Annotated in this window: 52 protein-coding genes (1 of these 52 running past the window's edge); 10 read left to right on the forward strand and 42 right to left on the reverse strand. The window is 61.3% G+C overall.

All coding sequences use genetic code 11. The annotated features are described in order from the left end of the window. From AC1DPR_RS23320 to AC1DPR_RS23335, 4 genes are all read right to left on the reverse strand, one after another. Positions 1-287 (reverse strand): aminotransferase class I/II-fold pyridoxal phosphate-dependent enzyme (locus AC1DPR_RS23320; RefSeq protein WP_477817238.1); only part of this gene is annotated, 287 nt, incomplete at its 3' end. Positions 288-480: 193 nt separating this feature from the next. Further along, entirely contained in the window at positions 481-1278 is a 798-nt protein-coding gene (locus tag AC1DPR_RS23325) for an FAD binding domain-containing protein (RefSeq protein WP_477817239.1), read from the reverse strand. Positions 1279-1290: 12 nt separating this feature from the next. Further along, positions 1291-3636, reverse strand: a complete 2346-nt coding sequence (locus tag AC1DPR_RS23330) for a xanthine dehydrogenase family protein molybdopterin-binding subunit (RefSeq protein ID WP_062374233.1) — start codon at positions 3634-3636, stop codon at positions 1291-1293. Between the two features lie 81 nt (positions 3637-3717). Continuing rightward, positions 3718-4209 (reverse strand): (2Fe-2S)-binding protein, encoded by a 492-nt coding sequence (locus AC1DPR_RS23335; RefSeq protein ID WP_018855713.1) that lies wholly within the window; start codon positions 4207-4209, stop codon positions 3718-3720. A gap of 268 nt (positions 4210-4477) precedes the next feature. Here AC1DPR_RS23335 and AC1DPR_RS23340 point away from each other — a divergent pair, with 268 nt between their 5' ends. From AC1DPR_RS23340 to AC1DPR_RS23350, 3 genes are all read left to right on the forward strand, one after another. Next, the gene (locus tag AC1DPR_RS23340; RefSeq protein WP_025662706.1) at positions 4478-4741 is read left to right on the forward strand and encodes a glycine zipper domain-containing protein; all 264 of its coding nucleotides are present in this window, start codon (positions 4478-4480) and stop codon (positions 4739-4741) included. A 170-nt stretch (positions 4742-4911) separates the two neighbouring features. Then, on the forward strand, positions 4912-6843 hold the full coding sequence (locus tag AC1DPR_RS23345) for an autotransporter assembly complex protein TamA (protein WP_192303260.1): 1932 nt from the start codon (positions 4912-4914) through the stop codon (positions 6841-6843). Positions 6844-6911: 68 nt separating this feature from the next. Next, the gene (locus AC1DPR_RS23350) at positions 6912-13022 is read left to right on the forward strand and encodes a translocation/assembly module TamB domain-containing protein (RefSeq protein WP_477817246.1); all 6111 of its coding nucleotides are present in this window, start codon (positions 6912-6914) and stop codon (positions 13020-13022) included. On the opposite strand, the gene AC1DPR_RS23355 is transcribed toward AC1DPR_RS23350, so the two are convergent. Then, positions 13019-13447 carry an Lrp/AsnC family transcriptional regulator gene (locus AC1DPR_RS23355; RefSeq protein WP_018855717.1) on the reverse strand — a complete coding sequence of 143 codons (429 nt, stop codon included), beginning with the start codon at positions 13445-13447 and terminating at the stop codon, positions 13019-13021. The genes AC1DPR_RS23350 and AC1DPR_RS23355 overlap by 4 nt on opposite strands. Positions 13448-13577: 130 nt before the next feature. Here AC1DPR_RS23355 and rocF point away from each other — a divergent pair, with 130 nt between their 5' ends. The 4 genes from rocF (at position 13578) to AC1DPR_RS23375 (ending at position 17234) form a co-directional block, all read left to right on the forward strand. Then, positions 13578-14513 (forward strand): arginase, encoded by a 936-nt coding sequence (rocF, locus tag AC1DPR_RS23360; protein WP_026371586.1) that lies wholly within the window; start codon positions 13578-13580, stop codon positions 14511-14513. A 12-nt stretch (positions 14514-14525) separates the two neighbouring features. After that, positions 14526-15725: an ornithine--oxo-acid transaminase gene (rocD, locus tag AC1DPR_RS23365; RefSeq protein ID WP_018855719.1), complete on the forward strand. Its 1200-nt coding sequence runs from the start codon at positions 14526-14528 to the stop codon at positions 15723-15725. Positions 15726-15824: 99 nt separating this feature from the next. Next, positions 15825-16583, forward strand: a complete 759-nt coding sequence (locus AC1DPR_RS23370; protein ID WP_477817240.1) for a glycerophosphodiester phosphodiesterase — start codon at positions 15825-15827, stop codon at positions 16581-16583. A 174-nt stretch (positions 16584-16757) separates the two neighbouring features. Beyond that, complete coding sequence (locus AC1DPR_RS23375; RefSeq protein WP_007796914.1) at positions 16758-17234, forward strand: chemotaxis protein CheW; 477 nt, start codon at positions 16758-16760, stop codon at positions 17232-17234. Positions 17235-17373: 139 nt separating this feature from the next. Here the strand turns inward: AC1DPR_RS23375 and AC1DPR_RS23380 are convergent, their stop codons facing one another. From AC1DPR_RS23380 to AC1DPR_RS23465, 18 genes are all read right to left on the reverse strand, one after another. Further along, complete coding sequence (locus AC1DPR_RS23380) at positions 17374-17616, reverse strand: formate dehydrogenase subunit delta (protein ID WP_018855721.1); 243 nt, start codon at positions 17614-17616, stop codon at positions 17374-17376. Further along, positions 17606-18373: a formate dehydrogenase accessory sulfurtransferase FdhD gene (gene fdhD / locus AC1DPR_RS23385; protein WP_409564048.1), complete on the reverse strand. Its 768-nt coding sequence runs from the start codon at positions 18371-18373 to the stop codon at positions 17606-17608. Before fdhD ends, AC1DPR_RS23380 begins: the two co-directional genes overlap by 11 nt. A gap of 59 nt (positions 18374-18432) precedes the next feature. Continuing rightward, entirely contained in the window at positions 18433-21312 is a 2880-nt protein-coding gene (gene fdhF / locus AC1DPR_RS23390) for a formate dehydrogenase subunit alpha (protein WP_192303258.1), read from the reverse strand. Positions 21313-21316: 4 nt separating this feature from the next. Beyond that, positions 21317-22873, reverse strand: a complete 1557-nt coding sequence (locus AC1DPR_RS23395; protein ID WP_113471979.1) for a formate dehydrogenase beta subunit — start codon at positions 22871-22873, stop codon at positions 21317-21319. Further along, a complete protein-coding gene (locus AC1DPR_RS23400) occupies positions 22870-23349 on the reverse strand; it encodes a formate dehydrogenase subunit gamma (protein ID WP_477817241.1) in 480 nt (159 codons plus the stop codon). The genes AC1DPR_RS23395 and AC1DPR_RS23400 overlap by 4 nt, the downstream gene beginning before the upstream one ends. A gap of 169 nt (positions 23350-23518) precedes the next feature. Then, positions 23519-24412, reverse strand: coding sequence for a LysR family transcriptional regulator (locus tag AC1DPR_RS23405; protein ID WP_018855726.1), 894 nt, complete (start codon positions 24410-24412; stop codon positions 23519-23521). Positions 24413-24582: 170 nt separating this feature from the next. After that, positions 24583-25353 (reverse strand): SDR family NAD(P)-dependent oxidoreductase, encoded by a 771-nt coding sequence (locus tag AC1DPR_RS23410; RefSeq protein ID WP_018855728.1) that lies wholly within the window; start codon positions 25351-25353, stop codon positions 24583-24585. A gap of 71 nt (positions 25354-25424) precedes the next feature. Next, positions 25425-25889, reverse strand: a complete 465-nt coding sequence (soxR, locus tag AC1DPR_RS23415; protein ID WP_018855729.1) for a redox-sensitive transcriptional activator SoxR — start codon at positions 25887-25889, stop codon at positions 25425-25427. A 137-nt stretch (positions 25890-26026) separates the two neighbouring features. Next, positions 26027-26434, reverse strand: a complete 408-nt coding sequence (locus tag AC1DPR_RS23420; protein ID WP_018855730.1) for a F0F1 ATP synthase subunit epsilon — start codon at positions 26432-26434, stop codon at positions 26027-26029. Beyond that, positions 26434-26670 (reverse strand): hypothetical protein, encoded by a 237-nt coding sequence (locus AC1DPR_RS23425; protein ID WP_018855731.1) that lies wholly within the window; start codon positions 26668-26670, stop codon positions 26434-26436. Before AC1DPR_RS23425 ends, AC1DPR_RS23420 begins: the two co-directional genes overlap by 1 nt. After that, positions 26670-28115 (reverse strand): F0F1 ATP synthase subunit beta, encoded by a 1446-nt coding sequence (gene atpD, locus AC1DPR_RS23430; RefSeq protein WP_018855732.1) that lies wholly within the window; start codon positions 28113-28115, stop codon positions 26670-26672. The genes AC1DPR_RS23425 and atpD overlap by 1 nt, the downstream gene beginning before the upstream one ends. Before the next feature lie 24 nt (positions 28116-28139). Then, positions 28140-29024 carry a F0F1 ATP synthase subunit gamma gene (locus AC1DPR_RS23435; RefSeq protein WP_018855733.1) on the reverse strand — a complete coding sequence of 295 codons (885 nt, stop codon included), beginning with the start codon at positions 29022-29024 and terminating at the stop codon, positions 28140-28142. Between the two features lie 24 nt (positions 29025-29048). After that, positions 29049-30578: a F0F1 ATP synthase subunit alpha gene (atpA, locus tag AC1DPR_RS23440; protein WP_007796947.1), complete on the reverse strand. Its 1530-nt coding sequence runs from the start codon at positions 30576-30578 to the stop codon at positions 29049-29051. Then, positions 30578-31138 carry a F0F1 ATP synthase subunit delta gene (locus AC1DPR_RS23445; protein WP_025658206.1) on the reverse strand — a complete coding sequence of 187 codons (561 nt, stop codon included), beginning with the start codon at positions 31136-31138 and terminating at the stop codon, positions 30578-30580. The genes atpA and AC1DPR_RS23445 overlap by 1 nt, the downstream gene beginning before the upstream one ends. 258 nt (positions 31139-31396) lie before the next feature. Continuing rightward, positions 31397-31786 carry an AGROH133_08824 family phage infection protein gene (locus AC1DPR_RS23450; RefSeq protein ID WP_025658205.1) on the reverse strand — a complete coding sequence of 130 codons (390 nt, stop codon included), beginning with the start codon at positions 31784-31786 and terminating at the stop codon, positions 31397-31399. A gap of 77 nt (positions 31787-31863) precedes the next feature. Beyond that, positions 31864-34080, reverse strand: coding sequence for a primosomal protein N' (locus tag AC1DPR_RS23455; RefSeq protein ID WP_477817242.1), 2217 nt, complete (start codon positions 34078-34080; stop codon positions 31864-31866). 60 nt (positions 34081-34140) lie between these two features. Continuing rightward, positions 34141-35277: an AAA family ATPase gene (locus AC1DPR_RS23460; RefSeq protein ID WP_018855737.1), complete on the reverse strand. Its 1137-nt coding sequence runs from the start codon at positions 35275-35277 to the stop codon at positions 34141-34143. Positions 35278-35298: 21 nt separating this feature from the next. After that, entirely contained in the window at positions 35299-36246 is a 948-nt protein-coding gene (locus AC1DPR_RS23465) for a GNAT family N-acetyltransferase (RefSeq protein ID WP_018855738.1), read from the reverse strand. A 141-nt stretch (positions 36247-36387) separates the two neighbouring features. On the opposite strand from AC1DPR_RS23465, the gene AC1DPR_RS23470 reads away from it, so the two are divergent. Both AC1DPR_RS23470 and AC1DPR_RS23475 read left to right on the forward strand, forming a co-directional pair. Further along, positions 36388-37323 carry a tyrosine recombinase XerC gene (locus AC1DPR_RS23470; protein WP_018855739.1) on the forward strand — a complete coding sequence of 312 codons (936 nt, stop codon included), beginning with the start codon at positions 36388-36390 and terminating at the stop codon, positions 37321-37323. Positions 37324-37403: 80 nt separating this feature from the next. Then, positions 37404-38483 carry a TraB/GumN family protein gene (locus tag AC1DPR_RS23475; RefSeq protein WP_018855740.1) on the forward strand — a complete coding sequence of 360 codons (1080 nt, stop codon included), beginning with the start codon at positions 37404-37406 and terminating at the stop codon, positions 38481-38483. On the opposite strand, the gene AC1DPR_RS23480 is transcribed toward AC1DPR_RS23475, so the two are convergent. The 17 genes from AC1DPR_RS23480 to sdhC all read right to left on the reverse strand — a co-directional run bounded on the left by AC1DPR_RS23480 (position 38480) and on the right by sdhC (position 55941). Continuing rightward, positions 38480-38983, reverse strand: coding sequence for a cytochrome b (locus tag AC1DPR_RS23480; protein ID WP_026371589.1), 504 nt, complete (start codon positions 38981-38983; stop codon positions 38480-38482). The two genes, AC1DPR_RS23475 and AC1DPR_RS23480, sit on opposite strands and share 4 nt — an antisense overlap. Positions 38984-39079: 96 nt before the next feature. Beyond that, a complete protein-coding gene (gene lpdA, locus AC1DPR_RS23485) occupies positions 39080-40486 on the reverse strand; it encodes a dihydrolipoyl dehydrogenase (RefSeq protein WP_018855742.1) in 1407 nt (468 codons plus the stop codon). Between the two features lie 26 nt (positions 40487-40512). Beyond that, the gene (locus AC1DPR_RS23490) at positions 40513-41151 is read right to left on the reverse strand and encodes a LysE family translocator (RefSeq protein ID WP_018855743.1); all 639 of its coding nucleotides are present in this window, start codon (positions 41149-41151) and stop codon (positions 40513-40515) included. A gap of 20 nt (positions 41152-41171) precedes the next feature. Further along, entirely contained in the window at positions 41172-41924 is a 753-nt protein-coding gene (locus tag AC1DPR_RS23495) for an SDR family oxidoreductase (RefSeq protein ID WP_018855744.1), read from the reverse strand. Beyond that, positions 41921-42472, reverse strand: coding sequence for a hypothetical protein (locus AC1DPR_RS23500; RefSeq protein ID WP_026371590.1), 552 nt, complete (start codon positions 42470-42472; stop codon positions 41921-41923). The genes AC1DPR_RS23495 and AC1DPR_RS23500 overlap by 4 nt, the downstream gene beginning before the upstream one ends. A 51-nt stretch (positions 42473-42523) precedes the next feature. After that, positions 42524-43762 carry a 2-oxoglutarate dehydrogenase complex dihydrolipoyllysine-residue succinyltransferase gene (odhB, locus tag AC1DPR_RS23505; RefSeq protein WP_477817243.1) on the reverse strand — a complete coding sequence of 413 codons (1239 nt, stop codon included), beginning with the start codon at positions 43760-43762 and terminating at the stop codon, positions 42524-42526. 29 nt (positions 43763-43791) lie between these two features. Continuing rightward, a complete protein-coding gene (locus AC1DPR_RS23510) occupies positions 43792-44109 on the reverse strand; it encodes a YciI family protein (protein WP_026371591.1) in 318 nt (105 codons plus the stop codon). Between the two features lie 12 nt (positions 44110-44121). Next, complete coding sequence (locus tag AC1DPR_RS23515; protein WP_018855748.1) at positions 44122-47106, reverse strand: 2-oxoglutarate dehydrogenase E1 component; 2985 nt, start codon at positions 47104-47106, stop codon at positions 44122-44124. Between the two features lie 161 nt (positions 47107-47267). After that, positions 47268-48173: a succinate--CoA ligase subunit alpha gene (gene sucD / locus AC1DPR_RS23520; RefSeq protein WP_112655586.1), complete on the reverse strand. Its 906-nt coding sequence runs from the start codon at positions 48171-48173 to the stop codon at positions 47268-47270. 18 nt (positions 48174-48191) lie between these two features. Further along, entirely contained in the window at positions 48192-49385 is a 1194-nt protein-coding gene (sucC, locus tag AC1DPR_RS23525; protein WP_018855750.1) for an ADP-forming succinate--CoA ligase subunit beta, read from the reverse strand. Positions 49386-49425: 40 nt separating this feature from the next. Continuing rightward, complete coding sequence (gene mdh / locus AC1DPR_RS23530; RefSeq protein WP_112655582.1) at positions 49426-50388, reverse strand: malate dehydrogenase; 963 nt, start codon at positions 50386-50388, stop codon at positions 49426-49428. Positions 50389-50567: 179 nt separating this feature from the next. Next, entirely contained in the window at positions 50568-51731 is a 1164-nt protein-coding gene (gene zapE, locus AC1DPR_RS23535) for a cell division protein ZapE (protein WP_018855752.1), read from the reverse strand. Positions 51732-51779: 48 nt separating this feature from the next. Next, positions 51780-52289, reverse strand: a complete 510-nt coding sequence (locus AC1DPR_RS23540) for a protease inhibitor Inh/omp19 family protein (RefSeq protein WP_026371592.1) — start codon at positions 52287-52289, stop codon at positions 51780-51782. Between the two features lie 223 nt (positions 52290-52512). Then, entirely contained in the window at positions 52513-53292 is a 780-nt protein-coding gene (locus AC1DPR_RS23545) for a succinate dehydrogenase iron-sulfur subunit (protein ID WP_018855754.1), read from the reverse strand. A 12-nt stretch (positions 53293-53304) separates the two neighbouring features. After that, positions 53305-55146, reverse strand: a complete 1842-nt coding sequence (gene sdhA, locus AC1DPR_RS23550) for a succinate dehydrogenase flavoprotein subunit (protein WP_169681391.1) — start codon at positions 55144-55146, stop codon at positions 53305-53307. A 7-nt stretch (positions 55147-55153) separates the two neighbouring features. Continuing rightward, on the reverse strand, positions 55154-55534 hold the full coding sequence (gene sdhD, locus AC1DPR_RS23555; RefSeq protein WP_018855756.1) for a succinate dehydrogenase, hydrophobic membrane anchor protein: 381 nt from the start codon (positions 55532-55534) through the stop codon (positions 55154-55156). An 11-nt stretch (positions 55535-55545) separates the two neighbouring features. Continuing rightward, a complete protein-coding gene (gene sdhC / locus AC1DPR_RS23560) occupies positions 55546-55941 on the reverse strand; it encodes a succinate dehydrogenase, cytochrome b556 subunit (RefSeq protein WP_025658184.1) in 396 nt (131 codons plus the stop codon). 312 nt (positions 55942-56253) lie between these two features. Here sdhC and AC1DPR_RS23565 point away from each other — a divergent pair, with 312 nt between their 5' ends. After that, positions 56254-56778, forward strand: a complete 525-nt coding sequence (locus tag AC1DPR_RS23565; protein ID WP_018855758.1) for a hypothetical protein — start codon at positions 56254-56256, stop codon at positions 56776-56778. On the opposite strand, the gene AC1DPR_RS23570 is transcribed toward AC1DPR_RS23565, so the two are convergent. After that, positions 56768-57415 (reverse strand): class I SAM-dependent methyltransferase, encoded by a 648-nt coding sequence (locus AC1DPR_RS23570; RefSeq protein WP_113471993.1) that lies wholly within the window; start codon positions 57413-57415, stop codon positions 56768-56770. The two genes, AC1DPR_RS23565 and AC1DPR_RS23570, sit on opposite strands and share 11 nt — an antisense overlap. A 7-nt stretch (positions 57416-57422) precedes the next feature. Beyond that, positions 57423-57671, reverse strand: partial view of an EVE domain-containing protein gene (locus tag AC1DPR_RS23575; protein WP_025658181.1) — the 3' portion only. It continues 183 nt past the right edge of the window; only the last 249 of its 432 coding nucleotides appear in the window; its start codon lies beyond the right edge, outside the window — the gene reads right to left on this strand; it ends in the stop codon at positions 57423-57425.

Genomic DNA, 57671 nt, shown 5'->3' on the forward strand with positions numbered 1-57671 from the left:
TCAAGCAGAACGTGGTAGTGGGTGGTGCCAGAGATATTCCGGGTGCCTCCCGCACCCGCGCCACAGTGATCGATGGCGTTCTTCATCGCCTCGATCACCTTCGGGTTCTGGCCCATGCCGAGATAGTCGTTGGAGCACCAGACCGTGACKTCCTKCGGGCCGTYCKCCGTGTGTCGYGTGGCGCGYGGAAAGCTGCCGCGGTGACGCTCAAGATCGGCAAAAACGCGATAGCGRCCTTCGCTGTGAAGSCCRTCCAGCTCGCTTYTGAAAAACGCYTCGAAATCCATGTCATGCTCCAGTGTCGTGCGAGCGCTTGTTGCCAACCGACGCACGCACGTCAACCCTTTGCCATCGCTTTACCATCAACTGCGGCAAAAGGCCCATAGCCTTGAATTATTTTAATTCGAAAAAGCTCGTTTTGGCCAGACGCAGCGAAGAATCGCGAGGCAGACACGCCGCCTCGCGATCCGACCGTTTGTGTCAGCCCGCCTCGGCGACGGCGCGTTTGGCCATCACTTTGATCAGGTTGGCGCGGTATTCCGCACTCGCATGCAAATCCGACATCAGTCCGGCAGGATTGACATCGATGCCAGCGATCGAACCGGCGGACCAGTTCGCGTTGAGGGCGGTTTCCATGGAGGTTTCGCGGAAGACGCCGTTGGCTCCCGCCCCGGTGACAGCAACCCTTACGCCACCAGCGCCCTTGGTAACGAAGACCCCCGTCATCGCATAACGCGATGCCGGATTTGGAAACTTCGAATATCCCGCTTTCTCGGGCGTCTCGAAACTGATGGCGGTGACCAGTTCACCATCTTCCAAGGCCGTCTCGAACAAGCCGGTAAAGAAATCGTCAGCAACAATCTCGCGCTTGTTGGTGACGATGCTGGCATTCAGCGCCAACATGGCCGAGGGATAGTCCGCCGCAGGATCGTTGTTGGCAATCGAACCGCCGATCGTGCCCATATGACGGACATGCGGATCGCCGATCATGCCGGCAAGGTCGCAGATGGCGGGACAAACCGCACGCAGAGCCGCTGATGCAGCAACTTCGGCGTGCGATGTGGCCGCCCCGATGGTCACCTTGCGACCATCGACCTTGATGCCCTGCATCGCCGGAATATGCCTGAGATCGACGAGGTCGCTCGGCGCGGCGAGACGCTGCTTCATCGTCGGTATGAGCGTCATGCCGCCGGAGACATATTTGCCTTCGGATGTTCCCGAAATCATCCTGACGGCTTCATCGACCGAGGACGCGCGGTGATAGTTGGTCTGATACATCGTCGTTCCTCCTCAATGAACCGCGCGCGCTGCCATCCACACTTTCTGTGGTGTGGCGGGCATCGTCAGCATGTTGTTGCCGATGGCATCGGTGATGGCATTGATGAGTGCCGGAGGAGACCCGATCGCGCCAGCCTCGCCGCACCCCTTGATGCCGAGCGGATTGCTCGGGGACGGCGTTACCTGATGCGACACCTTGAACGACGGCAAGTCGTCGGCGCGCGGCATGGCGTAGTCCATGAAACTTGCCGTCAACAACTGACCGTTCTCGTCATAGTGCACGCCCTCGAGCAGGGCCTGACCGATCCCCTGCGCAATACCGCCATGCACCTGGCCCTCGACAATCATCGGATTGATGATGTTGCCGAAATCGTCCGCAGCGACGAACTGGATGATCTCGGTCTTGCCGGTCTCCGGATCGACTTCCACTTCACAGATGTAGCAGCCGGCGGGGAAGGTGAAGTTGGACGGGTCGTAGAAGGCAGTTTCCTTCAGCCCCGGCTCCATGCCGCCCGGCAGGTTGTGTGCGGTGTAGGCGGCCAGCGCCACCTGGAACCAGGGAAGGCTCTTGTCTGTACCGGCAACCTTCACCTCACCGTTCTCGATGACGATATCGCCTTCGTCGGCTTCCATCAGATGGGCGGCGATCTTCTTGGCCTTGGCTTCGACCTTGTCGAGCGCCTTGACCACAGCAGACATGCCGACAGCGCCTGAACGCGAGCCGTAGGTGCCCATGCCCATCTGCACCTTGTCGGTGTCGCCATGCACGATCGACACGCTCTCCAGCGGAACGCCGAGACGATCCGACACAAGCTGCGCGAATGTCGTCTCGTGCCCCTGCCCGTGGCTGTGCGACCCGGTGAGCACTTCTATCGTGCCTACCGCATTGACGCGAACCTCTGCCGACTCCCACAAGCCGACGCCCGCACCAAGCGATCCGACCGCCTGCGAGGGCGCTATGCCGCACGCCTCGATGTAGCAGCTCATGCCGAGACCGCGCTTCAGGCCGCGGTTGGCAGCCTCGGCCTTGCGCGCCGGGAAGCCGTTCCAGTCGGCCGCCTGCATCGCCGCATTGAGCGATGCTTCGTAGTCGCCCGCGTCATAGTTCATGATCACAGGCGTCTGATGCGGGAAGGCCCGGATGAAGTTCTTCCGCCGCAACTCGGCGGGCGAAATACCAAGCTCGCGGGCCGCCGTTTCCATCGTCCGTTCAAGCAGGAAGGTCGCCTCGGGACGGCCGGCACCACGATAGGCGTCAACCGGCGCGGTGTTGGTGTAGACCGTCCGCACGTTGGCATGGATGGCCGGAATATCGTATTGGCCTGACAGCAGCGTCGCGTAGAGATAGGTCGGAACCGCCGACGAAAACAGCGACATATAGGCGCCGAGATTGCAGATGGTGTCGACCTTCAGCCCGATGATGCGATGGTCGCTGTCGAAAGCCATTTTGACCTTGGAGACGTGGTCGCGGCCATGCGCATCCGTGAGGAAGGCCTCCGTTCGATCGGAGTTCCATTTCACCGGTACGCCTGTTTTCTTGGAAGCCCAGAGACAGACGATCTCCTCAGGATAGATGTAGATCTTCGAGCCGAAGCCGCCGCCGACATCTGGGGCGATCACCCGAAGCTTGTTCTCGGGGGCGACATTGTAGAACGCGCTCATCACGAGGCGCGCGACATGCGGGTTCTGGCTGGTCGTGTAGCAGGTATAGTGATCCTCGGCAGCGTCATAGATACCGAGCGCAGCGCGCGGCTCCATCGCATTGGGAGACAGGCGGTTGTTGTGGATCTCGATTTCCGTGACGTGCGCCGCTTCGGAAATGGCCTTGTCGGTTGCCGCACCATCGCCGAGCTGCCAGTCGAAGATCAGGTTGTTCTGAGCTTCCGGATGAAGTTGCGGCGCTCCTGGTTTCAGCGCCTCGACTGCCTCGACGACCACAGGCAATTCCTCGTAGTCGATGACGACGGCTTCCGCGGCATCGCGCGCTTCGGCGAGCGAGTCTGCGACAACGATGGCAACGGCATCGCCGACATAACGAACGGTCTCCACCGCCAGCGGGCGCCAGGCGCCCATCTTCATCGGCGAACCATCCTTCGAATGGATCATCCAGCCGCAGATGAGGTTGCCGATCCCGTCAGCGAGCAACTGCTTGCCATCAAGCACGTCGATAACGCCCGGCATTGCCTTTGCCGAGGCGGCATCAATCCTCGTGATCTTGGCATGCGCATGCGGACTGCGGATGAAATAGGCGAATTTCATGCCCGGCACGACCATGTCGTCCGTGTAACGGCCCTTGCCGGTCAGGAACCGCTTGTCTTCTTTTCGTGCGACGCGCGCACCAATTCCTTCAACACCCATAATGTCCTCCCAATGGGGTTTCGGGCCTGGCATTCCGCCAAAGAGAATCGTGTTCGGCAGTCAGCCAGACAATCCTGAGAGCTACTCGGCCGCCTGCTTGGCAGCGCCATGCATCTGCTCGTTGGCGGACAGAACGGCTTTGACGATGTTGTGGTAGCCGGTGCAGCGACAGATATTGCCGTCGAGCTCGTGGCGAACCGTTTTCTCGTCCAGATCGCCTCCATGGCGCGAAATCATGTCGACGGCCGTCATCACCATGCCTGGCGTGCAGAATCCACATTGCAGGCCGTGGTGTTCCTTGAAGGCAGCCTGAACGGGATGCAGCTCACCGTTGCTGGCAAGCCCCTCGATGGTGGTGATCGTCGAACCCGACGCCTGGACGGCAAGGATCGAGCAGCTCTTCACTGACTTGCCATCCATGTGAACGACACAGGCACCGCATTGGTTGGTATCGCAGCCGACATGCGTTCCCGTCAGGCCGAGTTTTTCGCGAATAAAATGGACAAGAAGCGTACGCTCTTCACAGTCACCGCTGACTGCCCGGTCGTTCACCGTCAGTTTCACTTTCGCCATGATTTCCTCCTCGCGCCTCCTCCAGGCGCGGACGGTATCATTTGACGTTTTCGCTTTGGGATCAACCACTACTTTAGGGAGGCTAATTAAAATTCAGCGCGTTCGGTTGTGGCGCATTTGCGCGCAATTGCACCACCAATTGTGCGAAAGCGGAAGCCGAAGGCAGGGTCGCTGCTTTTGCGCCACAGTTTGACGGCTAGCATGACAAAAAAGAATCAGGGACGGCCACAGCTCTTATTGAGGGCGACCAACCTAGGAGAATATTTTGATAAAGAAGATTGTCGCATTCGCCTTGATCGGCCTGTCGATCGCAAGCTGTACACCGACTGAGCGCGGGGCAGGCATCGGCGCAGCCTCCGGCGCGATCATCGGCGGCGCGGTGACGGGAAATGTACGCGGGGCAGCCGTTGGCGCGGCGGTCGGCGGCGTTTCGGGCGCTCTTATCGGCCGCGTCGCGGAGCAGCCGGGACAGTGCTACTATCGCGACGAGTATGGCCGCCGGTATATCGACGATTGCCGCGGCGACTATTGAGCCGGTCCGAAATCATCTCGAATCCCGGGTTCGGCGCCCGGGATTTCTTTTTTTTCCACCATTTCAGCGGCTAAGCGATTTAAAACGGTACACGTCGAGGAGTTTTGCCGCTAAGGTTGCCGCCGGCCGGGGGGCGCGAAGCTTAATTCTAGTGTAACCAAAAGCGGTGGATGCAGATTAGAGGGACGGCACCGAAACCGGGTATAGCGTATCGGCGCGTAGGCACCATGTTGGTGGTCGCGGCTGCATTTGCGTTTTCGCCGGCTCTCGTCTCAGAGGCTTTCGCCTTCAAGCTTTTCGGCATCACGTTGTGGGGCAAGGACGACGAATCGGCCAGCGACCAGGTGCCCGATCCGGTGCGCTACGATGTGACACTGACGACCGACGCGAGCGATCCCGATCTCAAGGAAGCATTGGAAAACAGTTCCCGTCTGGTCGGCGACAAGGATCGGCCCGTCTCGGGCGATCTGGGCGTCGTCGTCAAGGCCAGAGACGACCGCGAACGCCTGCTTGCCGCCCTCTTTGAAAAGGCCCGCTACGGCGGCATCGTAACGATCAGGGTTGATGGTCGAAACATCGATGACCTGCCGCCCAATCCCACCTTCAATCGCTCGCGCCCAGTACCGGTGACAATCAGCGTTGCCGCAGGTCCCGTCTTCAAGGTCCGTGAGGTGCAGTTCGGCGGCGATGCTGCACGACGCAATCCAGCCGACTACGATCTTGCTCCGGGTGAGACAGCCGGTTCGCTGACGATCATCAAGGCTGGCGACAAAATCGTCGAGCAGCTGAAAAGCGAAGGCCGGCCGCTGGCGAAGTTGACGACCCGCAAGGTCATAGCCGACCACAGGACGAGCACGGCTGACATTGTCCTCGCCGCCGAGGGTGGCCCGGTCGCCCCAATTGGCGATGTCGGCGTCACGGGCGAAAAGGCCGTTCGACCGGGCTTCATCCAGCGCTATTCGCGGCTGAACAAGGGTGAACAATATTCGCCGGAGGCGCTGCGAAAGGCAGGCGAACGACTGCGCGCATTGGGCGTCTTCTCGAGCGTCACCATCCACGAGGCTGACGAACTGGCGCCAGACGGCACTTTGCCGATGACGATCGAGGTGTCGGAGGGCAAGCGGCGCTATCTCGGCATCGGCGCCCAGTATTCGACAACGGACGGCTTCGGCATCAACGGCTATTGGGGTCATCGCAATCTCTTCGGCGAGGCGGAGGCGCTGCGCATCGAAGGGTCTGTGGGCCGCTTGGGCGAAACGACCAACATCGGCGATCTCGACTATTCAGCCGGTATTACCTTCACCAAACCCGGCGCGTTTGTACCGGCCGCGACCTTGCGGGCCAGCGTCCTTGCCAAAACCGAAAACCCCGACGCCTATACTGCAAAACTCGTCACCGCCTCCCTCGGTCTTTCCTACGAGCTGTCGGACCTGGATACGATAACCGGCGCCGGCGAGGTGAGCTGGGAACGCGATGACGATGCCTTTGGCAACAACAGCTACCTGACCTTCTCGCTGCCTTTCCAGTATGACCGCGATGCGCGCGACAACAAGTTCGATCCGACCGAGGGCTATCGGGGGATGCTCAAGGCAACGCCAAGCTACGAGACCTACAACGGGACCTTCTTCTCGAGCTTCGAGGGCTTGATCACCGGATATCATGCGCTGGGAGCGGAGGACCGCATCGTTCTTGCCGGCAAGCTTGCCGCAGGTTTCCTTGTCGGGGCAGACGATCTCCAGAACATTCCTGCTACACGCCGATTCTTTGCTGGCGGTGGCGGCTCGGTTCGCGGCTTCAGTTACCAGGAGATCTCGCCCCGCAACGCCGACAATGAAGAGACCGGTGGCGCATCCTATGTCACTGCGTCGTTCGAGACCCGGATAAAGGTTACCGATACGATCGGGATAGTGCCCTTCATCGATGTCGGGACGGTTTCAGCAGACATTGCGCCCGATTTTTCCGACATTCGGGCCGGTGCAGGCATCGGCGTTCGCTATGCGACGCCATTTGGTCCACTGCGGCTTGATTTTGCAGTACCGCTCAACAAGTACGAGGGTGGCACGGATTTCGGCATCTACGCTGGCATCGGTCAGTCATTCTAAACCCGCTCGCGGCTCGTGGCGCCTCGCGCGCCTTGAGCCGCCATAGAAACGGAGTAATGTCCGCGGCCATGCAGACACTGGCGAAAATCTTGAACTGGATCGTGCGACTGCTGGCCTATTCGGCTGGTGTCGTGCTGGTCCTTCTTGCCATCGCCATCGGTGTTTTCGGCTTCACGTCCTTTGGCGCGCGCATCGTCACCGACAGGGTCGCCTCGAGCCTTTCGAATCGGGATATGACCATCAAGGTTCAGGATCCCGGCGGGCTGCTGACTGGCGGGCTGCGCGCCAGCCAAATCGTGCTCTCCGACACCAGGGGCGTCTTCGCTCGGGTCGACAGGCTGGCGATTAACTGGAATCCCTTGGCGCTCCTAACCGGCCGGTTCCATGCCACAAGCGTCGAAGCCGCGGCAATCCACATCCTCAGACAACCGGTGCGCACACTTCCGTCCCGTCCGGCTGCAGAGGGTCAAAGCGACAGCGGCTTCTCGTTGCCGATCAAGCTCGACATAGACAAGATCGCCCTGCCGGAGATCAACCTCGCCCAACCGCTGATCGGGCGGGCCTTCACACTTGCCGCGGACGGCAGCCTGCGTGCCGACAATGAAGGCGGCAATGCCTCGATCAATGTCCGCCGTCACGATGTTCCGGATGCCAAGCTGATCGCCGATGTCGCCTTCATGCCGGATCGCAACCAGTTGCGGGTGAAGGCAAAACTGACGGAACCAAAGGGCGGGTTGCTCGCAGGTGTCCTGGCGCTGCCCGGCAACCCGGCGGTGGAAATCAGCCTGACCGGAGATGGACCGATCTCGGATTGGCGAGGCCAGCTGCAGGCAGCACTCGACGGACAGCAACGCGCCTCGATCGAAGCGCACCACACGCTGACGCCGGAAAGCCTTCACCACCTCGACCTCAAGGGTGGTGGCGACCTCAGCTCGCTGCTGCCAGCGGCCTTCCGTCCGCTCTTTGCCGGGCAGACGAACATCGACGTCGCCGCGAACTTCGACAACAGGGGAAAGATCGACATCCAGACCGGCAATCTGGCAACCGGCGCGATGGTCATCGCCGCATCGGGCACGCTGGATCCACGAGGCAAGAACAGCCTGAACGCCAATCTCTTGGGAACATCGGGACCCGTCGATTTCCGCTGGCCGCTGACCGAAGGCGAAGCGCGGTTTCTAATTTCCGGCATCAATCTTTCCCTGACCGGCGACGCCAAGGCCTCCCGCCTCAACGCCAGTGCCTCCCTCGATTCCGCCATGTTGCCCCAGGCGACGATTGGCAACGTGAAGCTGACGGCAAAGAGCGACAATTTCAATCTCGCCGGTCGCACCGGAAGCGTTCAGATTACGCTCGCCGCCGGTGATACGTCCTTCGTCAATCCCGACATCAACCGGGCAATTCAAGGCCCCGTTACCATCACCCTGCCATTGCAGATCTCGCCGGATGCGCTCGGCTTCAACGGCGCCACGATCGAAAGCGCTTCGGCAACAGCAGCCCTCAACGGTTCCTACAAATTGAGCGCCAGCGCGTTGACCGGCAATGCCAAGCTGACCATCCAGCCAGCCGCGCTGCCGCCTGCGGTCGCGACGCGTTTCAACGCACCAATCGTGATCGAGGGCCAGGTCGCGGGAACCGTTCCTTCGAAATTCAACGTCTCGAACCTCTCCATCAAGTCGAGCTCCCTCGAGGCGACCGGCGCGGTCGTGCTCGACGAAGATAGGCTCGATGCCAACCTCTCGGGTCGTATTCCGGATATGCAGCCGCTGCTGGCAGGCGCAGCGGGCGAATTGAACTACCAGCTAAGCGCAAAAGGCAATGTTTCGGCTCTCGCAATAGCGGCCAATATCAAAGGGCCATCACTGGTAATGGCCGGCCGGCAGGTCAAAGACCTCGACATCAACGTTTCCGGAACGGCGGACCCGAAGGCGCCGCAAGCAGACATCACCGCCAAGGGCACGATCGACAACCAGCCGATCAACGTCAGCACCGCTGTTCAGGCCGTGGACGGAAACATCCGGCTGCCGTCGATCGCCGCCGACGTCGGCAACAATCGCCTGACCGGCCACGTCGAACTGTCGCCGGCGTTTGCGCCGACCGGACAGGCGACGTTCGACTTCCCGGATATCAGCCTTCTCGCGGCACTTGCCGGACAGAAGGCAGAAGGCGACCTGAAGGGATCGGTCGATATCGCCAACGACAACGGCAGGATCGCCCTCAAGGTCGTAGCATCTGGCAGCGGCCTGAAACGTGACACCTTTGCCATCGTCAGGCCAGACATCAACGTCGCGGTCACCGACCTCAAAGCATTTGCCGCGACTGGCACGATCAAAGCGGAGGAACTTGCTTCCGGTCCTAACAAGGCTGAAAGCCTGGAGCTGAGTTTCACGCAGCAACAGAACCGGACGAACTTCGATCTCGGCGCCAGCTATGATGCCAATCCGTTGGTCGCATCGGGGAATGTCGAGGTGAACGCCGGCACGACGCTGCTTCGCCTCGACCGTTTCTCGGCGAAACCGCGCAACATTCCGGTGGAGCTTGCGTCGCCGTCGGAAGTGTCGATCAGTGGCGGCACCGTGACGCTTGATGCGATGGAACTGAAGACCGGCGATGGCTCGGTCCACCTGAGCGGTACCGTCGGCGAGACTCTTGATATCAAGGCGGACATCCGGAATTTGCCCGCAAGCCTTGCCAACAGTTTCGTGCCGAAGCTCGATGCCGCAGGCACAATTTCGGGGAAGGTCGTCGTGACCGGCACACCGGCAGCGCCGATTGCCAACTTTGACCTGAATTGGAAGGATGCCGCCACCAGCCAGACAAAGGGCGCCGGCCTGTCGCCGCTGGCGATCGGTGCAAACGGGACCTTTGCCGACAACACACTCAATTTTCAAACGAACCTCAGCGGCAAGGGCGGCGTATCGCTGAAGGCCGCTGGCAATGTCGTGACCGGTGGCCCGAACGCGCAGTCGCTGAAGGTGGATGCTGATATCGTCAACATCCCGGCCGGATTGGCGAATGCATTTGTTCCGGATCTTGCCGCCGAAGGTTCGATCTCGGGCAACGTCACGGCGGCCGGGAAGCTGCCCGACCCGGCGCTCGATTTCAAACTGAACTGGAAGAATGCCGCGACGAGCCAGACCAGAAGCGCCAAGCTCTCGTCGCTTGGGCTGACGGCGAGCGGCAACCTCAAGGACAATATTCTCAGCTTCAACACCTACGCACGCGGTAGCGGCAACATGTCGCTAAAGGCGACCGGCACCTACACCGTGGCAGGCGCCGACGCTCAGACGCTGAAGCTCGATGGGCAGCTCGCCAACATTCCGGCTGCCCTGGCCAACGGCTTCGTGCCGAATCTTGCCGCGGAAGGCATGATATCAGGCACGATATCGGCCTCCGGCAAGTTGCCGAAACCGACAGCAACCTTCGACCTTTCCTGGAAGGACGCGGCCACCAGCCACACCAGGGCAGCCCGCCTCTTTGGCATCAACTTGACGGCGACGGGCAATTTCGCGGATGAAAAATTGACCGTCCAGAGCGACCTTAGGGCGGACGGCGGGGTGGCGTTGAACGCCTCCGGCAACGTCTCCCTGGCGGGAACGAAAATCCAGGACCTGACGGCCAACGCCACGATACGCAATCTTCCCGCAAGCCTGGCAAACGCGTTCGTCCCGAACCTCGGCGCCAGTGGTACGATATCAGGCACCGCGTCCGCTTCCGGGACGCTGCAACAGCCGACGGCAAACTTCGACGTCAGCTGGAAGGACCTCGCAACCACTCAGACGAGGGAAGCACGCCTTTCCGCCCTCGCACTTGGCGCCAAGGGAACCTTCGCCAACAACACGCTCGATTTCGAGACGAATCTCGACGGCGATGGCGGCTCCGCCCTCACGGCGAAAGGAAAGGTTACTGTCGAAGGTACGGCCGTGAAGAGCCTGCAGGCGGATGCCACGCTTCGCAACCTTCCTGCCGCGCTGGCAAACAACTTCATGCCTGATCTCGGTGCCGAAGGAACAATCTCGGGAACGGCAACCGCGTCCGGATCGCTACCGATGCCGGCCGTCGATTTCAAGCTCGATTGGAACAACGCCGGGACTCGTCAGACCAGGGCTGCCGGCCTTTCTGGCCTTCGGCTGAACGCGACCGGCAACCTCGCCGACAACAGGCTCTCCTTTGATGCAACGCTGAACAGCACTCGCACCACCCTGCTGAAGGCAAGGGGTACGGCAATCCTCCAAGGCGCCGGAGTCGCGGGCCTCTCGGTCGATGCCGATATCGTGGATCTGCCCGCGAGCCTCGCTAATGGCTTCGTCCCGAACCTGGGGGCGGAAGGAACCATCTCGGGCACGGCAAGGACGTCGGGAACAGCGACCAACCCAATCATCGATTTCAGGCTGGACTGGAGGAATGTCGCAACCACGCAGACGAGGGCATCCGGTATCCGGCCGCTTTCGGCGAATGCAAGCGGAAGGCTTGCGGACGGCAGGGTCGACTTCACGACGAACCTAAGCGGCAGCGGCGTGTCGATGAGAGCTGGCGGCAACTTTGTCATCACTGGACCGAATGCCCCGTCGCTGACGGCCAATGCCGACATCTCCAATCTTCCCGCCGGGCTTGCCAACGCTTTCGTTCCGGGGCTTGCCGCCGAAGGCAATGTTTCGGGCACCGTCAGGGCATCGGGCCGACTGCCCGTGCCCGCTGTGGAATTCAACCTTGACTGGAGGGGCGCCGCCACCAGCCAGACCAGAAGCGCCGGGCTTTCGCCGCTCAGCATAACTGCGAACGGAAGACTGCAAGACAACCGGCTGACGATCGACACCAATGTGACGGGCGAGAGCGGGCTGTCCCTGCGGGGCGGTGGCAACGTTGGCATTACAAGCAATCGCGCGCTGGACCTGCGCTTTTCCGGCAACCTGCCGTTCGCCGTGCTCGGTGCGCAGCTTGCCGCCCAGGGGTTCGTTGCCGATGGCAGGGCCAATTTTGATCTGCAGATTGGCGGCACCGCGGCCGCGCCGTTGATCAACGGCACGGTTGCGACCAGTGGCGCAAGGATCGTCGATGTCCGTCGCAACCTTGCGATCAACAATCTGGCGGCAGACATCCGGTTCACCGGAAACCAAGCCGTGATCTCGCGCCTGACTGGCCAGCTTGCCAGCGGTGGCAGCATCTCAGCATCCGGCAGCATCGGAATCCAACCTGCCTCCAACTTCCCTGCGAACATCGACGTCAGGCTCGACAGAGCGGTCTACGTCGATGGAACGCTCGTGGTGGCGACCGTCGACGGCACGATCGGTTTGCGCGGTCCGCTGCTCGCAAATCCCACCCTGAACGGCAGGCTGCATCTGGAAAGAGCCTCGATCACCGTCCCCGAGAGGCTGCCGACCTCGCTGCGCGAAATCGACGTCAAGCACGTCAACGCCCCCAAGGGGGTTCTTGCCCAGTTGCGCGACGAGTCGCAGCAGGGTGCCCGCGCGAAATCCAACTCCTTCAATCTCGATCTTCAGCTGGACGCTCCCTCGCAGATCTTCGTGCGTGGTCGCGGTATCGATGCCGAACTGGGCGGTAGCGTCACGATCAGGGGAACGGCGGCGGAGCCCGTCGTTTCCGGCGGCTTCACCATGCGGCGCGGTCGCCTGACGATTCTCAACCGACGCCTCGATTTCACCAATAGAAGCCGTATCACCTTTGCCGGTGACCTCACCCCCGCCCTTGAGCTGGAGGCAAGCTCCACTTCCGGTTCCACGACGCTGACGGTCGATGTCAGCGGGCTCGCAACCGATCCCTCGATCACCTTCTCGTCGTCTCCGGCCCTCCCGCAAGACGAAGTTCTGGCGCAACTGATCTTCGGTCAATCAATGTCGAGGCTGTCGCCGGTTCAGATCGCTCAGCTTGCCGATGCCGTCGCCCAGTTGGCCGGCGGGCGCTCCGGATCGCTGTTCCAGGGCCTGCGCAATCAGCTTGGCGTCGACGATTTCGACATCAGCACCGATGCCAAAGGCCGCACCACCGTCAGCGTTGGCCGCTACCTGAATGACCGGACTTATTTCGAATTGCAGCAGACCACCGGCAAGGGCGGCGCGAAGGCAATCATCAATTTCGATGTCGGCCGTGGCGTGAAGTTGCGCGCCGGCGCGGGTGGCGACGGCGAAGGGGAAGCCGGCGTCGTTTACGAACACGAATACTAGAAACCGGTCTTGCTGGTTTTCAGCAGGATGTTGGTTTCCGTCGTATTGATGCCATTGATGAGCCGGATGCGGCGAAGCGTTTCGTCGAAGGAGACGAGGTCGCGGTCCTCAAGTTCGGCAATGAAGTCCCATTTCCCGTTGGTGCTGTGCAGGGCACGCACCTGCGGCAATCCACGGAGCTGATCGGCGACCTTGTCCGCAAGCTTGCCGAGTACTTCGATCATGACGATCGCGCGCACTCCGGCCGCGCGGGTTTCATGGCCGGTGCGAACGGTGAACGCCGTGATTGTGCCGTTGGCAACCAGCCGGTCGATGCGCGCCGCGACCGTCGCACGCGATGCACCGGTCATTGCCGCCAGCGAAGAAACCGGCGTGCGCGCATTGTGTCGCAAGGCGCTGAGAAGTTCTTGGTCGAGATCGTCCATGGCTGCCACTTTGTCAAAATGCACTTATCAAACTGGTCAATCATAGCGCATTATCGGCACTTTTTCATCTATTTGTCGCCGCGCCGATATCTCAATATGCTTTCGGAAAACACGAGCTAAAGAGGGACGCATGCAGCCACAAGCAAGATCGGTCACGCTCATTGGAGCACCACTGGAAGAGGGTTCGGGGCGCAGGGGCGCCGCGATGGGTCCAGCTGCCCTTCGCATCGCGGGCGTCGACCAGACACTGATCGATCTTGGCCATGATGTGGTCGATGCCGGGGATGTTCATGTCGTTCCGGCGCGCGATCTGCCGAACCATCCGAAGGCCCACAACCTGCGTGTCGTCGGCGCATTTACCCGTGCGCTCGAAGCCGGTGTCTATGACGCGGCCGCGGCCGGACGCTTTCCGCTGATCCTTGGCGGCGACCACAGCCTGTCGATGGGCACGGTATCAGGCATGGCGCGCTACGCCGCCCAGCAGGGCCGGCCGCTCTTCGTCCTCTGGCTCGACGCCCATTCCGATTTCAACACCCCGGCGACCTCGCCCTCCGGCAATATCCATGGCATGCCGGTCGCCTATTTCTGCGGCCAGGCCGAACTTGCCGAGATCCTGCCGAAGGACCGCCCCTTCGTTGATCCGCGAAATGTCTTTCAGGTCGGCATCCGGTCGGTCGATGCGTCTGAACGGGAGCTCATCAAGGAGCATGGCGTCAACGTCTTCGACATGCGTTGGCTCGACGAACAGGGCGTTGCCGCGGCGATCCGCCAGATCCTTGGCGTCGTGTCCGATGCCAACGGCCTGCTGCATGTAAGCCTCGATGTCGACTTCCTCGATCCGGAAATCGCGCCCGGCGTCGGCACGACGGTGCCCGGTGGCGCGACGTTCCGTGAAGCGCATCTCATCATGGAGATGCTCTGCGACAGCTGCCTCGTCTCCTCGCTCGACCTCGTGGAGCTGAACCCCTTCCTGGACGACCGTGGCAAGAGCGCCCGGATCCTAGTGGAACTGACGGCAAGCCTCTTCGGCCGCCGCATTTTCGACCGTCCGACCCGCGCCGCCTGAGGAGAACCGACCATGAGCAACTCGAAGAACCTGATCGACACCGAACAGCGCCTCGGCGCCCACAACTACAAGCCGCTCGATGTCGTGTTGACCCGGGGCGAAGGCGTCTATGTCTGGGATACCGACGGCAAGCGGTATCTCGACTGCCTGTCGGCCTATTCGGCGGTGAACCAGGGCCATTGCCACCCCAAGATTCTGGCGGCGATGGTCGAGCAGGCCGGCAAGCTGACGCTGACCTCCCGCGCCTTCCGCAATGACCAGCTCGCCCATCTCTACGAGGAACTCGCGGCGCTGACCGGCTCGCACAAGATCCTGCCGATGAACTCGGGCGCCGAAGCCGTTGAAACCGCCATCAAGGCCGTGCGCAAATGGGGCTACGAGGTGAAGGGCGTGCCTGAGGGCAAGGCCGAGATCATCGTCTGCGCCGACAATTTCCATGGCCGGACCCTGAGCATCATCAGTTTCTCCACGGACCCGGACGCCCGCACCGGCTTCGGTCCCTACACGCCCGGCTTCCGCACGATCCCCTTCGGCGACGCCGACGCGTTTGCCGCCGCCATCAACGAAAACACGGTTGCGGCGCTGATCGAGCCGATTCAGGGCGAAGCAGGCGTCATCATCCCGCCAACCGGCTATTTCAAGCGCGTGCGGGAACTCTGCACTCAACACAAGGTGACCTTGATCCTCGACGAGATCCAGACCGGCCTCGGCCGTACTGGTAAGCTTTTGGCGGAAGAGCATGAGGGGATCGAGGCCGACGTGACGCTGATCGGCAAGGCGCTCTCCGGCGGCTTCTATCCGGTCTCGGCGGTCCTTTCCAATTCCGAAGTGCTGGGTGTCCTGAAGCCGGGGCAGCACGGCTCGACCTTCGGCGGCAACCCGCTTGCCTGCGCCGTGGCGCGCGCGGCACTCAAGGTCCTGACCGAGGAAGGCATGATCGAGAACGCCGCCAAGATGGGCGACTATTTCCAGGAAGGGCTGCGCTCCATCCGCTCCAACATCGTCAAGGACGTGCGCGGCCGCGGACTGATGATGGCGGTCGAACTCGTGCCTGAAGCCGGTGGCGCCCGCCAGTATTGCTACACCCTCAAGGACCGCGGCCTGCTCGCCAAGGACACGCACGAGAACACGATCCGCCTCGCCCCGCCGCTGGTGATCACCAAGAGCCAGGTCGACTGGGCGGTCGAGCAGATCGAAAAGACGCTGGCCTAGTGCTCATCTAGATCGCTGCGAAACAACGACTGGTGTAGCGGCCGTTTGAAACCTATGGTGAGCCCGATCGAGTTGGTCGAGCTCTCTATAGGGGAATGTATGGCCATTGGCTTATGGAAGCGCTCACCGGACCGTCGCCCGCTCGCGATCGCCCATCGCGGGGGCGCAGCACTGGCTGCAGAAAACAGCATCTCTGCCTTCAGGACCGCGGCGGCTGCCGGAGTTGATGCCATAGAGACTGATGTCCGGTTAACGCGGGATGGCGTTCCTGTTTGCGTCCACGATCCGGATCTCTCTCGGCTCTGCGGCGACCCACGAGCCGTGTCGGACCTCGATCTGGCGACATTGCGCAGCCTGCTACCAAGCATAGTGACACTTGGCGATGCCTTGGGCGCGTCTGACCCTTTGGGTATTCTGTTGGACATCAAGCTGAGCCACGAGGGGCAGATTGCGCAAATCATCTCCGACGTTGCGCAGTGCGATGCAATGCGACGCGCGCTCATTGGACTACGCAGTATTGCACTGATCGACACCACCCGCCGTTTGTCGAAAGACGTCGCGATCCTAGCCTTTCTCGAGGATCCTGCGTGCGCTGATGCGGCGCGCGCAGCTGGAGCCGACTGGTTCAGGTTGTGGCAAGGGTGGGCCACTCCAGCTGTGTCTGACGCCGTTCGTGAGGCGGGGATGCGCGTCGCTGTCATGGTTGGGCAGCCTCGTTCGATCGCACTGCCGGAATACCCACCCTTTCCGGTGGGCCAGGTCGACCAGTACGGCCTCGAGCGCATCCTTGCCATCAAACCGGACGCCATCCTGCTTGACGATCCACGAATGATGACGCGGCCTACCGTTTCCACCTGACCAAAAATCAGCGGCCCCAATTTAGATTTGGGCAATACTCTTCGATTAAGGTCCGGAGTAACCGTATCGATACTCATCCACGGGACGAGCGCGCACGGTTTGAAGGCAAGTCGATCCGCGCCAATGGTGGCGCGGTTGCTTCTGCCCTGGCTTTTGGCGGTTGGGACAATACTTATGGCTACAATCAATTCCACGAATTTCAGCGGCGATACGCTCGAGATCATTGCCTTCAGACTTCACGATCAGGAATTCTGCGTAAAAACCACGACGATCCGCGAAATCCGCGGCTGGGCCCCGTCGACACCGATCCCGCACGCGCCAGCCGATGTCATCGGCGTAATGAACCTGCGCGGCTCGGTGATCCCGATCATAGACCTCGCCTTCAAGCTCGGCATGAAGAGCACGGTCGCCAACGAGCGCAGCGCCATCGTCGTGGCCGAAGTCCACAACATGGTCATCGGCATGCTGGTCGACCGCGTCTCGGACATCCTCACGATCTCCTCCAGCCAGGTACAGCCGGTTCCTGAAGTCACCGCTTCCTTCGATCGCGCCTTCTGCGAGGGTATCATCGCCTCGGAGAACGGCATGATCTGCTTCTTGAACCTCGCCAAGATGTTCAAGGAAAGCGAGACGGACGATCTCGCCGCCTGATACCGGCTCCTTGTCCAGATAAAAGCCGCCTTGAGGGCGGCTTTTTGTTGATAGTGTGCTGGCAGGAAACTGTGGCGGCAGACTGGCCGGACTCGGACGCTGGCGTCGATACCCAGCGCCGTCTCCACCATTCGAGATCCTAGTTGGCACTGGCCGCCGGCTCAGGCTGTTTGATCAAGGGGGCGGCCTGGACAACGAGCGGACTGAGGCCATTGCCCTCCCGCTCCATGATCTCGAACAACTGCCGCCGCATGCGCGGTTCCCAGAACTTGTTGATATGCGTCGCCACGCCCTGCGCGGCTTCGCTCTCCGGCTGGGTCTTGAAGAAGGTCGCGATCTGGTTGGCCATATAGACGAGCTTGGACTGCGTATCATGCGACATCGGATATGCTTCCCGGATGAATGCGGTGCGGATGCGTGAAAATCTCGAAGTCCTCGCCTCGCACCAGGGCGACGAGGGTCATGCCGGCCTCCTCGGCGGTACGAATTGCAAGAGCAGTCGGTGCGGAAATGGCAACGAGGACGGAGGCGCCGAGGATTGCCGCCTTCTGCACCATCTCGACGGACAGGCGGCTGGTAACGGCGACAATGCCTTCCGCGCCGGATTGCCGTTGCCTAGTGATCGCGCCACACAGCTTGTCGAGCGCATTGTGCCGGCCCACATCCTCGCGCACCGCCAGCAGTCCCTTGCCCGGCACATAGAAGCCGGCGCCGTGCACGGCGCGCGTCTCGCGATGCAGCGGCTGCGCACCGTTCAGCAGCGAGATGGCCTGAACGATATCGCGATGAGTGACTTGAAGCGACACATCGGCGACGTCAGGAACCTTGCGAACGGCCTGTTCGATCGACTCGATGCCGCAGAGCCCGCAGCCGACCGGTCCGGCCATGCTGCGTCGGCGGGCTGTCAACGCGGCGGCGACCTCGTCAACGAGAGAGATCTGGACGTCAATGCCCTTCTTGCCATTGACAATCTCAATTGCAGCGATCTGCCCGATGTCGGAGATGATCCCTTCCGTCAGGCTGAAGCCGATGGCGAAATCCTCGAGATTGCCGGGCGTTCCCATCATCACCGCATGCGTGCTGCCACCATAGGAAAAGGCGATCGGCACCTCCTCCGGAACGATCCGCTCGCCGGGCATGACGACGCCGCCGCTGCGGGCGGCGCGCTTCACGGCAAGGCGGGTCGGGCGGTCGCTCATCACTCGGCAGGCTCCAGTTTGCCAACGATGCGGCGGCTTTGGCGTGCCTGCTCGTCATAGTCGCGCTGCCAATCGGTCGGGCCGTTGGAAGGCGAGACCTGCACCGCCGTCACCTTGTATTCCGGGCAGTTCGTCGCCCAGTCGGAGAAGTCGGTGGTGATGACATTCGCCTGCGTGTCCGGATGGTGGAAGGTCGTGTAGACGACGCCGGGCGCGACGCGATCGGTGATCAGCGCACGCAAGGTGGTGTCGCCCGAGCGGCTCATCAGCTTCACCCAATCGCCATCGCGAATGCCGCGCTGTTCGGCATCGTGCGGATGGACCTCCAACCGGTCTTCGGAATGCCAGACGACATTTTCGGTGCGGCGCGTCTGGGCGCCGACATTGTACTGGCTGAGAATGCGCCCGGTCGTCAGCAGCAGCGGGAAGCGCGGTCCCGTCCGCTCATCGGTCGCGACATATTCCGTGCGGATGAACTTGCCCTTGCCGCGGACGAAGCCGTCGACATGCATGATTGGCGAGCCCAGTGGATGTGCCTCATTGCAGGGCCACTGCACGGAGCCCACCTTGTCAAGATAGTCGTAGGAGACCAGCGCGAAGCTTGGCGTCGTTGCGGCGATCTCGTCCATGATCTCCGAAGGATGCGTGTAGTTCCAGGGAAGGCCCATGGCCTGCGCCATCTTTTGCGTCACCTCCCAATCGGCATAGCCGTTGCGGGGACTCATGACCTTGCGAACACGGTTGATGCGGCGCTCGGCATTGGTGAAGGTACCGTCCTTCTCAAGGAAGCTGGACCCCGGGAGGAAGACATGCGCGTAGTTCGCCGTCTCGTTCAGGAAGAGGTCGTGCACGACGACGCATTCCATGGCGGCGAGGCCGGCCGCGACGTGCTTGGTATCGGGGTCGGACTGCAGGATGTCTTCACCCTGGACGTAGAGGCCCTTGAACGATCCGTCGACCGCTGCATCCAGCATATTCGGAATGCGCAGACCCGGCTCGTTGCTGATCTTGACGCCCCACAACTTCTCGAAGATGTCGCGCGTCGCGTCGTCTGAGATGTGGCGATAGCCGGGCAGCTCATGCGGGAAGGAGCCCATGTCGCAGGAGCCCTGCACGTTGTTCTGGCCACGCAGCGGGTTCACGCCAACGCCGGGGCGACCGATATTGCCGGTGACCATGGCGAGGTTGGCGATCGCCATGACAGTGGTCGAACCCTGGCTATGCTCGGTAACGCCGAGGCCATAGTAGATCGCGCCGTTGCCGCCGGTGGCGTAGAGACGCGCCGCGCCGCGCACGAAATCGGCTGGAACGCCGGTGAACCTCTCCGATGCTTCGGGGCTATGATGCGGCTCGGCGACAAAGCTTGCCCAATCCTCGAACTCTGACCAGTCGCAGCGTTCGCGAATGAAGGCTTCGTTAAACAGCCCCTCGGTCACGATGACATGCGCGAGCGATGTCAGGATCGCGACATTCGTGCCGGGCTTCAGCGGCAGATGATAGGAGGCTTCGACATGTGGCGAACGCACGATGTCGGTGCGGCGCGGGTCGATGACGATGAGCTTGGCGCCCTGCCGCAGCCGCTTCTTCAGGCGCGAGGCAAAGACCGGGTGTCCATCGGTCGGGTTGGCGCCGATGATGACGACGACATCGCTCTTCTCGACGCTGTCGAAGTCCTGTGTGCCGGCCGACGTGCCGAAGGCCTGGCCGAGACCGTAGCCGGTCGGCGAATGGCAAACGCGGGCGCAGGTGTCGACGTTGTTGTTGCGGAAGCCGGCGCGCACTAGCTTCTGCACCAGATAGGTTTCCTCATTTGTGCAGCGAGACGACGTGATGCCGCCGACCGAGTCGCGGCCATACTGATACTGGATGCGGCGGAATTCCGAGGCGACATGCGCGAAGGCCTCGTCCCAAGTCACTTCGCGCCAGGGGTCGGTGATCTTCTCGCGGATCATCGGATTGAGGATGCGGTCCTTGTGGCTGGAATAGCCGTAGGCGAAGCGGCCCTTGACGCAGGAATGGCCGCGGTTCGCCTGTCCGTCCTTCCAGGGCACCATGCGCACCAGTTCTTCGCCGCGCATCTCCGCCTTGAAGGAACAGCCGACGCCGCAATAGGCGCAGGTGGTGACAACGGAATGCTCCGGCTGGCCGATCTCGATTACCGACTTTTCGATCAGCGTCGCTGTCGGGCAGGCCTGCACGCAGGCGCCGCAGGAAACACATTCGGACGAGACGAAGTCCTCATGCATTCCGGCTGAAACACGTGAATCGAAGCCGCGGCCTTCAATGGTCAGCGCGAAGGTGCCCTGCACTTCCTCGCAAGCGCGCACGCAGCGCGAACAGACGATGCATTTGGCCGGATCGAAGGTGAAGTAAGGATTGGACTCGTCCTTCGGCGCCCATTTGAGATTGAGATCGCCGTTGTTGCGTGCCTTGACGTGATTGTCGCCATCATAGCCATAACGCACGTCGCGGAGACCGACGGCGCCCGCCATGTCCTGAAGCTCGCAATCGCCGTTGGCCGCACAGGTCAGACAGTCGAGCGGATGGTCGGAGATGTAGAGCTCCATCACGCCCTTGCGGACATCCTTCAGCCGGTTCGTCTGCGTCGAAACAACCATATCAGGTGCAACCGGCGTCGTGCAGGACGCAGGGAGACCCGCCCGCCCCTCAATCTCGACCAGGCAGAGCCGACAGGAGCCGAAGGCATCCATCATGTCGGTGGCGCAGAGCTTCGGGATCTCGATGCCCGCGTCCATCGACGCGCGCATGACGGATGTTCCCTCCGGCACCGTCACCTGGTTACCATCAATGGTGAGCGTCACCATGGTTTCGGAGGTCGAGGCCGGCGTGCCGTAGTCTATTTCGTGGACGAGAGGCATGGTCTTACTCCGCCGCTTCGATAAGAGGTGTGGGAACGAAATCTTCGGGGAAATGCGTCATGGCGCTCATGACCGGATAGGGCGTGAAGCCCCCGAGCGCGCAGAGCGACCCGAATTTCATGGTGTTGCAGAGATCGGCAAGCAGCTCGCGGTTCTTCTCCGGCTCGATGCCGCGGGCGATCTTGTCCGCCGTTTCGACGCCGCGCGTCGAGCCGATGCGGCAGGGCGTGCACTTGCCGCAGCTTTCGACGGCGCAGAATTCCATTGCGAACCGGGCCTGCTTCAGCATGTCAGCACTCTCGTCGAAGACGACGATACCGGCATGGCCGATCAGTCCGTCCTTGGCAGCGAAAGCCTCGTAGTCGAATGGCGTGTCGAACAGGGAGCGCGGGAAATAGGCGCCGAGGGGACCGCCGACCTGAACCGCCTTCACCGGCCGCCCGGATGCCGTTCCGCCGGCAATGTCATCGACCAGGTCGCCGAGCGAAATGCCGAAAGCCGTCTCGAACAGACCGCCATGCTTCACATTGCCGGCGATCTGGATCGGAATGGTTCCGCGCGACCGGCCGAGGCCGAAGTCGCGGTAATAGGCCGCCCCCTTGTCCATGATCACGGGCACGGAAGCGAGCGAAATGACATTGTTGATGACGGTCGGACAGTCGAAGAGGCCCTTGTGGGCCGGCAGAGGTGGCTTGGCACGGACGATACCACGCTTGCCTTCGAGGCTGTTGAGAAGCGCCGTCTCCTCGCCGCAGACATACGCGCCCGCGCCGGTGCGGACTTCCATGTCGAAAGCCTTGCCAGAGCCCAGAACCGACGTGCCGAGAATGCCGGCGCTGCGGGCAATATCGATCGCCCGGCTCATCGCCGCGATCGCATGCGGATATTCCGAGCGGGTATAGATGAAGCCCTTCTTCGCGCCCGTTGCAAGGCCCGCGATCGCCATGCCTTCTATCAGCACGAAGGGATCGCCTTCCATGATCATTCGGTCGGCAAAGGTGCCGCTGTCGCCCTCATCGGCATTGCAGACGATGTATTTGCGATCACCGGGAGCGTCGAGCACCGTCTTCCACTTGATGCCCGTCGGGAAACCTGCGCCACCGCGGCCACGCAGGCCGGAATCGGTGACTTCCTTGACGACATCGGCGGGCGACATCGAAACCGCGCGACGCAAGCCGGCGAGGCCGCCGTGAGCCTCATAGTCATCAAGGGAAAGCGGATCGGTGATGCCGCAGCGGGCGAAGGTCAGGCGCGTCTGACGCTTGAGGAACGGAAGTTCCTCGACCTCGCCAAGACAGAGGGGATGATCGGCGCCGGTAATCAATCCGGCATCAAACAGCGAAACGACGTCCTTTGCCTTCACAGGCCCATAGCCGATGCGCTTGCCCGAGACCTCAACCTCGACCAGCGGCTCCAGCCAATGCATGCCGCGCGAGCCATTGCGCACGATCTTGGCGTCGAGGCCGCGCGCCACAATCTGCTCGGAGATCGCCTTGGCCACATGCTCGGCGCCCAATGCCATGGCCGCGGCGTCGCAGGGAACATAGATCCGGACGGTCATCGGCGTGCCTCCGAAATCAGCGCCTCGAGATCGGCGGCATCCACCCGGCCATGAACCTCGCCATCCATCATCGCGGACGGGGAGCAGGAACAGAGCCCCAGACAGAAGACGGGCTCGAGGGTAATCGCTCCATCCGGCGTCGTACCGTGCCAGTCGATGCCCAGCAGCGCCTTGACGCGTCCGGCAAGCGCATCGCCTCCCATCGATTGGCAGGCCTCGGCACGACAGAGCCTCAGCACATGCCGGCCAGCGGGATGGTCGCGATAATCGTGGTAAAAGGTAACAACGCCGTGCACCTCTGCACGCGAGAGATTGAGCTCCTTCGCGATGACGGGCAGCGCTTCTTGCGGCACATGGCCGAACTCATCCTGGATCTCGTGCAGGATCGGCAGAAGCGGACCTTCGAGATGCTTGAGTTGATCGATGATCGCGATGGTGCGCGTTGCGATATCGCCGTTGGCGACATGGATATTCATCAGCAGCCCTCCCACGGCCTGCACATTGCGCGTCGCGGGCCTGGGCAGGCGGGCTTTCCTCAGAACCCTATGGCCGACAGAACCGCTCGCGTCCGTTCATTATAGAACTTTCTCAGGGATGGACGAAGCGATCAATAATGCTGTTCCGTCAATCGATAGAAGATTCCTATCAAGAATCGGGGTCTTCAGCGAGAATCCGAGCCTCATGCAGCAAGGCGGAAACCAATGGCGTGAACGGTTCACGATGCGTCGCAACCAGACCAACAAGATGATGTGCCCGCGGCTCGGTGATCGGGATCATCCGTATTTCGGCCGGAAAGCCGAAGGATTTCGCGACATTGCGGGGCATGATGCTGGCCCATCGCCCGGTTCGGACGTGCGAGAAGAGCACGATCATCGAATTCGATTCGAGCGTCGGATGCGCCGTGACGCCCACTTCGGCCAGATGCTGGTTGATGATACGGCGGTTTTGCATGTCCGCAGTCAATAGACAAAGCCGAAGATCGCCCACTTCCTTCCAGGTGACGCTGTCGCGCTCCGAAAGAGGGCTGCCGGCGGCGGTAATGAGATTGTAGTGCTCGGCATAGAGCGGCACGCTGGTTACCCGCCCGAGCGGCTCGTTTTCCAGATAGGTGATGCCGGCATCGATCTCGAGATTCTCCAGCATGCTCAGCACTTGCAGCGAATTGCGCGACACAATCGAAAAGGTCACATCCGGATGGCGCTCCTGAAACGGCGTCGTAATGCGCGGCAGCATGGCCAACGCCGTCGGGATTGCCGCAATCTTTATATGTCCCGAAAGGCCCGTACGCGCCGCCCGCATCTCCTGGCGCATCGTGCGGGCATCGCCGACGATGCGCCGCGCCCATTCGAGCACCCGCTGTCCCTCGGGCGTTAACCCCTGGAAACGCGAGCCGCGCTGCACCAGCATGACGCCAAGCTGATCCTCGAGCTGACGAATGGCGGCAGATAACGTCGGCTGCGAAATGCCGCACTCTTCCGCGGCCCGGCCGAAGTGCTTCTCGTTGGCGAGCGCGATAAAGAATTCCAACTTGTCGATCATCCGGCCTCCGCACCGAATTGCAGCACAGCGTCATTTTCACGCTCGGGAAAGCGCTCCGCAAGGTCGGTTAACTGCCTTACGTTCTCGAAACCGTCGCGAACGAAAAATGCAGCAGCAAGGTCGTGTCCGAATGAGCGACGCTGGGAGAACACCTCCAGAAGGGCCCCTCGTCAGCAGATGAGCTGGCCACCATTGATCTCCAGCACCTGCCCGGTGATGTAGCCGGATAGAGAAGGCGCCGAAAGGAAGAGATAGGCGGGGGCGCAATCTTCCGAGGTCCCCAATCGCTGCAAGGGAATGGTCTTGCGAGCCTGTTCCAGCTTTTCCGGCGACGAGTACCGTTGGTGAAAGTCGGTCTCGATCGTTCCCGGCGACACGCAGTTGACGCGAATGTTGTCGGGTGCGAGTTCCCTTGCCAGCGCCTTCGAATAGGTCGCGACGAAGGCTTTCGACGCCGAATAGATCGCCGAACCGGGACTTCCGCCCGTCAGCGCGGAAATCGAGACCGTGTTGACGATCGACGCTTCCTGCGATGCGCGGAGCGCCGGCAGGAGCCCACGCGTCACTTCCACAACCGACGTCTGGTTCAGCCGTACGATCACTTCGTATTGTTCGTCGGTCAGCGCACCGGCCGGAAAGCGACCGACCATGGTGCCGGCGTTGTTGACCAGCACGTGGATCCGGTCGAACGTTGCGAGGGCTTTTTCGGCAAACGCGCTGGTGCCGCCCTGTGTCGAAAAATCGGCGGTAACGAGAAAAGCTCGCCGGTCTTCCTCCGCCGTCAGCAGGAAATCCGGCAAATCGCGCGCGGCGCTGCGCCCGAGGTGCACCAATACCCTCGCTCCGCAGTTGAGAAACTGCCGCGCCACCTCCAGGCCGATGCCGCGACCGCCACCGGTGACAACCACGTTGCGGTTTTCGAACAGCTTGGGGTGAAACATCCAGTCCTCCACAGCGTGAGCGAGCTGTTTGCAGCTCTTGCATTGTTCTGATGCCGCGCGGGGAGCGCTGCCTAGTCGTCGGTTTCCAGCAGGCGCGGACCCGGCCCATCTCTGGCTAGCCGATCATAGGGATTGCGCAGCGGGCAGCTTTCAACCGAGAGGCAACCACAGCCAATGCAATCCGTCAACCTGTCGCGCAAGGCAACGAGGCGATGGATGCGGGCATCGAGATCGTCCTTCCAGAGGGCCGACAGGCGCTGCCAATCCGTAGCAGTCGGCGTGCGGCCCTGCGGCAGCGTATCGAAAGCGGCCTGGATCTCCGCCAACGGAATGCCCACGCGCTGCGCCACCTTGATGATGCCGAGACGGCGGAGCACGTCGCGACCGAACCGGCGTTGATTGCCACGAGAGCGGATACTCGAGATGAGGCCCTTTGCTTCGTAGAAGTGTAGTGCAGAGACGGCAAGGCCGCTGCGCTCGGCAACTTCGCCGATGGACAGCAGCTTCCTGAATGGATTGCTGGAGCCTTCTTCCACAGTCTCAGCCTCAAGTTAACTTGAGGTACTATAGCCGAGTGCTTCGCGATCGGAAGCCTACATCGTGGCGAGGACAGACGGCAGAAAAGAAAAATGCGGCCCGAAGGCCGCTTCAAAACGCCGGACGTTGGCGTAGATCAATCCTGGTCGATCACACCCTGCAGGTGCGTCAGTTCCATGATGTAGTGTTCCAGGCGCGACTTGTGCTCATGATGCACGGCGTCTTCGATCTCGCGCTTCGCCGCTTCGATGCGAAGCGTCAGCTCGTCCTTGGAGAGATCCTGAACGATGACCGCGGATTCAGCCAGCAGCGTGCAGCCGGTCGGCAGAATATCGGCGAAACCGCCGAAAACCACGTAGTCCTGCTTCGAGCCATTGGCGAAACGAACGCTGACGATGCCGGGCTTGATGGTCGTCATCGTCGGGGCGTGGTTCGCCATAACCGTCATCTCGCCGTCGGTTGCCGGAATGACAACTTCGGTCACCATCTCCGAAAGGAGCAGGCGCTCGGGAGACACGAGTTCAAAATTGAAATTGTCAGCCATCAGTGACTTACCTTCTCGGCGGCTTCTGTATCTTGCAAGTTCGTCCCGCAGAACGGGCAATGTGCTATCGCCTGATCGAGATATCCAAGACCTTCCTCGGTCTGGATCAGTCCTACCACCATCATCATCTTGCCGTCGTTCGATCTGTAGATCGTCGGTGCGGCCGGGGCAGGAAGCTCTGCTGCGACTTCCCGAAGGGCGTCGCAGCAGAAGATCTCGTTAAGAGCGTCGCTCATCAGGCCGCTGCGGACAGCTTCTTGGCCTTCTCGATGGCTTCGTCGATCGAGCCAACCATGTAGAAGGCAGCTTCCGGCAGGTGGTCGTATTCGCCGTTGACGAGGCCCTTGAAGCCCTTGATCGTGTCTTCGAGGGCGACCAGCTTGCCCGGCGAACCGGTGAAGACTTCGGCAACGAAGAACGGCTGCGACAGGAAGCGCTCGATCTTACGGGCGCGGGCAACGGCCAGCTTGTCCTCTTCGGACAGTTCGTCCATGCCCAGGATGGCGATGATGTCCTGCAGGGCCTTGTAGCGCTGTAGCGTCGACTGAACCTTACGAGCCACTTCGTAGTGCTCTTCGCCGACAACGATCGGGTCGAGCATGCGCGACGTGGAGTCGAGCGGGTCGACCGCCGGGTAGATACCCTTTTCAGCGATCGAGCGCGACAGAACGGTCGTTGCGTCCAGGTGGGCGAACGAGGTTGCCGGAGCCGGGTCGGTCAAGTCGTCGGCCGGAACGTAAATGGCCTGAACCGAGGTGATCGAGCCGGTCGTCGTGGTCGTGATGCGCTCCTGCATCTGGCCCATGTCCGTTGCGAGCGTCGGCTGGTAGCCAACGGCCGAAGGAATGCGGCCGAGCAGAGCCGACACTTCGGAACCTGCCTGCGTGAAGCGGAAGATGTTGTCGACGAAGAACAGAACGTCCTGGCCCTGGTCGCGGAAGTTTTCAGCAACCGTCAGACCGGTGAGAGCGACGCGAGCGCGGGCGCCCGGCGGTTCGTTCATCTGGCCGTAAACGAGAGCGGCCTTGGAGCCTTCGCCGCCGCCGTGTTTGTTAACGCCGGATTCGATCATCTCGTGGTAGAGGTCGTTACCTTCGCGGGTACGCTCACCCACGCCGGCGAATACCGAGTAACCACCGTGCGCCTTGGCGACGTTGTTGATCAGTTCCATGATGAGAACGGTCTTGCCGACGCCTGCGCCGCCGAAGAGGCCGATCTTGCCGCCCTTTGCGTAAGGAGCGAGAAGGTCGACGACCTTGATGCCGGTGACGAGGATCTGTGCTTCCGTCGACTGATCGACGTAAGCCGGAGCGTCCTGGTGGATAGCGCGCTTGGAAGCGGTGACCAACGGACCTGCTTCGTCGACCGGCTCGCCGATGACGTTCATGATACGGCCGAGCGTTTCCGGACCAACCGGAACGGCAATCGGAGCACCGGTGTCAGAAACCGCCTGACCGCGAACCAGACCTTCGGTCGAGTCCATGGCGATCGTGCGAACTTCGTTCTCGCCGAGGTGCTGCGCTACTTCGAGAACCAGGCGGTTGCCGCCGTTGCTCGTTTCAAGCGCGTTCAAAATCGCCGGCAGTTCGCCTTCGAAAGCAACGTCCACGACGGCGCCGATAACCTGCGTGACCTTGCCGGCAGAGCCTGCCGCAGTCTTGGGGGTAGCTGCCTTAGCCATCTTCTTACCCTCTTTTCCCTAACCTCAGAGCGCTTCCGCGCCCGAAATGATTTCAATGAGTTCCTTGGTGATCTGAGCCTGACGCTGACGGTTGTAGTTGAGCGTCAGCTTGTTGATCATTTCACCAGCGTTGCGCGTTGCATTGTCCATCGCGCTCATCTTGGCGCCCATTTCACCGGCGACGTTCTCAAGGAGCGCGCGGAAGATCTGGACGGAAATATTGCGCGGGATCAGATCCTCGAGGATCGATGCCGGATCCGGCTCATACTCGTAGACTGCGCCGGCGTGCTCCGCATCCTCTGCAACAGCCGTGGGGGCCGATGCGGGGATGAGCTGCTGTGCCGTCGGAACCTGCGAGATGACCGACTTGAATTCGGAGTAGAACAACGTGCAGACGTCGAACTCATCGGCTTCGAACATGTCGATGATGCGCTTGCCGATCTGGTCGGCATTCTCGAAACCGACCTTCTTCACATCACGCAATTCCTTGCGCTCGACGATGAGCGAAGCGAATTCGCGGCGCAGAACGTCGTAGCCCTTCTTGCCGACGGTAAAGATCTTGACGGTCTTGCCTTCAGCGAGAAGCCTGCGAGCGTGATCGCGCGCAAAACGCGAGATCTGCGAGTTGAAGCCGCCGCACAAGCCGCGTTCGGCGGTGCAGACGACCAGCAAGTGAACCTGGTCCTTGCCGTTGCCGGTCATCAGCGCCGGCGCACCGTCGGCCTCCGTCATCGCACCGGCGATGTTTGCCAGAACGGCACCCATGCGCTGCGAGTACGGACGGGCGGCCTCGGCCGCCTCCTGGGCACGCCGAAGCTTCGCCGCGGCGACCATTTTCATCGCCTTGGTGATCTTCTGCGTCGCCTTGACGGAGGCGATCCGGTTTTTCAGATCCTTAAGTGAAGGCATCCGTTATCCGTCCTTTGGGTCCGATTAGGCGAAGGACTTCGCGAAGCTATCGATGGCAGCCGTGAGCTTGCCCTTCGTATCGTCGCTGATTGCCTTGTCCGTACGGATCGTGTCGAGGATAGCCGAGCCTTCCGAGCGAAGGTACGACAGCAGGCCCTGTTCGAACTTGCCGACCTGTGCGACCGGGATCTTGTCGAGATAGCCGTTGACGCCAGCGAAGATCACCGCGACCTGCTCTTCCGTCTTCAGCGGCGAGAACTGCGGCTGCTTCAGGAGTTCGGTCAGGCGCGCACCGCGGTTCAGCAGGCGCTGCGTCGAGGCGTCGAGGTCGGAGCCGAACTGAGCGAAGGCGGCCATTTCGCGATACTGGGCGAGTTCGCCCTTGATCGAGCCGGCAACCTGCTTCATCGCCTTGACCTGCGCGGCGGAGCCGACGCGCGAAACCGACAGACCGACGTTAACGGCCGGACGGATACCCTGATAGAACAGGTCGGTTTCGAGGAAGATCTGGCCGTCGGTGATCGAGATCACGTTGGTCGGAATGAACGCCGAAACGTCGTTGCCCTGGGTTTCGATGACAGGCAGAGCCGTCAGAGAGCCAGCGCCCTTTTCGTCGGAGAGCTTTGCAGCGCGCTCGAGGAGACGCGAATGCAGATAGAAAACGTCGCCCGGGTAAGCTTCGCGGCCCGGCGGGCGGCGCAGCAGCAGCGACATCTGGCGGTAAGCAACAGCCTGCTTGGACAGGTCGTCGTAACCGATCAGCGCGTGCTGACCGTTGTCACGGAAGTATTCGCCCATCGTGCAACCAGCGAACGGCGCCAGGTACTGCATCGGAGCCGGATCGGAAGCGGTCGCGGCAACGACGATCGAGTACTTCATTGCGCCGCGTTCTTCGAGAACCTTGACGAACTGGGCAACGGTCGAACGCTTCTGGCCGATAGCGACGTAGACGCAGAACAGTTTCTCGCTGTCCGGGCCGTTGTCGTGGATGGCCTTCTGGTTCAGGATCGTGTCGAGAATGATCGCGGTCTTGCCGGTCTGGCGGTCGCCGATGACGAGCTCGCGCTGGCCACGACCGACCGGGATGAGCGCGTCGATGGCCTTGAGGCCGGTCGACATCGGCTCATGAACCGACTTGCGTGGAATGATGCCCGGAGCCTTGACGTCGACGCGCGCGCGGCGGGTCGAATTGATCGGGCCCTTGCCGTCGATCGGGTTGCCGAGAGCGTCGACAACGCGGCCGAGCAGTTCCGGACCAACCGGAACGTCAACGATGGCGCCGGTCCGCTTGACGGTGTCGCCTTCCTTGATGTCGCGGTCCGAACCGAAAATAACAACACCGACGTTGTCCGATTCCAGGTTCAGCGCCATGCCACGGATGCCGCCGGGGAACTCGACCATTTCGCCTGCCTGAACATTGTCCAGACCGTAAACGCGAGCGATACCGTCACCGACGGAGAGAACCTGACCGACTTCCGAGACTTCTGCCTCTTTGCCGAAGTTTTTGATCTGGTCTTTGAGAATTGCGGAAATTTCCGCCGCGCGGATATCCATCAGCCGACCTCTTTCAATGCAAGCTTAAGGGTAGAGAGTTTCGTACGAAGAGACGTATCAATCTGACGGGACCCGACCTTCACGATCAGACCACCAAGAATTGACGGATCGATCGTGACAGCAATCGCCACGTCTTTGCCGGTGACGCCCTTGAGCGCCGCCTTCAATTCAGTTTCCTGCGCCGCAGTCAGCGCATGGGCCGAGGTAACCTCGGCAGTAATTTCGCCGCGATGGTTTGCAGCGATGATGCGGAAGGCCCTGATCATGCCCGGGAGAGCAAAGAGGCGGCGGTTACGCGCCACGACCTTCAGAAAGTTCGCGAAGAAGCCGCTGATACCAGCCTTCTCGCTGATGGCGACAATCGCCTTGAGCTGATCGTCGGCCGAAAAAACAGGGCTCGAAACAAAACGCTTCAGGTCGCCGCTCTCGTCGAGCATCGCCTGGAACCGGTCGAGGTCCCTGGTGACGCTTTCGACTGCGCCCTGCTCAAGCGCCAACTCGAACAGCGACGAGGCATAGCGCTCTGCAACACCAGAAGTAAGCTGGGATGTGTCTGCCACTGGCCCAAATTTCCCTGATTTCAACTCAAAATCCGGTCCCCGGCGGGCGCCTGACCTAGGATCTTGAATTCGTTATGATTTCCCCCAGAAATCGCAAGAGAGCCTCTTGCTTCTTCCGAAATTCGGGGTCCGTCTAACATAGGATGTTCGGACTCGCAACACGCGTAACGCCCGAATACGGCTTTCCCATCGATTTCTAACGCAAAAATGCTCAAAGCCCGGCAGCGAAGTGCTCAGCGCGAGAAATATCAGCTCAACTCAAGCGGAAAAGAAACCAAATACATAGGCGAGCGGAAGCGCAGCCAGAACGATTTGCACAACCAGAAGTAAATAGTTGAGAATCGTGCTCCCCTTATCTGAAAGGAGCGAAATGATGCGCGCAAATGCGGCCATGGCGAAGGAGGCGCCAAGCGCCATGTAGATCCAGTTCTGCGCCAACATGATGGCCGAGAGACCGAAGCCGAGATAGAAACCGCCGACCGATCGTTGCTCGGCGTAGCCGTCACGGCGGCCCTCGCGCGGCATGAGGCCGAACAACCGCATCGCATAACCTGGCGCGAACATGATGACAAAGCCCGCCAGCGCCGCGAACGCGGCGGCTGCGAAAGCGAGCTGTTCCCCAAGCTCCGTTGGAAAGTAAAAATCCATCATCGACCCCGAATCCCTTGTTTCGGCTTCCTTATGCCATGATTGGCTTGCCCGGCAAAAGCCCGTTCGGGAGCGATCTACAGGAAGCTTTGGGGATCCACGTCGAGCTGTACATGCACCGATCCGCGCTCCTTCGGCGCCTGCGCAAGCATGGCCCTGAGAAATGCCTGCATGTCCGAGTTCCTCCGTCCATGCACGAGAAGCCGGAAGCGATAGCGGCCGCGCACCAGCGCAAGCGGCGCTTCCGCAGGCCCGAGCACCGAGATGCCGGAGACATGAGGCGCGGCGTTTCGGATGCCGCGGGCATGGTTTTCCGCATCATGGCGCGTTTCCGCCGAAACGATGATCGACGCCAGCCGTCCGAACGGCGGCAGGATGGCGCGCTCCCGCTCGGCGATCTCGCGTTCGTAGAAGGCGCTTGCATCGCCCGACACGATCGCCTGCATGACGGGATGCTGAGGCTGGTAGGTCTGCAACAGGCCGTGGCTTTTCAGGCCGGTGCGGCCGGCGCGGCCCGTCACCTGCGACAGCAGCTGAAAGGTACGCTCGGCGGCACGCGGGTCGCCATTGGCGAGGCCGAGATCGGCATCGACGATGCCGACCAGCGTCATCAGCGGGAAATTGTGACCCTTGGCGACAAGCTGCGTGCCGATGACGATATCGGCCTCGCCCTTGGCAATGGCCTCGAGCTCAAGGCGCAACCGTTTGACGCCGCCCATCATGTCGGACGAGAGGACGATGGTTCGCGCCTCGGGGAAATGGCGTTCCACCTCCTCGGCAATGCGTTCGACGCCCGGTCCGCAGGCAACGAGGTGATCAAGCGTTCCGCATTCGGGGCAGGCTTCCGGGGTGTGCTCGGCATGGCCGCACTGATGGCATTGCAGCTGCCTCTTGAACCGGTGTTCGACGAGCCAGCTGGAGCACTGCGGGCACTGGAAGCGATGTCCACAGACGCGGCAGAGCGTCAGCGGCGCATAGCCCCGCCGGTTCAGGAAGAGGAGCGCCTGCTGCTGCTTTTCGACCGTCTTGCCGATCGCGCGGATCAGGACCGGCGACAGGAAGCCGCCGCGCTCGGGGGCATGGCGGCGCATGTCGATCAAGTGCAGATCCGGCAACGCCGCATCGCCGAATCGGGTCGGCATGTGAATGGTGCTGTAACGCCCGCTCTGCCCATTGACCTGGCTTTCGACCGAGGGGGTGGCGGAGACGAGAACCACCGGGAAATCGCCGATGCGCGCACGCACGACCGCCATGTCGCGCGCATTGTAATAGACACGGTCCTCCTGCTTGTAGGCCGGATCATGCTCTTCATCGACGATGATAAGACCTAGATCCTCGAACGGCAGGAACAGAGCCGAACGCGCGCCGGCAACGACGCGGACCTCGCCGGTGACCGCCTGACGCCAGACCTTCTCGCGGGTGCGCGGGGCCAGATCGGAATGCCATTCGGCGGGCTTGGCACCGAAACGATATTGGAAGCGCTCGAGAAAGCTTGCCGTCAGCGCGATCTCCGGCAGCAGAATCAGAACCTGCTTGCCGCGTCTCAGCGTTTCCGCGATCGCCTCGAAATAGACTTCCGTCTTTCCCGAACCGGTGACGCCGTCGATCAGCGAGACGGCGAACTCACCCTTTCGAACTTCGGCGAGAATCTCGTCGGCCGCCTCCCTTTGCGGGCCTTCCAGCCGCGCGCCCACGAATTCGGGATCGGGTTTGGCGACCACCGGCGGTGGCGGCAGGAAGACGGTTTCGAAAATGCCCTGGCTTACCAGACCGTCGACGACGCTCGTCGAGACGCCCGCGGCATGGGCAAGCCCGCTTCGCGTCCAGGACAGGCCGTCGCCCGCAACGTCGAGCACCCGGGCGCGCGCTGGCGTCATCCGCTCCGGCTCGCCGCCAACGAAGCGCAGGCCCTCCACCATCGGTTCCGGTTCAAAGGCATTCGGCGCACGCAGCGCCATGCGCGCCACCAGTCCCGGCGGGGACAGCGTGTAGCTCGCGACCCAATCGATGAAGTCGCGCATCTCCTTGCTCAGCGGCGGGCAATCGAAGACATGGCTGATCGGCCTCAGCTTCTTCGGATCGACATTGTCTTCGCCGCCGTCCCAGACGACGCCGATCACCTGCCTCGGACCGAGTGGCACCTGGACGACCGAGCCGGGTTCCACCGCCATCCCTTCCGGGACGGCATATGAATATGGCTTCGGCGCGGGCATGGGAACGAGCACCGGAACCGTACGGTTTGCCGGCGGCGTCTCAAACAACGCTCCAAAGAGATCGGACGAATCTGTGCTCATCGGGCGAGACCATGCCCGGATCGGCGCGAAAAGAAAACCTGCAAGACGTCCGTCACCAGCCTACTCGTCCTCGTCGACTACGCCGGTGAGCCGCATGCCCTCGATCCATGTTGCGCCGTCCCGCCGCACGACATGGCGGGCACAGGCGCCGCATTTCTCGCGCACGGCGGCCGCCAGCGCTTCCGAATGCGTAACGATCCAGATCTGGCTGCTGCGGGCCGCCTCCGCGATCATGTCCGCCAGAGGCAACAACATATCGGGGTGCAGGCTTGCTTCCGGTTCGTTGAGCGCAATCAGTGGCGGCAGCCGATAGGACATCAGCGCCGCGGCCAGGCCGAGGAACCGTATCTGCCCGTCCGACAGTTCGCGCGGCTGGAACACGCGGTTCGGAAATTCGGGAAAGGAAAGGCCGAACGACGCCGTCTCCTCGGGCAGCGGCACCGCGAGTCGCGCACCGCCGAGGGCAGCGGCGACGGCACGATCGAGATCGACCGTATCCTCCCGCGTATGCACCAGCGTTGCGAAGACCGCTGCAATGTTGCTGCCGTCCTCATCGAGCAGTGGCGCCGTGACCGCAAGGCAGGGTGCGCGCAGCGGTGAGAAACGATCCGTCCGGAAGCCGTGGAAGAAGCGCCAGCCGTCGATCGCACGGCGGAATGTCCCAATCTCGGGATAGTGCCCAGCGTCGCCAAGCAGTGCGATCGCGGTTTCCGAGGTCAGCGCCTGCTCGGGATAATCCTGCATCCGCCCATTCGGCCCGCGAACGGAAATCGCCGGGCCGGCACGCTTCATCATCGTGACAGGTCGGGTTCCGGTCTCGATCGAAAGCTCTTCGGTCTTGATTTGCGGTTCAAAGGGAAATCCCGCCGCAGCCGCCGGCGGTCGTAGACCGGCCTCGACCCTATACCGGAACGTGATCGCCCTTTCCTCGTCCAGAAGCTCCGCCTCGAGGCGAATCCGGAACGGCCCGTCGACATCCCGGCGCGGGCCGGACCACAACGCCGAGAACATCCCGCCCTCGGCGGCGATCTCATGCGCCAGACGTCCGCGCGTTGCCGCCTGGATGAGCTGGAGAGCCCGGTAGAGATTGGATTTTCCGACCCCGTTTTCGCCGATGAAAAGGTTGATCCCCGAAAGATCCATGCGGATCGATCGCAGGGACCGGTAGTTCTGGGCGAACATCGAGCGGAGCAGCATGCCTCGCTTTAGCCTATCCGATTAGGGAATTGAATGGGCACCGACCAGTTCCGGTTCCGCAGGCGGAACCAACGGCAGGAATTGCGTGTCACCATCCGCGGCGAGCGCATGGACAGTGTGGTCTTCCAATGCCTTGGTGACTTCGTTGATGTCGCCGTCGAGATGCTCCACCGGGATCAGATTGCCGACCACGAAGTCGAATCGGTCGCCGCGCTTGTTCAGAAGCTCGTGAAAGACCGTCATGTCCCTGAGCTCGGTCGACCATTTCGCGAACCAGTAGAATAGGCCCGAGTTCCGCGCCGTCATGTGTACCGGCAGGATCGGCAGATTGTATTTCCGCGCAAGGCCGACGGCGGAGGTTTTCCAGGGACGTTCGTTCAGCCGGCCGTTCGCCCAATAAGCGATGCGCCCAGACGGAAAAAGAACCGTCGCCTTGCCTTCTTTGACGGCACGGTTGGTGATCTGCAATGTCTCACGGGTCTTCAGCTTGCTCTTGTATTCCTCGCGCCATTCCACCGGAATGATGACCTCGGCAAAACGTGGATTGACGCGTATGGCATCGCGGTTGGCAAACACCATGATGTCCGGCCGCTTGGTTTTCAGGAGGTCGAACACGGCAACGCCATCGGCGATCCCGGTCGGATGGTTGCTGACGAGCATGAAGCCGCCGCTATCCGGAATGCGTTCGCCGTGCCGAATATTGATCTCGAGCTTCAGCAGGTTGCTCATGTACTCGAAGCACTGGAGCCCCGGCATTTTCGCAACGTCATTGGCGAAGCTGATCGCCCTGTTGTAGCGCAGCAGTGTGTGGAGGAACGGCCGCATGACGGGCCAGAGCGGATGCTTCACGATCTTCTGCCCACGCTCGGCGATCAAGGTATCGACGATGTGGCCCGGCTTGCCATGGGAGACGAGCGCGATCGTCTCCGCGAACTGTCCAATTGCGGTCGTTGGATGGCGCCGTGACATTCAAGATCCTGCGTCGTTGGGAAACCGGTCACGTGGAATGATATGATAGAAGCATGACAAGCACTTGGCCGGCATTAGGAATTCCATAACTATCGCTCCTTCAGAATTGGCGGCAGGATTGGCAAATTCAAGGCCGGATACGTGAACGAACTCCTGATCATCGCCGACCCCGGCCTGATGGCCGAGCGCTCGGCATGGCTCGATAGCCTGGCTCGCGAGCGACGTCTGTCGGAGCACACGCTCGATGCTTACGAGCGTGATACGCGTCAGTTCCTGACGTTTCTGACCGGTCACCTCGGCGGCCCCGCAACGCTGAAAGATATCCAGGCGTTAAGGCCCGCGGACTTCCGTGCTTTTCTGGCGGCGCGACGCAAAGAGGGCTCCGGCGCTCGTTCGCTCGGTCGCAGTCTCGCCGGGCTGCGTTCCCTCCTGCGTTACCTCGAAAAGAAGGGACTGGTGAATGCCGCTGGCGTCAGCGCCGTCCGCTCGCCGAAGCAGCCGAAATCACTACCGAAACCCTTATCCGACCGGCAGGCCATCACTGTCGTCAGCGACGAGGCTCAGTTGCACGAAGAGCCTTGGATTGCCGCACGCGATGCCGCCGTTTTCACACTGCTCTACGGCTGCGGTCTGCGCATCTCCGAAGCGCTCGATCTGACGCCTGGCAACTTCAACCGCGGCGCGGCCACGCTGCGCATAACCGGCAAGGGCAACAAGACCCGCCTTGTGCCGATGCTCACCGTCGTCTTCGACGCCGTCGAGAAATACCGGTCTTTGTGCCCCTATCATCTCGAAGGCGAAGAACCCCTCTTTCGCGGCGCGCGCGGCGGCAAACTGCAAGCTGCGATCATTCAGCGCACCATGCAAAAGATGCGCAGCGCCTTCGGCCTTCCGGAAACAGCGACACCGCATGCGCTGCGCCATTCGTTTGCCACCCACCTGTTGGCAGGTGGCGGCGATTTGAGAACCATCCAGGAATTGCTCGGCCACGCCAGCCTTTCCACCACCCAGGTCTATACAGGTGTGGATTCCTCACGATTGCTTGAAGTTTACGACCGTGCCCATCCCCGGGCGTAATCTTTTGTTAACGGCTTCTCTTAAGGGAATATCCGCACGCTGGGCGTAGGCTTAGCGATCATAGTGACCGGAACACCATCATGACGATCTCCATCGGCCACCGCAGCCTGCACATCGCATCGCCGAGCAATCTCCTGCTCTGGCTGATTGCCGCCTTTCACATGCTGCTTGCGGCAACCCTGATCGCTGCGCTGTTCTCGGTGTCCCCCGCCGCAGCGGCCGACGAGGATGCCTGTACCGGCCACAATATCCTGACCGATCTCAAGCAGAGCGATGCCGCCCGCTACGCCGAAGTGGTGAAGGAGGCCGATGCCGTGCCGAACGGCAAGGGCATTTTCTGGAAGATCGAGAAGGCGGGGATAGCCCCGTCCTGGCTGCTCGGCAGCATGCATGTGACCGATCCGCGCGTGCTGACACTCCCACCACGCACGCAGGCAGCCCATGACGCTGCCGACACGATCGTCATTGAATCCGACGAGATCCTCGACGAGAAGAAGGCTTCCGCCGCTCTGCTGATGAAGCCTGAACTGATGATGTTCACGGACGGGACGACGATTGAACAGCTTCTGTCTCACGACGACTACGTTCGTCTGGAGGAAGGCCTGAAGCAGCGCGGCATCCCACTTGCCGCGGTCTCGCGCATGCGCCCCTGGATGATATCAAGCGTTGTTGCCCTGCCCGGCTGCGAAATGGCCCGCAAGGCGAAGGGCGTACAGTTCCTCGATCAGAAGATTGCCGCAGATGCCGTTGCTGGGGGCAAGCAGGTCAAGGGCCTGGAAACGCTTGCCGAGCAGCTGCAGGCAATGGCCGAGCTGCCGACCGAATTCCACATGAAGTCGCTGATCGAGACGCTGGCCTTGGGTTCCAAGATGAACGACGTGGTGGAAACCATGACCGATCTCTACCTCTCCGGCGATATCGGCATGACCATTCCGATGCTGAAGACAGTCTCGCCCGACGGCGAGGATGAGGACGGCGACTATGCCGCCTTCGAACAGCGCATCATTCTCGACCGCAACAAGGTGATGGCCGAGCGAGCAGCCCCGATCCTTGCCAATGGCAACGTCTTCATGGCCGTCGGCGCGCTCCATCTTCCCGGCGAAGGCGGCGTCATCGAACTGCTGCGCAAGCAGGGCTTCACGGTGACGGCCGTCAACTAGCTCCCGACGGTCATGCGCCTGAGAACATTGGTCTTCCAGTAGAACTGGTGGGCCAGCGCGCCGGCAACATGCGCCGCGATCAAAGCCCAGAGGATTGCCTTGAGGATACCGCCATGAAGCTCGCCGGAAAAATCGATCCCTAGATAGTAAGCCATCATGCCGGTCAGCGGCAGGAGGAAGATGAGCAGATACAGCGCTGCATGCGCGACCTTGGCGCCAATCCGGAATATCTTCGGCTCCGCCGCCGGTTCAGCGGGCGCGCCCTGAATAAGGCGCAGGCAAACGCGAAAGATTGCCAGAACGAGAATGCCGATGCCGACATAGGCATGCACATTGGCAGACGCGATCTGATCTGCCGAGGGGATGCCACCATGACGAACCGTCCGGTTCCAAGCGTTCATACCATCCGGAAAGAGCAGGTTGAAAAAGATCATGAGCGCCATGACCCAATGCAGCAATCGCTGTGGGAGGCTATATGCATCACGAGAATCAGTAGGCATGTATCTATCCTCAAAACAGCAATTAGAACCGTTCTAAGGTAAATGGGCCGCCTGCTGTGAAGCAAGCGGCCCATCCCATATTGCGAAAATTTAATATTACATATGGATCGGCTTGAAGAAGGCGGCGAGAGCCGCTTCCTTAACCGCTTCCGACATGGTCGGGTGCGCGTGGCAGGTGCGGCCGAGATCTTCCGCGGAACCACCAAACTCCATCAGAACGGCGATCTCGTGGATCATCTCGCCGGCGCCGAAGCCGACGATATGGCCGCCGAGGACGCGGTCCGTTTCCTTGTCGGAGAGGATCTTCACGAAACCGTCGGTCGCCAGCATCGCGCGGGCTCGGCCGTTCGCGGTGAAGGGGAACTTGCCGACCTTGTAGGCGATGCCTGCCGCCTTCAGCTCTTCCTCGGTCTTGCCAACGGAGGCGACTTCCGGCTGCGTGTAGACGACGCTCGGGATGACGTCATAATTCACATGGCCATGTTGACCGGCGAGGATTTCGGCGAGCGCCACGCCTTCGTCTTCAGCCTTGTGAGCCAGCATCGGACCCTTCACCACGTCGCCGATCGCGTAGATACCAGGCACGTTGGTACGGAAGTGTCCGTCGATCTCGACGCGGCCACGATTGTCGAGCTTAACGCCTGCTTCTTCCAGACCGAGGCCGGCTATGTATGGCGTGCGGCCAGTCGCGATCAGAACGACTTCGGCGTCGAGCGTCTGTGCATCGCCACCCTTGACCGGCTCGAAGGTAACCTTGGCACCCTTGCCGCCCTTCTCAACGCCCGTCACCTTGGAGCTAAGGTTGATGGTGACACCCTGCTTGGCGAGCATGCGCTGGAACTGTTTGGAGACTTCGCCATCCATGCCGCCGAGAATCGTGTCGAGATATTCGACGACGGTGACCTTGGCGCCGAGGCGCAACCAGACGGAACCGAGCTCGAGACCGATGACGCCACCACCGACGACGATCATCGTTTCCGGCACCTTCTCAAGCGCGATCGCGCCCGTTGAGGAAATGATCACCTTCTCGTCGAGATCGACCTTCACGCCCGGAATGCCTGCCACGTCGGAGCCGGTCGCGATGACAATGTTCTTGCCTTCGATTTCCTGGACCTTGCCGTCTTCGGCAGTCACGGAAACCTTGCCAGCCGATACGATCTTGCCGGTCCCCTGGAATGCATCGATCTTGTTCTTCTTGAAGAGGAAGGCAACGCCATCGACGTTGGCCTTTACCGTCGCATCCTTGTGCGCCAGCATCTTTCCGAGGTTCAGCTTCGGAGCAGCGACCTCGATGCCGAGCGCGTCCATGCCGTGGCCAGCCTGATGGAACATTTCGGAGGCATGCAGCAGCGCCTTGGACGGGATGCAGCCGACGTTCAGGCACGTGCCGCCGAACGTTGCGCGCTTTTCAACGACAGCGACCTTGAGGCCGAGCTGGGCTGCCTTGATGGCAGCGACGTAGCCGCCAGGGCCGGTTCCGATAACGATCACATCGTAGGACATTGTTTCTTTTCCTTTTCGTTATTTGCTTAGTCAGCCGCGCGGGCGAGCGCGAGGCGGAAACCGAAGCCGACCAGTGCGGCGCCGGTGATACGGTTGAACCATCTGCCGCTTGCGATGAAGCGGTCGCGAATGGGCTTTACGGTGAAGAAAGTGGAGACGCCGGCGAACCAGGCGACGAGTGCGGTGGCCATTCCGATGCCGTAGCTGAACTGGATCAGCGCCGGGGTATCGTGATGCACCAGCGTCGAGAAGAGGGACAGGAAGAACAGGACCGGCTTCGGATTGAGCGCGTTGGTGATGAAGCCCATGCCGAGGCATTTCAGCGCCGAGATCGGCGCGCGGTCTTCGTCCGTCACCTCGATCTCATTCACGTTGAAGCCCGGCTCGCGGAAGGACTTGATGCCGAGGTAGACGAGATAGGCGACGCCGGCCCATTTGATCATGGCAAACAGCATCAGCGATTTGGAGACGATCAGGCCAAGGCCGAGGATCGTGTAGCTGATGTGAAAGAGCAGCGAGAAGCCCATGCCGAGGCCGGTCATCATGGCGGCACGGCGCCCGTGCACGATGCTCTGGCGCAGGATGACCGCAAAGTCGGCGCCCGGTACGACGATGAAGATCGAAAAGACGGCCATGAGGCCGAGAAATTCCAAGAAGTATTGCATGGCGATATGGTCTCCGTGCCCTAACGGCCGCCGCTGACGTTGAGTATGGCGCCCGTTATATAGGAAGCCGTCGGCGAGAGAAGGTAGAGGACCGCATCGGCTATCTCCTCTGCCGTGCCGGGCCGCTGCATCGGAATGCTCGGTGCGAGGTCGCGTGCGCGGTTCGGCAGGCCGCCGGATGCATGAATGTCGGTATCAATGACGCCGGGACGGATAGCGTTCACACGCACGCCCTCATTCGCCACCTCGCGGGACAGGCCCACGGTGAACGTATCGATCGCGGCCTTCGAGGCAGCGTAGTCGACATACTGCGAGGCCGAGCCCAGCACCGCTGCCATTGACGAAATGTTGACGATCGCCCCGCCCTTGCCGCCGTGGTTCGACGACATGCGGCGAACGGCCTCGGCCGCGCAGAGGATCGAACCGGTCACGTTGACACGCATCATCCGTTCAAGCCGCTCGACGCTCATCTCGTCGACGCGCTGCTTGGCATCGACGATGCCGGCATTGTTGACCAGCCCGTCCAGCCGTCCGAAATGCCTGTCGACGGCCTGAAACATCGAAACGATATCCTGCGCGCTGCCGACATCGCCCTTGATGGCGATGGCGTCGCCACCCTCTGCCTTGACCTCGGAGACGATAGCATCGGCAGCGGCGCGGTTCGCGGCGTAGTTCACGGCGACGTCCCAGCCCTGGCGGGCAGCGAGACGGCAGACCGCCGCACCGATGCCTCGGCTCCCGCCGGTAACGAGAAGGACGGGTCGTTGTGTCATTTCGCGCACTCCTCGAATGCCAGGACATCCCACGGCGCAACCGTCGCCTTGTCGTTGCCCCATATCTGCGATTGCCGGATCGCCGGGCCGAGACCCGGCAGAAAGATATTCTCGGTGGCTGCCGCGGCTTCGGACTGCAGATTGTCGATTTCGCCCTTGGCGTTTACGCTATAGACCGTGCCCCGCCAGATCGTGCAGGCATCCAGATCGGCGCCCGTCACGTCGCCGCCAGGGCAGTTGAACATCAGGATACCGACGGCGCGTTCCGGATCGTCGGACGGCATCACATAGCCGTCCAGCTCGATCGAAGTTTTGAGAACCTTTAGCGTGAACCGGTTTCTGGCAGCGGCTGCTTCCGAATTGATCGGCGTAAAGCGAAGCTCGTAGGCGCCGTCGCGGTCGGCATAGACGGCACTTGCCTGCGTGCAATCGGGAGCACCAAAAGCAGTCGCAGGCAGCGCCAGCAAAAACGCGAGCGACGCCCAGACCCTACCCTTGGCAAAGGGAGGCATCCCGGTCATACGCCCTGTGGAGATTGCCAGCGACATTGCGCGCCCCGCTGAGGTGGAAAGGGCCGCTCACGCGGCCCAGTCGAATGCTTAGAGATCGAGAACCAGGCGCTCCGGATCTTCCAGGCTTTCCTTGACGCGGACGAGGAAGGTCACGGCTTCCTTGCCGTCGACGATACGGTGGTCGTAGGAGAGCGCGAGATACATCATCGGACGGATGACGATCTGGCCGCCAACGACGACCGGACGGTCCTGGATCTTATGCATGCCGAGGATGCCGGATTGCGGCGCGTTCAGGATCGGCGAGGACATCAGCGAGCCGTAAACGCCGCCATTGGTGATCGTGAAGGTGCCGCCCTGCATGTCGGCCATCGAGAGCGAGCCATCGCGCGCAGCCTTTGCGAGACGCGCCAGTTCCTTTTCGACTTCAGCGATCGACATCTGGTCCGCGTCGCGGATGACAGGGACGACGAGGCCCTTGTCCGTGCCGACGGCCATGCCGATGTGGCAGAAGTTCTTGTAGATGATGTCGGTGCCGTCGATCTCGGCGTTAACAGCCGGAAGTTCCTTCAGCGCGTGGGTGATAGCCTTGGTGAAGAAGCCCATGAAGCCGAGCTTCACGCCATGCTTCTTTTCGAAGACGTCCTTGTACTTGGCGCGCAGGTCCATGACAGCCTTCATGTCCACCTCGTTGTAGGTGGTCAGCATGGCAGCCGTGTTCTGTGCGTCCTTCAGGCGCTTGGCGATCGTCTGGCGCAGGCGCGTCATCTTCACGCGCTCTTCGCGAGCCGCATCCTCGACAGTCGACGGGCCGCGGGCGGCAGCCGGAACGGCAGGAGCGGCAGCCGGGGCGGAGATGCCCTTGGCAACAGCAGCGATCACGTCGCCCTTCAGAACCTGGCCACGCTTGCCGCTGCCGTCGATCTGATCGGCCGACAGGTTGTTTTCGGCGAGCATCTTGGCGGCAGCCGGTGCCGGCGGCATCGCGGAAGCAGCAGCTGCCGGAGCAGCGGCGGCAGCGACAGCCGGTTCGGCTACCTTTGCCGGGGCGGCGGCGGGAGCAGCAGCAGCCGGGGCGGCGGCGGCACCAGCGCCTGCGGCGATCTGGCCGAGCAGCGCGCCGAGACCGACGGTTTCGCCAGCCTGGGCGACAATCTCGGACAGCGTACCGGAAGCCGGTGCGGGCACTTCGATGGTCACCTTGTCGGTTTCAAGCTCGAGAATCGGTTCGTCGGCCTTGATGGCATCGCCGACCTTCTTGAACCAGGTACCGACGGTTGCCTCGCTGACGGATTCACCGAGAGTTGGAACGCGGATTTCTGTGGCCATTGTTCAAATCCTGATTTGCTTGTGTTCGTTTATTCGTTTCCGGCTCCTGACGGCCGGAGAATGATCGAGGGCATTGGCAATATGTCGAAGCGAAAACCGTAACCGGACTGGATGATCGGATCGGCATCGGCAAGCGCTTGCGCTGCCTGCTGATCCTCCACCGAGACGACTGCCATGCCCCAGCCTCCTTCACCTTCGAAGACGGGACCGACGGCGATCGCCGATCCCTGTTCCGCGTTCTGGTGCCAGTAGGCGGCATGGCGCTTCATCGCGGCCATTTCCTCCCCGGTCGCGTCGTAGGGGAAACGGGGGCGAGGCGGCACAAGTCTGAAGAAGAAATATGCCATCGCCCCGATCCCTTAACCGCCCAGCGCATCCTCGAGGAATGCGGCGAGCTGCGACAGATGCTTGGACATCAGACCCGTTGCCGGCGAAGCGGCAGCCGGACGGCCGGTGTAACGGACGCGCTGGTACTTCGCATCGATGTGGGCGAGCACCCACTCCAGATACGGGTCGATGAACGACCATGCGCCCATGTTCTTCGGCTCTTCCTGGCACCAGACCATCTCGGCGTTCCGGAAGCGGGAAAGCTCGTTGATGAGCGCCTTTGCCGGGAACGGATAGAGCTGTTCGACGCGCAGCAGGTAGATGTCGTCGATGCCGCGCTTTTCGCGCTCTTCCAGAAGGTCGTAGTAGACCTTGCCGGTGCACATGACCACGCGGCGGATCTTCGCATCCTTCTGCAGTTTGATCGGGCCGTCCTTGATGACCTCCGCATCGTCCCAGAGGAGGCGATGGAAGGAAGACTCGCCAGCGAGTTCGGCAAGGCTGGAAACAGCCCGCTTGTGACGCAGCAGGGACTTCGGCGTCATCAGCACGAGCGGCTTGCGGAAGTCGCGCTTCAGCTGACGGCGCAGGATGTGGAAGTAGTTCGCCGGCGTCGTGACGTTGGCAACCTGCATGTTGTCCTCGGCGCAAAGCTGCAGGAAGCGCTCGAGGCGGGCCGAGGAGTGCTCCGGACCCTGGCCTTCGTAGCCATGCGGCAGCAGGCAGACGAGACCCGACATGCGCAGCCACTTGCGTTCGCCCGAGGAGACGAACTGGTCGAAGACGACCTGCGCACCGTTGGCGAAGTCACCGAACTGGGCTTCCCAAAGGGTCAGCGCATTCGGGCGAGCCAGCGAATAGCCGTATTCGAAGCCGAGCACCGCTTCTTCCGAAAGCATCGAGTTGATGACTTCGTAGCGAGCCTGGTTGGACGACAGGTTCGCCAGCGGGATGTAGCGCTCTTCCGTCTCCTGATCGTAGAGAACCGAATGACGCTGCGAGAAGGTACCGCGCTCGCAATCCTGACCGGAAAGGCGGATCTTGTGGCCTTCGACAACAAGCGAACCGAAGGCAAGCGCCTCGGCCATCGCCCAGTCGAGATTCTCGCCCGTCTGGATCATGTTGGCGCGGTTTTCCATGAAGCGCTGGATCGTGCGGTGTGCATGGAAGCCTTGCGGAATTTCCGAAAGCTTGCGGCCGATATCCTTGAGCGTCTTCATCGGAACGGCGGTCTTGCCGCGGCGCTGTTCGTCGGCGTTGTCAGCCGTGCGCAGGCCCGACCACTCGCCATCCAGCCAATCGGCCTTGTTCGGCTTGTAGCTCTGCCCGGCGTCGAACTCCTGCTCGAGATGCGCGCGCCAGTCAGCCTTCATCTTCTCGACGTCGCCATCGGTCAGCAGGCCTTCGGCAACGAGGCGATCCGCATAGATCTGCAGCACCGTCTTGTGGGCGCGGATGACCTTGTACATCTTCGGCTGAGTGAAGGACGGCTCATCGCCTTCATTGTGGCCGTAGCGACGATAGCAGAACATGTCGACCACAACGGGCTTGTGGAACTTCATGCGGAATTCCATGGCGATCTTGGCAGCATAGACAACTGCTTCCGGATCGTCGCCGTTGACGTGGAAGATCGGCGCTTCGATCATCTTGGCGACGTCGGACGGATAGGGCGACGAACGCGAGAAGGCCGGGTTGGTGGTGAAGCCGATCTGGTTGTTGATGATGACGTGCATCGTGCCGGCAACGCGGTGACCGCGCAGGCCCGACAGGCCGAGGATTTCGGCAATCACGCCCTGGCCGGCAAACGCCGCGTCGCCGTGGATCAGCAGCGGCAGAACCTTGGCGCGCTCCGACAGCGGAATGGTATCGCCGTCCCAGACGGTGGCGCCCATGTCCTGCTTGGCGCGAGCCTTGCCCATGACGACGGGGTCAACGATTTCAAGGTGCGACGGATTGGCCGTCAGCGAGACGTGGACCTTGTTGCCGTCGAACTCGCGGTCGGAGGAGGCGCCGAGGTGGTACTTGACGTCGCCGGAACCTTCGACTTCGTCAGGCGCGTAGGAACCGCCCTTGAATTCGTGGAAAATCGCGCGATGCGGCTTGCCCATGACTTGCGAAAGCACATTCAGACGACCGCGATGGGCCATACCGAACACGGCTTCACGAAGGCCGAGGTGGCCGCCGCGCTTCAGGATCTGCTCCAGCGCCGGGATGAGCGATTCGCCACCATCGAGACCAAAGCGCTTGGTGCCCTTGAACTTCACGTCGAGGAACTGCTCGTAGCCTTCGGCCTCGACCAGCTTGGCAAGGATCGCCTTCTTGCCTTCCGGGGTGAAGGCAACGCCCTTGTCCGGACCTTCGATGCGCTCCTGGATCCAGGCTTTTTCTTCCGGATTGGAAATATGCATGAATTCGACGCCGAGGGTCGAGCAGTAGGTGCGCTCGAGGATCTCGATCATCTCGGGAAGGGTGGCGTATTCGAGGCCGAGAACGTTGTCGATGAAGATCTTGCGGGAATAGTCGGCCTGCGTGAAACCGTAAGCTTCGGGCGACAGTTCCTTGTAGTCTTCGACGGGTGCTGCGATCCCGAGCGGATCGAGCTTGGCATGCAGGTGGCCGCGCATGCGATAGGCGCGGATCATCATGATGGCGCGGACGGAGTCGCGGGTCGCCTGCAGGATGTCGGCACCTTCGGTCGGCTTGCCTGATGCTTCCGCCTTGCCCTTGACCTTGGTCTCGATGATCTTTTCAACAGTGCCCCAATCGCCGTCGAGCGCCGAAACGAGATCGCTCTTCGGCTGCAGGGGCCAGTTCGTCTTGCGCCAGGATGCACCCTTGGCCGCCTTTTTCACATCTTCCGGATTGTCTTCCAGAGCCTTGAAGAAGGACCGCCATTCCTCGTTGACCGAGCTCGGGTCTTCTTCATAGCGCGCATAGAGCTGCTCGATATAGGCAGCATTGGCGCCATCCAGGAACGAGGTAATCTGAAACTGCTCGTTGGCTTCTTGCCGTGCCATGATTGCACGCGGACGCTTTCGTCCGCCTCCTGACTTGTGATTCCGCCGGATACTCGACCGGCTTGCCGCATCTGTCGATAGCCGCCTGTCCGCGGCTCATTCCATTTCAAAGTCGAGACCCGGGCAAGCGGCGAAAACCGTTGCCCGGGTTATAGATTGGATTAGCCCTTGAGGACTTCAACCAGCGTCTTGCCGAGGCGCGCCGGCGAAGGCGAAACCTTGATGCCAGCCGATTCCATGGCCGCGATCTTCGATTCCGCGTCGCCCTTGCCGCCGGAAACGACAGCACCGGCATGACCCATGGTGCGGCCCTTCGGAGCCGTACGGCCCGCGATGAATCCGGCCATCGGCTTCTTGCGGCCCTTCTTGGCTTCGTCGATCAGGAACTGGGCCGCGTCTTCTTCAGCCGAGCCGCCGATTTCGCCGATCATGATGATCGAGGTCGTGGCTTCATCGGCCAGGAACATTTCCAGCACGTCGATGAACTCGGTGCCCTTGACCGGGTCGCCGCCGATACCGACAGCCGTCGTCTGGCCGAGGCCTTCGTTGGATGTCTGGAACACCGCTTCGTAGGTCAGCGTGCCTGAACGGGAAACGATGCCGACCGAACCCTTGCGGAAGATCGAGCCCGGCATGATGCCGATCTTGCACTCTTCCGGCGTCAGGATGCCCGGGCAGTTCGGTCCGAGCAGGCGTGACTTCGACTTGTCGAGCTTGGCCTTGACGCGCACCATATCCATGACCGGGATGCCCTCGGTGATGCAGGTGATGAACGGGATTTCGGCCTCGATCGCCTCGATGATCGCATCAGCAGCACCGGCCGGCGGGACGTAGATCACGGTCGCATCGGCGCCGGTCCGTTCCTTGGCTTCGGCAACGCTTGCGAAGATCGGCAGCGAGGTACCGTCGACGCCCGACGACCAGGTTTCGCCACCCTTCTTCGGGTGAATACCGCCGACCATCTTGGTACCGTAGTAAGCAAGCGCCTGTTCGGTGTGGAAGGTACCGGTCTTGCCGGTCAGGCCCTGAACGAGAACCTTGGTGTCTTTGTTGACGAGAATAGACATTCTTTCGGTCCTTCCGGATTAGGCCTTGATCGCCGCGACGATCTTCTTCGCCGCGTCGTCGAGATCGTCGGCAGCCGTAATCGCCAGACCCGACTCGTTGAGGATTTTCTTGCCGAGTTCGACGTTGGTGCCTTCGAGGCGAACGACGAGCGGAACCTTCAGACCGACTTCCTGCACAGCTGCGACAACGCCTTCGGCGATGACGTCGCAACGCATGATGCCGCCGAAGATGTTGACGAGGATGCCCTCGACCTTCGGGTCAGCCGTAATGATCTTGAAGGCTGCAGCGACCTTCTCCTTGCCGGCGCCACCGCCGACGTCGCAGAAGTTTGCCGGCTCCTTGCCGTAGAGCTTGATGATGTCCATCGTCGCCATGGCGAGACCGGCGCCGTTGACCATGCAGCCAATGTTGCCGTCGAGGGCTACGTAGGCGAGATCCCACTTCGAGGCCTCGATTTCCTTGGCGTCTTCCTCGGTCTCGTCGCGCAGCGCCTTGACGTCGTCGTGGCGGAACAGCGCATTGCCGTCGAATGACATCTTGGCGTCGAGAACGCGCAGGTGGCCATCCTTCATGACGATCAGCGGGTTGACCTCGAGGAGAGCCATGTCCTTCTCGCCGAATGCCTTGTAGAGCGCCGGAAACAGCGACTTGGCGTCTTCGGCGGCGGCGCCGGTCAGTTCGAGAGCCTTGGAGATCGCAGCAACGTCAGCCGCGGTGACGCCGGCTTCCGGATCGATAGCGATCGTGTGGATCTTCTCGGGCGTATCGTGAGCGACAGCCTCGATGTCCATGCCGCCTTCGGTCGAGACGACGAAGGCAACGCGGCCAACCGAGCGGTCGACCAGCAGCGAGCAATAGAGTTCGCGGGCAATATCGGCGCCGTCTTCGATGTAGAGGCGGTTGACCTGCTTGCCAGCTTCGCCCGTCTGCGCCGTTACCAGCGTGTTGCCGAGCATTTCCTTGGCGTGAGCAACGACTTCGTCGATCGACTTGGCGAGACGAACACCGCCCTTGGCGTCGGCGCCGAGTTCCTTGAACTTGCCCTTGCCGCGGCCGCCGGCATGGATCTGGCTCTTGACCACATAAAGCGGGCCCGGAAGCGACTTGGCGGCAGCTTCGGCTTCCTCGACCTTGAGGATCGCCACACCTTTTGCGACCGGCGCGCCATAGCCCTTCAGCAGAGCCTTGGCCTGATATTCATGAATATTCATGGATCTATTCCTGTTTGGATTGCGTCAGCGCGCGGTCTGATTACTTCAGCGCAGGCGCAATGTTGATGCAGGCTTCGCAAAGACCGGCGACAGCAGCGACCGACTTGTCGAAGGCTTCCTTTTCGGCCTTGTTGAGGTCGATCTCGATGACGCGCTCGACGCCGCCGGCACCGATAACAGTGGGAACGCCGACATACATGTCCTTGACGCCGTACTGGCCAGTCAGCTGTGCTGCGCAAGGCAGGACGCGCTTCTTGTCCTTGAGGTAGGACTCGGCCATTTCGATCGCGGAAGCAGCCGGCGCATAGTAGGCCGAGCCGGTCTTCAGCAGGCCGACGATTTCGGCACCCCCGTCACGGGTACGCTGGATGATTTCTTCGAGGCGTTCCTTGGTGACCCAACCCATCGTGACGAGATCCGTCAGCGGAATACCGCCAACCGTCGAATAGCGGGCGAGCGGCACCATCGTGTCGCCATGGCCGCCGAGAACGAATGCCGTAACGTCCTGTACGGAAACGTTGAATTCCTGGGACAGGAACAGGCGGAAGCGCGACGAGTCGAGAACGCCGGCCATACCGACGACCTTGTTGGCCGGAAGGCCGGAGAACTTCTGCAGCGCCCAGACCATCGCGTCGAGCGGATTGGTGATGCAGATGACGAAAGCGTTCGGGGCATACTTCTTGATGCCGGCGCCGACCTGTTCCATGACCTTGAGGTTGATGCCGAGAAGGTCGTCGCGGCTCATGCCCGGCTTGCGCGGCACACCGGCGGTGACGATGCAGACATCAGCACCCTCGATCGCCGAATAGTCGCTGGCGCCCGTCAGGTTGGCGTCGAAGCCCTCGACCGGAGAGGACTGAGCGATGTCGAGGCCCTTACCCTGAGGAATGCCGTCGGCGATATCGAAGAGAACGATGTCACCCAGTTCCTTCAGGCCGGCGAGATGCGCCAGCGTGCCACCAATCATGCCAGAACCAATGAGTGCGATCTTGTTACGCGCCATTTCGCTGTTTCCTTTGCGATCAAAATTCGTCAGGCGACGCGCGGAGGGGCATCGCCCAATGCCGCAATCGCATAGCTCCAAAGCCAAAAAATGGCAAATGATTATTTTTGAGCAAGGAATTTCAATCGTTTAGATCATAAAATTCTTACGTAAACGTAAGATTATTTGTCGCCAGAACGTTACTCCGCGGCCCGCCGCTCGTGATGCAATGCAAGATATTCCAAACTGCGCATTTCGAAAAGTCGCGAGACAGTACGATCGAATTCGAAGCCTTCGGTACCACGCGCCTGTGTCAGCAAGTTTTCAGGCATCGCCGCAGCGGAGACATAGAGCCGTACCGCATGATCGTAAAGTGTATCGATCAGGATGATGAAGCGCTTGATCTGGTTTCGCTTGTCTGGCGCCAGCAGCGGCACGTGATCGATGAAGATGGCGTCGAAACGTTCGGCAATGGCCAGAAAGTCCGCGGCACCCAACGGCTTTTCACAGAGATCAGCGAACGAAAACCGCGCCAGCCGATCAACTGCCAGCGGCACGTGGATCGACCGCCCCTTCATCGGAATCTCCAGCGGCTGCGCCTTTCGGCCGTGAAGCGCCTGCATCCAGGATGCATCCATGGCCATGTCGGTCCGGTTATCGATCGGCGTCAGATAGACCGGCTGGCTGTCGAGCTTCTCCATCCGGTAGTCAGTCGGCGAGTCCAGTGTCACGATCTCGACGTTCTGCTTCAGGAGATCGACGAAGGGCAGGAACAAGCTCCGATTGAGGCCGTCCTTGTAGAGGTTGTTGGGCTCGACATTGGAGGTCGCGACCAGCAGGCACCCGCGCCGGAAAAGTTCGGAAAACAGCCGCGACAGGATCATCGCGTCGGCGATGTCAGTCACGGTAAACTCATCGAAGCACAGCAGTTCGGCTTCGTCATAGAGGGCAGCAGCAACGACCGGAATGGGATCGGCCTGCTTGGTCTCGCCCTGCTTGAGCTTCAGCCGGTGTGCCGCGATGCGGTTGTGCACGTCGGCCATGAATTCGTGGAAGTGCGCGCGCCGCTTCTTCGCGCAAGGCGCCATGCCGAAGAACATATCCATCAGCATCGTCTTGCCGCGGCCGACGCTGCCATGAATGTAGAGTCCCTTGACTGCTTCCGCCGGCTTCTTCTTGTTGGCGAACAACCAGCCGAGAGCGCTTGCCTTTGCCGCCGGCCGCCGCTGCTTCAACCCCGACAGTACCCGATCCAGGCATTTCGCCACGTGCATCTGGGCTGAATCGATTTGAAGCGCGCCCGAAGCCGTCAGCGACTTCAATTGTTCACTGACGCTCAGGGTGTAGTCTGGCATGGGTTGCATAAAGGAGGTCCGCCTATGCAGGATCGGCGGCCTTCGCCGCCGGATCTTTTAACGGCTGAGGCTGATCGGCTGACCGGTATTGGTCTGGCCGCTGAAAGCGTTGTCGGCGGTCTTGTAGACGCTGCCGATCTGGTTGCCGCTGCGGTCCTTCAGGATAACCTGCTTGCCTGAAACTTCCCAGGAGCCCATCGCCGTCAGTTCGCCGACGCAGCCGCGCGTACCGCCACGCGAGCCGCTGCCGAGATTGGTGAGCGTCAGGAACATGTCGCAGGAGCCGTTGACGCGCCAGCTGCCGACCATCGATTCCTTCGTGACATCCATCGCATTCGCAGCCATCGCGCCGGGCTGGCCGCCGGCGACTGGCGCCGTGGCCGTTGGAGCGGCCGGGAATTGGGAAGCACCGGAAGGCGGCGGAAGCTGTCCGCCCTGAACCGAAGGAACCGGCTGGGCCGTCAGCGGCGCCGGCTGGCTAAAGCTTGCATTGTCATAGGCGGTGCGCTGGCAGCCAGCTAACGACAGAATAACCACGAGACCTGTCGCCATATGTCTGAACTGCATCATCATACTCCTGATTTTTCCAGTATTGCCCTGAAGTTGCCGCGCAATCACGGCGGAATTATCTTGAAAGGCTGTACTGAATCAAGCCAGCGCGAGGAGAAATTGTGTCGATGTGGGAGCAACGCCGTAACGCCGAGACAAATTTGGCGCAATCCCGGACAGATTAAGGCTTCGCGAGCGGATAAAGAAAAGGGCCGCATCCGCGGCCCTTTTGCTGGATTGATCAAACACGACGCTCGACCATCATCTTCTTGATTTCGGCGATTGCCTTGGCGGGGTTCAGGCCCTTCGGGCAGGTCTGCGCGCAGTTCATGATCGTGTGGCAGCGATAGAGACGGAACGGATCCTCGAGATTGTCGAGACGCTCGCCGGTCGCTTCGTCGCGGCTGTCGATCAGCCAGCGGTAAGCCTGCAGGAGAACGGCCGGACCGAGGTAGCGGTCGCCGTTCCACCAGTAGCTCGGACAGGAAGTCGAGCAGCAAGCGCAGAGAATGCACTCGTAGAGGCCGTCGAGCTTCTGGCGGTCCTCATGGCTCTGCTTCCATTCCTTGGCCGGCGTCGGCGAAACCGTCTTCAGCCATGGCTCGATCGAGCGGTGCTGGGCATAGAAGTTGGTGAGATCCGGGACCAGGTCCTTGACGACAGGCAGATGCGGCAGCGGATAGATCTTCACCGCGCCCTTGATGTCGTCGAGACCCTTGGTGCAGGCGAGCGTATTCGTGCCGTCGATGTTCATCGCGCAGGAGCCGCAGATGCCCTCACGACAGGAACGGCGCAGCGTCAGCGTCGGGTCGATTTTGTTCTTGATGTAGAGCAGACCGTCGAGCACCATCGGACCGCAATCGTCGACATCGATATAGAAGGTGTCGATCGACGGGTTCTGTCCGTCATCCGGGCTCCAGCGGTAGACGCGGAATTCGCGAGTGTTCTTCGCGCCCGCTGGCTTCGGCCATACCTTGCCTTCGCGGATCTGGGAGTTCTTGGGAAGAGCGAGTTCAACCATGTCCGGTTCCTTTTAGTACACGCGAGCCTTGGGCGCGATCTTCTTGGGATCGATGCCCTCTGCGATGAGCTCGGTGTGAACCGGGCGGTAGTCGAGCTTGACGTCGCCTGACTCGTTGACCCAGGCAAGTGTGTGCTTGCGCCAGTTGACGTCGTCACGGCCGGCAAAAGCGCCTTCCGTGTAGTCTTCGCGTGCGTGCGAACCACGGCTCTCCTTGCGAGCCTCGGCGCCGTAGATCGTCGTGATGGCGTTGGCCATCAGGTTCTGCAGCTCGAGGGTTTCCACGAGGTCGGAGTTCCAGATCATCGAACGGTCGGTGACCTTGATGTCGCGCATTTCCTGCCAGATGGCCGAGATGCGCTTGCAGCCCGACTCCAGCGATTCCTGCGTACGGAACACGGCGGCGTCTTCCTGCATGGCGCGCTGCATCTTCTCGCGCAGCACCGCCGTCGGCGTGCCGCCGCTGGCATTGCGCAGGCTGTCGAAGCGATCCATGATCTTGTCGCAGGCGGCGACGTTGAGATGCGGGATCGGCGCGCTGCGATCGATGACCTCGCCGGCGCGGATCGCAGCGGCGCGGCCGAAGACCACGAGGTCGATCAGCGAGTTGGAGCCGAGACGATTGGCGCCGTGCACCGAGGCGCAACCGGCTTCGCCCACGGCCATCAGGCCGGGGATGATGCGCTCCGGATTGGAGCTGTCGGCATTCAGCACTTCGCCCCAGTAGTTCGTCGGAATACCGCCCATGTTGTAGTGGACAGTCGGCAGGACCGGGATCGGCTCGCGCGTCACGTCGACGCCGGCGAAGATCTTGGCGCTCTCGGAAATGCCCGGCAGGCGCTCGTGCAGAACGGCCGGATCGAGATGGTCGAGATGCAGGAAGATGTGGTCCTTGTTCTTGCCGACGCCGCGACCTTCGCGGATCTCAAGCGTCATGCAGCGCGAAACGACGTCGCGCGAGGCAAGGTCCTTCGCCGAAGGGGCATAGCGTTCCATAAAGCGCTCGCCCTCGGAGTTGACGAGGTAGCCGCCTTCGCCGCGCGCGCCCTCGGTGATGAGACAGCCCGAACCGTAAATGCCGGTCGGGTGGAACTGTACGAATTCCATGTCCTGCAGCGGCAGACCGGCGCGGGCCACCATACCGCCGCCGTCGCCGGTGCAGGTATGGGCAGAGGTTGCCGAGAAGTAGGCGCGGCCATAACCGCCGGTCGCCAGCACCACCATCTTGGCGGCGAAGCGATGAATGGTGCCGTCATCGAGGCACCAGGCGACGACGCCGGTGCAGCGGCTGCCGTCATCCGACATGATCAGGTCGAGCGCGAAATACTCGATGAAGAACTCGGCGTTGTTGCGCAGCGACTGACCATAGAGCGTGTGCAGGATCGCGTGGCCGGTACGGTCGGCAACGGCGCAGGTGCGCTGCACCGGCGGGCCTTCGCCGAAGTTCTGCATGTGGCCGCCGAACGGCCGCTGGTAGATCTTGCCTTCCTCGTTGCGTGAGAAGGGAACGCCGTAATGCTCAAGCTCATAGACCGCCTTCGGCGCTTCCATGGTGAGATACTGCATGGCGTCGACATCGCCGAGCCAGTCGGAGCCCTTGACGGTGTCGTAGAGGTGCCACTGCCAGCTGTCGGGCGTCATATTCTGCAGCGAGGCGGCGATGCCGCCCTGGGCAGCGACCGTGTGCGAGCGGGTCGGGAATACCTTGGTGATGCAGGCGGTGCGGAAACCCTGTTCGGCCATGCCAAGCGTGGCGCGAAGACCGGCGCCGCCGGCGCCGACGACGATCACATCGTATGAGTGATCGACGTATTTGTAGGCCTTCCCATTCTGAGCGGGTGAAGTCGGTGCCATGATACGGTTATCCTACGAATGCAATTTTCAGAATGGCGAAGAGACAGAGCCCCGCCATCAGGATCGAAAAGAACGTGTTCAGCATCAGCAGGGCGATCTTGGCGAATTCGCCATGAACGTAGTCCTCGATGATGACCTGCATGCCGAGCCGCATATGAATGACGCCGGAAACGACCATCAGACCCATTACGACCGCAACAAGCGGGTTGGACAGGGCGTGAACCACATCGGCATAAGGCTCGCCGGCGTGAATGATCATGAAGATGATGAAGAAGAGAAAAAGCGGCACGTTGGCAACCGCCGTGACGCGCTGGCGCCAGAAATGATCAGTTCCTTCCTTGGCCGAGCCAAGGCCGCGAACCTTACCCAGGGGGGTGCGCATATCCATGAGAACAACCTTCAGAAGCGAATAAGGAAGCCGATCACCCAGACCAGCACGGTCAGACAGAGCGATATGACGATCGAAGCTTGAGCCATCTTGGTCGAGACTTCCTTGTCGAAGCCGTAACCGAGATCCCAGACGAAGTGACGGAAACCGCCAACCATGTGGTGCAGAAGCGCCCAGGTGTAGCCAAGCAGCACGAGCTTGCCGACGACGCTTCCGAGGATCCAGTTGACCCAGTCATAGTAGGCTTGGCCAGTCGCGGCGGCGATCAGCCACCAGGCGACCAGCAGCGTACCGACGTAAAGCGCGCCACCGGTAATACGGTGAACGATCGACATGACCATGGTGGGGATTGGTTTGTAAATTTGCAAATGCGGCGACAGGGGCCGGTTATTTGTCACATTCGCCATCAGAACCTCGCGGCGTCTTCTCTGCGCTCCTCCATCAGGGAGCATTCAAGGCGATCACACGAATGACAAATTTCTTTGTGTGCGTCGCATCAATGGCGACGTTTAATCACGTAAGCCCCTAACGACAAGTATAATTGCACCCCCAATTTAATTTAATCGATTTGCGTCTCTGGGTGGCGCGAACTGCGCTTGACGGCCTGGCCCGCGCTTGGCGCGAACGGCATGGCCAGACGTCTTCTGGACAATCGGCGGCTTTTGGCGCATTTTGCAGTTAACGCTTTGTTAAGCATTTCATTTTCGGAGATCCGCGCGATGCTGAAGTCTATGTCCGCGCTCGTTTCACTTGTCGCCGCTGTTTTGATCGCACTGCCGATGTCGGCGGACGATTTTGGGAGGGGTTCATTCTCTCGCCACGGTGGTAAGGGATTCTTCAGGCATCACGCACCCACGATCGTCGGTCGGCCTTTTTTTGGATGGAACGACGGACGCATCCGATTCTCGGATGGTTCCAAACGGTTCGGCCATCGCTTCGGTCGGACGCCCCTAATCAAGCCTGCGTCATTCCCGTATCGCGGCAATAGTGGTTATCGCGGTTATGGCGGACGCAACGTCATCGTCCTCGTTCAGTCGCCGACAGGCACAGGCGTAAGCGGCACCTATTCGGGATCGTCCTACGTGTATGACGCCGACGGCGGGACTTACGTCACAGCGAGCGGCTATAGCGTCGGTGCCCAGCAAAGAACCATTACCCTTGCGCCAATGGCCAAGGTGATCAACGTGACCACAAAGAGCAGCAGCTGCTCCTACGAGGCCGGCGTCTGCGTTATCAGGCCGTGAAGCGCCAAACGGTCGTTTTCTTCACCTCGCTGTCTTCAAGCGCCCGGGTAACCGGAACCTCGTAGACTGCGCAGAATTCCAGGTTCTCCTTGGGAAGATAGCTGCGTCCCGGATCCCCGACGAAGATGGCGATGCCTTGGCGACTGAGCATATTGAACCATGGAACGATCGCGGCCGCAAAGCCGGCGTCGTAGAAGACGTCGCCGGCGAGCAGAATGTCAGCCTCGACGTTGCGGCCGATCAGATCGGCACCGATAAAATCGATATCCGCCTTGTTCAGTTCGGCGTTCAGCCACACAGCGGTTTCGGTCCAGGGGTCGATGTCGGCGGCAACGACCTTCGCCGCTCCCGCGAGCTTTGCCGCAATCGCAACAAGGCCGGAACCCGTGGCAAAGTCGAGGACGCATTTGCCGGCAACGATATCAGGATGATCGAGTACGTAGCGTGCCAGCCCTTGGCCGCCCGCCCAGGCGAATGCCCAGAAAGGCGGCGGCAGGCCGATTTCCGCAAGCTCCTCTTCCGTCTTTAGCCATAGCTCGTGGGCTTCGTCCGCCAGATGCAGCCGAATTTCGGGCACATGCGGCGGCGCCATTGGACTGGTATTCGCGCGGATGAAGACCTCGGGTTCGGTTTTCAACGGCGGCTCACCGCGGCGGATTGTCGAGGCCACCCAGCCGGCAAATCTCGAGATACTCTTCGTCTGTTACCGGCTGGACCGAAAGCCGCATGGAAGTGACGAGCGACATCTTGGCAAACTTCTCGTTGGCCTTGATGTCCTTCAGCGAAACCGGCTTGGGGATATCGCAGACGGCGCGAATGTCGACGCAGTCCCAGCGGTCATCGCCGGCTGCTGTCGAGTCCGGGTGAGACAGAGCGCAGACCTCGACGATACC

This window comes from Rhizobium sp. 01T417 (genome assembly GCF_056398905.1).

Excerpts from the sequence above, each read along its gene's own strand:
- AC1DPR_RS23325 (WP_477817239.1), bottom strand. The coding sequence starts at position 1,278 with ATGTATCAGACCAACTATCACCGCGCGTCCTCGGTCGATGAAGCCGTC.
- AC1DPR_RS23330 (WP_062374233.1), bottom strand. The coding sequence starts at position 3,636 with ATGGGTGTTGAAGGAATTGGTGCGCGCGTCGCACGAAAAGAAGACAAG.
- AC1DPR_RS23335 (WP_018855713.1), bottom strand. The coding sequence starts at position 4,209 with ATGGCGAAAGTGAAACTGACGGTGAACGACCGGGCAGTCAGCGGTGAC.
- AC1DPR_RS23345 (WP_192303260.1), top strand. The coding sequence starts at position 4,912 with ATGCAGATTAGAGGGACGGCACCGAAACCGGGTATAGCGTATCGGCGC.
- AC1DPR_RS23350 (WP_477817246.1), top strand. The coding sequence starts at position 6,912 with ATGCAGACACTGGCGAAAATCTTGAACTGGATCGTGCGACTGCTGGCC.
- AC1DPR_RS23355 (WP_018855717.1), bottom strand. The coding sequence starts at position 13,447 with ATGGACGATCTCGACCAAGAACTTCTCAGCGCCTTGCGACACAATGCG.
- rocF (WP_026371586.1), top strand. The coding sequence starts at position 13,578 with ATGCAGCCACAAGCAAGATCGGTCACGCTCATTGGAGCACCACTGGAA.
- rocD (WP_018855719.1), top strand. The coding sequence starts at position 14,526 with ATGAGCAACTCGAAGAACCTGATCGACACCGAACAGCGCCTCGGCGCC.
- AC1DPR_RS23370 (WP_477817240.1), top strand. The coding sequence starts at position 15,825 with ATGGCCATTGGCTTATGGAAGCGCTCACCGGACCGTCGCCCGCTCGCG.
- AC1DPR_RS23375 (WP_007796914.1), top strand. The coding sequence starts at position 16,758 with ATGGCTACAATCAATTCCACGAATTTCAGCGGCGATACGCTCGAGATC.
- AC1DPR_RS23380 (WP_018855721.1), bottom strand. The coding sequence starts at position 17,616 with ATGTCGCATGATACGCAGTCCAAGCTCGTCTATATGGCCAACCAGATC.
- fdhD (WP_409564048.1), bottom strand. The coding sequence starts at position 18,373 with ATGCCCGGCGAGCGGATCGTTCCGGAGGAGGTGCCGATCGCCTTTTCC.
- fdhF (WP_192303258.1), bottom strand. The coding sequence starts at position 21,312 with ATGCCTCTCGTCCACGAAATAGACTACGGCACGCCGGCCTCGACCTCC.
- AC1DPR_RS23395 (WP_113471979.1), bottom strand. The coding sequence starts at position 22,873 with ATGACCGTCCGGATCTATGTTCCCTGCGACGCCGCGGCCATGGCATTG.
- AC1DPR_RS23400 (WP_477817241.1), bottom strand. The coding sequence starts at position 23,349 with ATGAATATCCATGTCGCCAACGGCGATATCGCAACGCGCACCATCGCG.
- AC1DPR_RS23405 (WP_018855726.1), bottom strand. The coding sequence starts at position 24,412 with ATGATCGACAAGTTGGAATTCTTTATCGCGCTCGCCAACGAGAAGCAC.
- AC1DPR_RS23410 (WP_018855728.1), bottom strand. The coding sequence starts at position 25,353 with ATGTTTCACCCCAAGCTGTTCGAAAACCGCAACGTGGTTGTCACCGGT.
- AC1DPR_RS23420 (WP_018855730.1), bottom strand. The coding sequence starts at position 26,434 with ATGGCTGACAATTTCAATTTTGAACTCGTGTCTCCCGAGCGCCTGCTC.
- AC1DPR_RS23425 (WP_018855731.1), bottom strand. The coding sequence starts at position 26,670 with ATGAGCGACGCTCTTAACGAGATCTTCTGCTGCGACGCCCTTCGGGAA.
- atpD (WP_018855732.1), bottom strand. The coding sequence starts at position 28,115 with ATGGCTAAGGCAGCTACCCCCAAGACTGCGGCAGGCTCTGCCGGCAAG.
- AC1DPR_RS23435 (WP_018855733.1), bottom strand. The coding sequence starts at position 29,024 with ATGCCTTCACTTAAGGATCTGAAAAACCGGATCGCCTCCGTCAAGGCG.
- atpA (WP_007796947.1), bottom strand. The coding sequence starts at position 30,578 with ATGGATATCCGCGCGGCGGAAATTTCCGCAATTCTCAAAGACCAGATC.
- AC1DPR_RS23450 (WP_025658205.1), bottom strand. The coding sequence starts at position 31,786 with ATGGATTTTTACTTTCCAACGGAGCTTGGGGAACAGCTCGCTTTCGCA.
- AC1DPR_RS23455 (WP_477817242.1), bottom strand. The coding sequence starts at position 34,080 with ATGAGCACAGATTCGTCCGATCTCTTTGGAGCGTTGTTTGAGACGCCG.
- AC1DPR_RS23460 (WP_018855737.1), bottom strand. The coding sequence starts at position 35,277 with ATGCTGCTCCGCTCGATGTTCGCCCAGAACTACCGGTCCCTGCGATCG.
- AC1DPR_RS23465 (WP_018855738.1), bottom strand. The coding sequence starts at position 36,246 with ATGTCACGGCGCCATCCAACGACCGCAATTGGACAGTTCGCGGAGACG.
- AC1DPR_RS23475 (WP_018855740.1), top strand. The coding sequence starts at position 37,404 with ATGACGATCTCCATCGGCCACCGCAGCCTGCACATCGCATCGCCGAGC.
- AC1DPR_RS23480 (WP_026371589.1), bottom strand. The coding sequence starts at position 38,983 with ATGCCTACTGATTCTCGTGATGCATATAGCCTCCCACAGCGATTGCTG.
- lpdA (WP_018855742.1), bottom strand. The coding sequence starts at position 40,486 with ATGTCCTACGATGTGATCGTTATCGGAACCGGCCCTGGCGGCTACGTC.
- AC1DPR_RS23490 (WP_018855743.1), bottom strand. The coding sequence starts at position 41,151 with ATGCAATACTTCTTGGAATTTCTCGGCCTCATGGCCGTCTTTTCGATC.
- AC1DPR_RS23495 (WP_018855744.1), bottom strand. The coding sequence starts at position 41,924 with ATGACACAACGACCCGTCCTTCTCGTTACCGGCGGGAGCCGAGGCATC.
- AC1DPR_RS23500 (WP_026371590.1), bottom strand. The coding sequence starts at position 42,472 with ATGTCGCTGGCAATCTCCACAGGGCGTATGACCGGGATGCCTCCCTTT.
- odhB (WP_477817243.1), bottom strand. The coding sequence starts at position 43,762 with ATGGCCACAGAAATCCGCGTTCCAACTCTCGGTGAATCCGTCAGCGAG.
- AC1DPR_RS23510 (WP_026371591.1), bottom strand. The coding sequence starts at position 44,109 with ATGGCATATTTCTTCTTCAGACTTGTGCCGCCTCGCCCCCGTTTCCCC.
- AC1DPR_RS23515 (WP_018855748.1), bottom strand. The coding sequence starts at position 47,106 with ATGGCACGGCAAGAAGCCAACGAGCAGTTTCAGATTACCTCGTTCCTG.
- sucD (WP_112655586.1), bottom strand. The coding sequence starts at position 48,173 with ATGTCTATTCTCGTCAACAAAGACACCAAGGTTCTCGTTCAGGGCCTG.
- sucC (WP_018855750.1), bottom strand. The coding sequence starts at position 49,385 with ATGAATATTCATGAATATCAGGCCAAGGCTCTGCTGAAGGGCTATGGC.
- mdh (WP_112655582.1), bottom strand. The coding sequence starts at position 50,388 with ATGGCGCGTAACAAGATCGCACTCATTGGTTCTGGCATGATTGGTGGC.
- zapE (WP_018855752.1), bottom strand. The coding sequence starts at position 51,731 with ATGCAACCCATGCCAGACTACACCCTGAGCGTCAGTGAACAATTGAAG.
- AC1DPR_RS23540 (WP_026371592.1), bottom strand. The coding sequence starts at position 52,289 with ATGCAGTTCAGACATATGGCGACAGGTCTCGTGGTTATTCTGTCGTTA.
- AC1DPR_RS23545 (WP_018855754.1), bottom strand. The coding sequence starts at position 53,292 with ATGGTTGAACTCGCTCTTCCCAAGAACTCCCAGATCCGCGAAGGCAAG.
- sdhA (WP_169681391.1), bottom strand. The coding sequence starts at position 55,146 with ATGGCACCGACTTCACCCGCTCAGAATGGGAAGGCCTACAAATACGTC.
- sdhD (WP_018855756.1), bottom strand. The coding sequence starts at position 55,534 with ATGGATATGCGCACCCCCCTGGGTAAGGTTCGCGGCCTTGGCTCGGCC.
- sdhC (WP_025658184.1), bottom strand. The coding sequence starts at position 55,941 with ATGGCGAATGTGACAAATAACCGGCCCCTGTCGCCGCATTTGCAAATT.
- AC1DPR_RS23565 (WP_018855758.1), top strand. The coding sequence starts at position 56,254 with ATGCTGAAGTCTATGTCCGCGCTCGTTTCACTTGTCGCCGCTGTTTTG.